A 56,073-nucleotide genomic window follows, 5' to 3' on the forward strand; every position below is an offset into this window, starting at 1 on the left:
GCCACGACCGACGTCCTGGTCGAGGGCCGGCACTTCCGCCGCGACTGGTCGACCGGCCTCGACGTCGGGCACAAGGCCGCGGCGGCGAACCTGGCCGACGTCGCGGCCATGGGCGCCGTCCCCACCGCGCTGCTGGTCGGGCTGGCCTGCCCCGGGGACACGCCCACCGCCTGGCTGGAGGCGGTGGCCGACGGGCTGGCCGCCGAGGCCGGTCCGCTCGGCGCGGCGGTCGTCGGGGGCGACACGGTGGCCTCCGCCCCGGACAGCGGCGCCGTCGTCCTCTCGGTGACCGCGCTGGGCGACCTCGGCGGCCGGCGGCCGGTGCTGCGGTCGGGCGCCTCGCCCGGGGACGTGCTGGCGCTGGCCGGCCGGCTGGGCTGGTCGGCCTGCGGGCTGGCGGTGCTGCGGCGGGGCTTCTCCAGCCCACTGGCGGCGGTGCGTGCGCACCGTCGTCCCGAGCCGCCGTACGCGGCCGGCCCGGCGGCCGCCGACGCCGGCGCCACCGCGATGTGCGACGTCAGCGACGGGCTGCTGTCGGACGCCGGGCACCTCGCCGACGCCAGCGGCGTGGTCGTGGACGTCGACGCGGCGGCGCTGGCGGCGGCCACCCTGGAGCCCCCGGGGCCGCTGCAGCAGGTCGGGGCGGCGCTCGGCGTGGATCCGCTCCGCTGGGTGCTGACCGGCGGAGAGGACCACGCGCTGCTGGCCACCTTCCCGGCGGATGCGACGCTGCCTCCCGGCTGGTCGGTCATCGGCGCGGTGCGGGCAGCCGACGGGGACCCCGGGGTGCGGGTCGACGGCCGTCCGGCCGCGGAGGTCGCGGCCGGGCTCGGGGCGGGAGGAACGGGACATGCGCACTTCGGATGACGGGGCCACTGCGGACGATGCCGGGCACGTGCTGCCCGACGGCCGGACCGTGCGGTTCCGCGCGACGGGGTACGACTCCCCGGTCGCCCGGGCGCTGGTCGCGGCGGTGCAGCAGGAGTACGTCACCCGCTACGGCGGGCCGGACGAGGCCGCCGTCGACCCCGCGGAGTTCGTGCCGCCGGAGGGGCTGTTCCTGGTCGCCGAGGCCGACGGCGAGCCGGTCGGCTGCGGGGCCTGGCGGGTGCACTCCCCGGGCGTGGTCGAGGTCAAGCGGGTGTACGTGGCGGCGTCGGCCCGCCGGCTGGGGCTGGCCGGTCTGCTGATGGACGCGCTGGAGTCCAGCGCGGCGCTGGCCGGACACCGGTCGGTCGTGCTGAACTCCGGGGACCGTCAGCCGGAGGCGCTGGCGCTGTACGCCGGGCGTGGTTACCGGGCGGTGCCCGGGTACGGGATCTACGCCGACTCGCCGGGGGCCGTCTTCCTCGGCAAGCACCTGACCAGCGAGGAGCAGTCGTGGGCGTCGTGACGATCTCGGCGTCCTACGGCGCCGGCGGGGTGGACGTCGGTCCGGCGGTCGCCGAACGGCTGGGACTGCCCTTCCACGACCGGGCGATCCCCTTCCAGGTCGCCGGGCGGCTCGGCGTCCCCGTCGAGGAGGCGGAGGAGAACGACGAGCGGGTGGCCCGCGGGCTGTGGCGGCTGGTCGCCTCGCTGGGCAGCGTGCCCGACCCGGTGGGCGGCGTCGTGCCGATGACCGGGGTGCCCGACGAGCGGGCGTTCCGCGAGCAGACCGAGCGGGTGCTGGGCGAGATCGCGGCCGGCGTCGGGGGAGTGGTGCTCGGGCGGGCGGCGGCGCTGGTGCTGCACGACCGCTCCGACGCGCTGCACGTGCGGCTGGACGGCCCGGTGGAGCGCCGGGTGTCGGCGGTCGTCGCCCGGACGGGGCGGCCCCGCCAGGAGGTCCGCCGCGAACTGGAGGCCAACGACCGCGCCCGCGAGGCCTACGTCCGGCACTTCTACCGGGTCGACTCGCGCTCGCCGCGCAACTACCACCTGGTCCTGGACGGGACGGCGTTCCCGCTGGACTCCCTGGTGGACCTGGTGGTCAGCGCCGCGCGGGCCCGCGGCATCGGCGGCCACTGAGCGTCCAGCGCCGACGCGAGAGACCCCGGGGACCGCTGGTCCCCGGGGTCTCTCGTTCCGTACGGATGTCCGCTGTTACGCGCGGACGACCTTGCCGGCGCGGATGCACGAGGTGCACGCGTTGATCCGGCGACGGTTGCCGGGAGCCACGAGGGCCCGCACGGACTGGATGTTCGGGTTCCAACGGCGCGGCGTGCGGCGGTGCGAGTGCGACACCGACATACCGAAACCGGGGCCCTTGCCACACACATCGCACACGGCAGCCACGGCGGATCACTCCCAGAGATTCGTTTCACTTCACGGCGGCGCTCGGACGGCGACCGCGTACAGACCGTCGGCCAGTCTAGCCGCTCCTCCGGGACGGTGTCGCGCGCCCCGGTCCGGTCGGTCCGCGTGGGTACTCTCCGCCCGTGCTGCCGGTGCTGGACGACGCCGCGGCCGGCCGGTGGTGCCGGGCCGCGGTCGCCGCGCTGTCCGAGGCCCGGAGCCGGCTCGACGAGCTCAACGTCTTCCCGGTGCCCGACGGTGACACCGGCACGAACCTGCTGCTCACCGCCGAGGCGGCGCTCGCGGCGCTGGACGCGGCGGGCGAGGGCCCGGGCGAGTCGGCCTGGACGGTGCTGGCCCGCGGCGCGGTGCTCGGCGCCCGGGGCAACTCCGGCACCATCCTCGCCCAGCTGATGCGCGGCCTGGCCGACCAGCTGGCCGCGGGTCCGGCCGACGGGCCGGCCTTCGCGAAGGCGCTGCAGGGGGCGGCCGACACCGCCTACGGGGCGGTGGCCGAGCCCGAGGAGGGCACCTTCCTCACGGTGGCCCGGGCCGGCGGGGACGCCGCGGTCGCCGCAGCCGCCGAGGGCCGCACCGACCTCGCCGACGTGGTCCGCGCCGCGGCCGACGGCGCCCGCGTCGCCCTGGAGGCGACGCCCGGTCAGCTGGCCGTGCTCCGCGACGCGGGGGTGGTCGACGCCGGTGGTGCCGGCCTGTGCCTGGTGCTCGACGCCCTGGTCACCACCGTCACCGGGGTCGAGCCGGCCCGTCCGTCGCTGGGTCGCCGGGCCGACCGCCACGAGGCCGGACCGGGCGGGCACCACCACCATCACCACCCGGGCGACCGCGACGTGCCGCACCAGCCGCCGGCGGGCCCGGGCAGCGAGGTGCAGTACCTCCTGGCCGACGCCGACGAGTCCGCCGTCGCCCGGCTGCAGACCCGGCTGGCGGCCCTCGGTGACAGCCTCGTCGTCGTCGGCGTCGACACCCCCACGGGGCGCGAGTGGAACGTGCACGTGCACTGCGCCGACGTCGGTGCGGCGATCGAGGCGGGCATCGAGGCGGGCCGGCCGTACCGCATCTCGGTCACCCCGCTGGCGCCGGTCCCGCCCGCCGCGCCGGTGCAGGGCACCCGTGCCGTCGTCGCGATCGCCCCCAGCGAGGGGCTGGCCGAGCTCTTCGCCGCCGAGGGGGTCTTCGTGGTCACCTGCGGGCCCGGCGGCGTGACCGAGGACGACGTGCTCGACGAGGTGCTCGGGTCCACGGCCGCCGCGGTGGTCGTGCTGCCCAACGACGCGGAGCTGGCGGCGGTGGCCTCCCGCGCCGCCGTCCGCGCCCGGGAGCTGGGCCGCGAGGTCGCCGTCCTCCCGACCCGCTCGCCGGTGCAGGGGCTGGCGGCCCTGGCCGTCGCGGACCCCTCGCGGCACTTCGGCGACGACGTCGTGACCATGGCCGAGGCCGCCGCGGCCACCCGCTGGGCGGAGATCACCGTCGCCGAGCAGGAGGCGCTGACCAGCGCGGGCCGCTGCCAGCCCGGGGACACGCTCGGTTCCGCCGAGGGCGACGTCGTCGTCATCGGGCCCGACCGGCTCGCGGTCGCCTGCGAGCTGCTCGACCGGCTGCTGTCGGCCGGCGGTGAGCTGGCCACCCTCGTGGTCGGGCCGGACGCCGAGCTGGGCGACGCCGCCTGCCGGCACCTGTCCGTCGCGCACCCGACGGTCGAGGTCGTGCGCTACGACGGCGGAGCGGCGGGGGTGCCGCTGCTGGTGGGGGTGGAGTGAGTGGCGGTCGACCTGACCACCGACCTGTCCAAGGTCCTCGGCCCGAAGACCGCCAAGGCCATGGCGACCTCGCTGGGCCTGCACACGGTGCGCGACCTGCTCCGGCACTACCCGCGGCGCTACGCCAAGCGGGGCGAGATGGCCCGCCTCGACGACCTGCAGGTCGGGGACCGCGTCACGGTCCTGGCCCAGGTCCGCAAGGTCACCACGCGGCAGATGCGCCAGCGCCGGGGATCGCTGACCGAGGTCACCGTCGGCGACGGCGCCGGGACGATGCAGCTGGTCTTCTTCAACCACCGGCACGCCCAGCTGCGCGAGGGCGACTGGGGCCTGTTCGCCGGAACGGTGGGGGAGTACCGCAACAGCAAGCAGTTCGCCCACCCCGACTTCCACCTCATCACCGGTGACGACGACGAGGACTGGGCCCGCGCCCTCATCCCGCTGTACCCGGCGAGCAAGGAGGTCAGCAGCTGGGTGATCCAGCGCTCGATCAAGCTGCTGCTGGACGCCGCCGGCGGCTTCGGCTTCGTGCAGGACCCGCTGCCCGAGGAGATCCGGGCGCGGCACGGGCTGCCGAGCCTCCCCGCGGCGCTGCTGGACAAGCACCGGCCCACCTCCCAGGCCGACGTCGACCGGGCCGACGAGCGGCTGAAGTGGGACGAGGCGCTGGTCCTGCAGCTGACCCTCGCCGCCCGCCGCCGGGCCGCCGCGCTCGAGCCCGGGACCGCCCGCCCGCGCCGGGCCGGCGGGCTGCTCGACGCCGTCGACGCCGCCCTGCCCTTCTCGCTCACCGAGGGCCAGCGCGAGGTCGGCGAGGAGCTGGCCGTCGAGCTCGACCGCGACGTCCCCATGCACCGGCTGCTCCAGGGCGAGGTCGGCTCGGGCAAGACCGTCGTCGCGCTGCGCGCCATGGCCCAGGTCGTCGACGCCGGCGGCCAGGCCGCCCTGCTGGCGCCGACCGAGGTGCTCGCCGCGCAGCACGCCCGGGGCATCGCCGCCCTGCTCGGTCCGCTCGGCCGGGCCGGCGAGCTCGACGGCGACGCCTCGGGCACCCGCGTCGTGCTGCTCACCGGCTCGCAGAAGGCCGCCGCCCGCCGGGAGGCGCGGGCCGCGGTCGCCGACGGCAGCGCCGGCATCGTGATCGGCACCCACGCGCTGCTGCAGGAGGGCGTCGACTTCGCCGACCTCGGCCTGGTCGTCGTCGACGAGCAGCACCGGTTCGGCGTCGAGCAGCGCGACGCCCTGCGTGCCAAGGGCAACCGCCCGCCGCACGTGCTCGTGATGACCGCGACCCCGATCCCGCGGACGGTCGCGATGACCGTCTACGGCGACCTGGAGACCTCCACGCTGCGCCAGCTGCCCAGCGGCCGCGGCGGGGTGTCCAGCTCGGTGGTGCCGATGGGCGAGAAGCCCGCCTGGCTCGACCGCGCGTGGCAGCGGCTGCGCGAGGAGGTCGCCGCCGGCCGGCAGGCCTACGTCGTGTGCCCGCGCATCGGCGACCTGGAGGGCGAGAAGGCGGGCTCGGAGGAGGAGCCGGGGGACGACGACGGCGCCCCGGCCGACGACGGCTCCGAGCGCCGGCCGCCGCTGGCGGTGCTCGACGTCGCGGAGACGTTGCGGAGCGGGCCGCTGGCCGGGCTGCGGCTCGACGTCCTCCACGGGAAGCTCACCCCCGACGAGAAGGACGCGCGGATGCGGGCGTTCGCCACCGGGGAGACCGACGTCCTCGTGGCCACCACCGTCGTCGAGGTCGGCGTCGACGTACCCAACGCCACCGTCATGGTCGTGATGGACGCCGACCGCTTCGGGGTGAGCCAGCTGCACCAGCTGCGCGGCCGGGTGGCCCGCGGGAAGCACGCGGGGCTGTGCCTGCTGGTCTCGGAGGCCTCGACCTCCTCGCCGACCGGGCAGCGGCTGGCCGCCGTGGCCGGCACCTCCGACGGCTTCGAGCTGGCCCGGCTGGACCTGGAGACCCGCCGCGAGGGCGACGTCCTCGGCGCCGCGCAGTCCGGGCGCCGCTCGGGCATCCGGCTGCTGTCGCTGCTGCAGGACGAGGAGCTCATCGCCCGGGCCCGCACCGAGGCGACGGCACTCCTGGCGACCGAGCGCGGGCTCGCCGACCACCCGGGGTTGGCGATGGAGGTGGCCGCGCTGGCCACCGACGAGCGCGCCGAGTACCTGGAGAAGGCGTGACGCGGCTGATCTCCGGCGTCGCCGGCGGGCGGCGGCTGAAGGTGCCGCCGTCGGGCGTGCGGCCCACCGGTGACAAGGCCCGCCAGGCGCTGTTCAACAGCCTCGCCTCGCTCGTGGACCTCGACGGCGCGGCGGTGCTGGACCTGTACGCCGGCTCCGGGGCCCTCGGCCTGGAGGCGCTGTCGCGCGGCGCGTCGAACGTGGTGTTCGTCGAGTCCGGCCCGCGGGTGCTGCCGGTGCTGCGGGCGAACGTCGCGGCCGTCGGGCTGCCCGGGGCGCGCGTGGTCGCCGGGTCCGTGCCCACCGTGGTCGCCGGTTCCCCGCCCGCCCGCTTCGACCTGGTGGTGGCCGACCCGCCGTACGCCACGCCGCCCGAGGAGGTCCTCGGGGTGCTCACCGCCCTGGCCGGCGGCGGCTGGCTGGCCGAGGACGCCGTGGTGGTGGTCGAGCGGTCCAGCCGCGAGCAGCCGTGGGAGTGGCCGACACCCCTGACCGGGATCCGCGATCGCCGCTACGGGGAGGCCCTGCTCCGGTACGGTCGCGCATCGTGAGGCGTGCGGTCTGCCCCGGGTCCTTCGACCCGGTCACCAACGGGCACGTCGACGTCATCACCCGGGCCGCCGGCCTCTACGACGAGCTCGTCGTGGCGGTGCTGGTCAACCCCGGCAAGGCCGGACTGTTCACCGTCGACGAGCGCATGGAGCTGCTGCGCGAGGCGTGCGCGGACCTGCCCAACGTCACCGTCGACAGCTTCCACGGGCTGCTGGTCGACTACTGCCGCGAGCACGACATCCCGGTGATCGTGAAGGGCCTGCGCGCCGTCGGCGACTTCGAGTACGAGCTGCAGATGGCCCAGATGAACCGCGAGCTCGCCCACGTCGAGACGCTCTTCGTGCCGACCGCCCCGCAGGTGGGCCACCTCTCGTCGAGCCTGGTCAAGCAGATCGCGAAGTTCGGTGGGGACGTCTCCCGCCTCGTGCCCAAGGCCGTGCTCGACCGGCTGCTGGCCCAACGGGAGCAGGGCGCATGACGGAGGTCGTCTACCGGCTCTACGACGTCGTCGACGAGCTGAGCCAGGTCATCGAGCACGCCCGGAGCGTGCCCATGTCCGGTTCGTGCATGGTGCCGCGCGACCACCTCCTCGACCTGCTCGACGAGCTGCGGGAGAACCTCCCCGAGGAGGTGCAGCAGGCCGGCCGGATCGTCGAGCAGCGCACCGAGATCCTCGAGCAGGCGCAGGCCGAGGCCGAGCGCCTCACCGGCCGTACCCGCGGGGAGAGCGAGCAGCTGGTCGGCTCGGCCCGCCGCCAGCGCGAGGAGATCCTCGGGGTCGCGCGCCGCCAGCGCGACGAGCTCCTGGCCCAGGCGCAGGCCGCGGCCGAGGACCTGCTCGCCGAGGCCGAGGCCGAGGCCGCCCGCCTGGTCGAGGAGGCCCGCCTGCACCACGAGGCCGTGCTCGCCGACGCCCAGGCCCAGCAGGTGCAGCTGCTCGCAGTGGCCGCGCAGGAGCACGAGCGGCTGGTGACCGAGACCGAGGTCTACCGCGGCGCCGTCGCGCGCGCCGACGAGCTGGGGGCGCAGACGGCCGGCGAGGTCGCCCGCATGCGCGCCGAGGTCGACGAGTACGTCGACAGCCGCCTGGCCGACTTCGGCGGCACCCTCGAGCGCATGATGCGGTCGGTCGAGCAGGCCCGGCTGAACCTCCGCGACTGAGCGGACGGCCACCCCGCGCGGGGATCAGGTGACCTGATCGGCGAGCGTCCTCCCTCACGGCCCACGGTGAGGGAGGACACCGCATGATCAGGGAAGCTGATCGTCGCCGACCCGGCCGCTGGGTGGGGCGGACGGCGGGGCGGGCGCCCGTCGGCGGCCATCGGGTAGTCTTGGCAGCTGCTCCGGCCGCGGTGAACAGCCCCGCCGGACCTCCCCCCTTCTCCCGACCCGCGAGTACCGACATGCCTGCCGCACCGCTGCCCCGCTCCGGCGCCGCGTCCACGGACGCCCGGCGTCTCTCCGTCAACCCCTGGCGGATCGAGCTGCGCGAGCTGGGCCGCCGGGCGGGGTCGATGCAGGAGCTCGAGCGCACCGTGCCGGCGCCGGAGGGCTTCCGCGTGGAGCTCATCGGGGTGCCCGCGGGCGCGCCGGTCCAGCTGCACCTGCGGCTGGAGGCGGTCATGGAGGGCGTCCTGGTCTCCGGCACCGTCGAGGCGCCGCTGGTCGGCCAGTGCGCCCGCTGCCTCGACGACATCGAGGACACCCTCTCCCTGCCCGTGCAGGAGCTGTTCGCCTACGAGGGCAGCACCACCGAGGCCACGAGCGACGAGGACGAGGTGCGGCTGGTCGAGGGCGAGCGCATCGACCTCGAGCCGATGGTGCGCGACGCCGTCGTCCTGGCCCTGCCCCTGTCGCCGACCTGCACCGACGACTGCTCGGGGCTATGCGTCGACTGCGGCGAGCGCCTCGACGACCTGCCCGACGACCACTCGCACGACGTGGTCGACCCCCGCTGGGCCGGCCTCGCCGGCAAGCTCACACCTCCGCCGGGTACTCCTGGCGGTAGCAACCCGAAGGAGAACTGACGTGGCCGTCCCGAAGCGGAAGATGTCCCGCAGCAACACCCGCGCGCGCCGCTCGCAGTGGAAGGCGACCGCCCCCACCCTGTCGCCGTGCCCGAACCGGGCCTGCGGCGAGCTGAAGCCCCCGCACCAGGCCTGCCCGACCTGCGGTCAGCACGACGGCCGTCAGGTCCTCTCGGTCTGACCGGTCCGATCGTGGGGAGCCCCGCCGCGGCCGCCCCGGCCACCGGCGCCGGTCCGGCGGCCTCGCCGGGCGGGGCCGGCCACGCCGAGACCGCGGCCGCCTGGCTGCTCGACGCCCTCGGCATCGAGCTGCCCGGCGGCCTGCTGGTGCTGGCGCTGACCCACCGCTCGTACGCCTACGAGAACGGTGGGCTGCCGACCAACGAGCGGCTGGAGTTCCTCGGGGACTCCGTGCTCGGTCTCGTCGTCACCGACGAGCTCTACCGCAGCCAGCCCGACCTCCCCGAGGGTCAGCTGGCGAAGCTGCGCGCGTCCGTCGTCAACATGACCTCGCTGGCCGGCGTCGCGCGCCGGCTCGGCGACGGCGGCATCGGCCCGCACCTGCTGCTGGGCCGGGGCGAGGAGACCACCGGCGGCCGGGACAAGGACTCGATCCTGGCCGACGCGATGGAGGCGCTCATCGGCGCCGTCCACCTCGGGCTGGGCCTCGACGTGGCCGGCGCGGTCGTGCACCGGCTGTTCGACCCGCTGCTGGCCGAGTCGGCCACCCGCGGCGCCGGCCTGGACTGGAAGACCAGCCTCCAGGAGCTCGGTGCGGCCCGCGGGCTGGGCGCGCCGACCTACGTCGTCGAGGACACCGGTCCCGATCACGCGAAGTCCTTCACCGCCGCGGTGCTGCTCTCCGGTACTGAGTACGGCCGCGGGGGCGGGCGCACGAAGAAGGCCGCCGAGCAGGAGGCCGCGGAGGCCGCCTGGCGCGCGCTGTCGGCCGAGACGCCGGCCGCCGACCCGGGGGACTCCGTGGCCGACCCCGCGGAGGCCTGAGCTCCCGTGCCCGAACTGCCCGAGGTCGAGGTGGTGCGGCGCGGCCTGGAGCAGTGGGTCGCCGGCCGCACCGTCGCCGCCGTGGAGGTCCGCCACCCGCGCGCGGTGCGCCGCCACCTGGAGGGCGCCGACCACTTCGTCGCGGCGCTGACCGGGCGCACCCTCACCGCGGCGCACCGGCGCGGCAAATACCTGTGGCTGCCGATCGCCGAGGCCGACGGGACCCCGTCCGGCCGGGCGCTCGTGGCGCACCTGGGCATGAGCGGGCAGCTGCTGGTCGAGAAGAAGAGCCAGCCCGACGAGACGCACCTGCGGGCCCGGTTCACCTTCACCGACGGCGGCCGGGAGCTGCGGTTCGTCGACCAGCGGACCTTCGGCGGCCTGGCTGTGGAGGACGCGGCCGGGGAGGACCTGCCCGCGCGGCTGGCGCACATCGCCATCGACCCGCTGGACCCCTCGTTCGACGAGGACGCCTTCAGCGCCGCCCTGCGCCGCCGGCACACCGAGGTCAAGCGGGCGCTGCTGGACCAGACGCTGATCGGCGGCGTCGGCAACATCTACGCCGACGAGTCGCTGTGGCGCGCGAAGCTGCACGGCGCGCGGCCGACCGACGCGCTGACCCGGCCCCAGGTGTCGGCCCTGCTCCACGGCGTGCGCGACGTGCTGGGGGAGGCCCTCGCGCAGGGCGGTACCTCGTTCGACTCCCTGTACGTCGACGTCAACGGGCAGAGCGGCTACTTCTCCCGCTTCCTCGCCGTCTACGGCCAGGCCGACCGGCCGTGCCCGCGGTGCGGCACGCCCATCCGCCGGGAGTCGTTCATGAACCGGTCCAGCTACAGCTGCCCCACCTGCCAGCCCCGCCCGCGGGCCCGGCGTCCGCGCGCCTGAACGAGCAGGTGACCGCCGGGGCGAGGGCGTCGGGCGGGCCCGGATGTCACCACAGCGTGACGAAGACGACATCGCCCGGACACGGGTGCTGTGCAGTGTGGGCGTTGACCTGCGTGTCCCTGGCTGTCACCCTGGGTGACACCGAGCCCGCGCCGACCGTGATCCGGGGCGCTGGGCACACCTCCCGCTGTAGGAAGGCCACCACAGCCATGGCCAAGGCACTGTTCGGTCACGTCGTCAGCCCGGTCCAGCTCCGGGTAGCCGAGGAGAACGCCGCGCTGCGGGCGCGGGTGCGCCGGCTCGAGGCCGAGCTCGAGGAGCTGCGCGCCCAGCGCGACGCCGCCCGTGACGCCGTCATCGCCTCCGAGCTGCTCAGCATGGCCGGCGACAGCGCCGCCCAGCCCGCCCTGGCCTGACGGCGACCGGCCGGGCTCAGTCCGGCAGGGGCGTGACGCTCAGCGCGCGCTTCGGGCAGGCCGCCACGGCCTCGTGCACCCGGCTCATGATCTCCTCCGGCGGGTTCTCCTGGAGGATGTAGAGGAAGCCGTCGTCGCGGACCTCGAAGACCTCGGGCGCGATGCCCATGCACACGGCGTTGGACTCGCAGAGGTCGAAGTCCGCGTCCACCTGGTAGCCAGCCACGGGCCCAGCGTAGTGCGTGTCCCACCGGCACCACCCGCATCTCCCGCCCCGGATCCCGGCGCGACGGGGGTGCGCTGGGCTAGCCTCTTGACCCCGTGCACCTGTCGAGCCTGACGCTGAAGGGCTTCAAGTCCTTCGCGTCTCCGACGACCCTGCGGCTCGAGCCGGGGATCACCGCCGTCGTCGGGCCGAACGGGTCGGGTAAGTCCAACGTCGTCGACGCGATCGCCTGGGTCCTCGGCGAGCAGGGCGCCAAGAGCCTGCGCGGCGGCAAGATGGAGGACGTCATCTTCGCCGGCACGGCCGGCCGCCCGGCGCTGGGCCGGGCCGAGGTCACGCTGACCATCGACAACACCGACGGCGCGCTGCCGATCGAGTACACCGAGGTCTCGATCACCCGCCGCATGTACCGCTCCGGCGAGAGCGAGTACGAGATCAACGGCGACAAGGTCCGCCTGCTCGACGTCCAGGAACTGCTCAGCGACTCCGGCATCGGCCGCGAGCAGCACGTCATCGTCGGCCAGGGCCAGCTGGACGCCGTCCTCTCCGGCCGGCCCGAGGACCGGCGCGCCTTCGTCGAGGAGGCCGCCGGCGTCCTGAAGCACCGGCGCCGCAAGGAGAAGGCGCTGCGCAAGCTCGACGCGATGCAGGCCAACCTCGACCGGCTCGGCGACCTCACCGCGGAACTGCGCCGCCAGCTCAAGCCCCTGGGCCGGCAGGCCGAGGTCGCCCGCCGCGCGGCCGGCGTCCAGGCCGACCTGCGCGACGCCCGCCTCCGGCTGCTGGCCGACGACCTCGTCCGGCTCCGCGACGCGCTCGACAAGGACGTCGCCGACGAGACCGCCGCCCGGGAACGCCGCGCCGTCGTCGAGGCGGAGCTGGCCGGGGTCGCCTCCCGCGAGGCCGCGCTGGAGGCGGCGCTCGCGGCCAACGCACCGCAGCTCGGCAGCGCCCAGGACACCTGGTACCGGCTGTCGGCGCTGACCGAGCGGTTCCGGGCCGTCGCCGCGCTGGCGGGGGAGCGGCACCGGCACCTGGCCGCGCCGCTCGCCGCCGCCACCGGTGGCCGCGACCCCGACCAGCTGGACGCCGAGGCCGACCGGATCGCCGCGACCGAGGCCGACCTCGCCGCGGGGCTGGAGGCCGAGCGGGGGCGCCTGGCCGCTGCCGTCGCCGCCCGCGCCGAGCTGGACCGGGCGCTCGCCGCCGCCGAGAAGGCGTGGGTCGCCGCCAGCCGCGCGCTGGCCGACCGCCGGGAGGGGCTGGCCCGGCTGTCCGGTCAGGTCGCCGCGGCACGGTCCCGGGTGACCGCCGGGCAGGCCGAGATCGACCGGCTCGCGGTCGCCGCCGGCGAGGCCGCCCAGCGCGCCGAGGCCGCCGCCGACCGGCTCGCCGAGCGCCGGGCCGCGCTGACCGAGCAGGAGGACGAGGACACCGCGCTGGTCACCGCGCACTCCGACGCCGTCGCCGCGCACACCGAGGCCGCCCGCCGGGTCACCGAACTGACCGCCGCCGAGCGGGCTGCCGAGCGCGACCGCGCCGGCGCTCAGGCCCACCGCGACGCCCTCGCCTCCGGTCTGGCCCCCGCCGACGGCGCGGCAGCGGTGCTCGCCGCCGGTCTCCCCGGGGTCCTCGGCCCGCTGGCCGACCGGATCACCGTCGCCGCCGGGTCGGAGACCGCGCTGGCCGCGGCGCTCGCCGGGATGGCCGACGCCGTCGTCGTCTCCGGCGTGGCGGAGGCCGCCGCGGCCCTGGCCCACCTCAAGGACGGCGCCGCGGGCCGGGCCGCGCTCCTGGTCACCGCCGGACTCCCGCCGCTGCCGCGCGACGGCTGGCCGGAGCTGCCGGCCGGCGCGCGGTGGGCGCTGGACCTCGTGGAGGCGCCCGCCGAGCTCGCACCGGCACTGGGCCGGGTGCTGGACCGGGTGGCAGTCGTGTCCGACCTGGCGGCCGCGAGCGCATTCGTCTCCACCCACCCCCGCGCGCGGGCGGTGACCGCCGACGGCGACCTCGTCGGCGCCGACTGGGCGGCGGGCGGCCAGGCCGACGCCCCCACCGGCCTCGAGGTCCGGGCACGGGTGGAGGAGGCCGGCCGGCGGCTGGCGGCAGCCGCCGCGCGCGCGGCCACGCTGGCCGACGAGCTCACCGCCGCCCGGGAGACCGCCCGCGAGCGGTCGGCGGACGTGGAGACCGCGCTCGCCGCCCGGCAGGCCGCCGACCGCAGCCGCTCGGCCGTCGCCACCGAGCTGGCCGAGCTGGGCGCCGCGGCGCGCTCCGCCGCCGCCGAGGCGGAGCGCTCGTCCGCCGCGCGGGTGCGCGCGGAGCAGGCGCTGGAGCAGGCCGAGTCGGCCGTGGCCGACCTCGAGGAGCGGCTCGCGGCGGCGGAGGCGGTGCCGCTGGAGGACGAGCCCTCCTCCGAGGAGCGGGACCGGCTGCGCCTGGAGGTCGCCGCGGCGGGCCAGGCCGAGACCGAGGCGCGGCTGGCGGTGCGGACCGCGGAGGAGCGCGCCCGGGCCCTGTCCGGCCGGGCCGACTCGCTGCGCCGGCAGGCCCGTCAGGAGCGCGCCGCCCGCGAGCGCGCCGCGGCCGCCCGCGCCGCCCGTGAGCGCGGAGCCGTCGTCGCCGGGCGGGTGCGCGCCGACGCCGAGGCCGCGCTCACCGCCCTCGCCGGCTCCCTGTCACGCGCGGCGACCGAGCGCGACGAGCTGGCCCGCCGGCGCAGCGCCGCCGAGGCCGAGCTGCTGGAGGCGCGCAGCCGGGTGCGGACGGCGACGGCGGAACTGGAGCGCCTGACCGACGAGGTGCACCGCGACGAGGTCGCACGCGCCGAGCAGCGGTACCGGATCGAGGCGCTCGAGGGGCGCGCGGCCGAGGAGTACGGCGTCGACCTGCCGACGCTGGTCGCCGAGTACGGGCCTGGCGCACCCGTGCCGCCGTCGCCGGCCGAGATCGCCGCCGCGCAGGCCGCGGGGGAGCCCGAGCCGGAGCCGGTGCCCTACGACCGGCCCGCGCAGGAGCGCCGGGCGGCCCGCGCCGAGCGCGATCTCGCCACGCTGGGGAAGGTCAACCCGCTGGCGCTGGAGGAGTTCGCGGCGCTGGAGGAGCGGCACACGTTCCTGGCCACGCAGCTGGAGGACCTGAAGAACACCCGGCGGGACCTGCTCACCGTCGTCCGCGAGGTCGACGGCCGCATCCACGACGTGTTCGCGGCCGCGTTCGCCGACGTGCAGCGGGAGTTCGAGCAGGTCTTCGCCGTCCTGTTCCCGGGCGGGCAGGGACGGCTGACCCTGACCGACCCCGAGGACATGCTGACCACCGGCATCGAGATCGAGGCCCGCCCGCCGGGCAAGAAGGTCAAGCGGCTGTCGCTGCTGTCGGGCGGCGAGCGCTCGCTGACGGCGGTGGCGCTGCTGGTCGCGATCTTCCGGGCCCGGCCCTCGCCGTTCTACGTGCTCGACGAGGTCGAGGCGGCGCTCGACGACGTGAACCTCGGGCGGCTGCTCACGCTGGTCGAGCAGCTGCGGTCGACATCGCAGCTGATCGTCATCACCCACCAGAAGCGCACGATGGAGATCGCCGACGCCCTCTACGGCGTGAGCATGCGCGGCGACGGCATCACCGGCGTGATCAGCCAGCGCCTGCGCGAGCCCGAACCCGCCTGATCCCCACGAGGCATAGGAAGCAATCCGCACGTCCCCAGACCAGAGATGTGCGGATGGCTTCCTATGCCTCACACGCCGGAGGGGACCAGGAGGTCGACGACCAGCGGCAGGTGGTCCGAGGCGCCCTCGGCGTCCAGCACCCGCGCCGACACCACGGTGACCCCGGGCGAGACCCACACCTGGTCGATCCGCCGCCGCGGGGAGCCCGACGGATGCGTGAGGCCCTGACCGCTGGTCCAGAACCGCCAGCCCGCGCGGTCCTCCTTGGCGGAGGCGAGCTCCCAGGCGTCGGTGAACCGCTCCTGCAGTTCCTGCAGCTCCGCGGCGTCGGGGGTGGCGTTGAAGTCGCCCACCAGCACGCCGGCACCCATCGCCTCGGTCTGCAGGCCGGCCAGCGCGGCGACCTGCCCGGCGCGCTCGTCGGCCGAGTCGGTCGTCAGGTGCGTGGCGGTGACCCACAGGGTGCCGCCGTCCAGCTCCACCATGGTCTGCAGGGCGCTGCGCGGCTCGCCGCTGCCGGGCAGGCGGTGGACCTCGCTCACGAGCACCGGCAGCCGGGAGAGCAGGGCGTTGCCGTACTGGCGGCGGTCGGCGCCGTCCCGGCGCGGCTCGTCGATCGCCGGGCCCCAGGCCAGCTGCATGTCCAGCGCACGCGACAGCAGCAGGGCCTGGTCGACGTCCTCGCTGCGCGCCCCGAACCGGCGGTCGACCTCCTGCAGGCAGATGAGGTCGGCCTCGGCCGCGGCGAGCACGGTGGCGAGCCGGGCGAGGTCGTGCCGGTCGTCGGTGCCCACCCCGTGGTGGGTGTTGAAGGTGACGAGGCGGACGGGGATCGGCGGCTGGTCCGGACCGGGCGCGGGCCGGGGCGACGGGGAGTCGCTCGCTGCAGAACTCATCAGGTCAGCCTGGCACCTCCGCCGGCACCGCGTCGGTCAGCGCCAGGTCCAGCACCTCCTCCAGCTCCTCGGTCTCCCGGGTGCGCTCGTCGGCGACGAGCAGCCGGAACCGGGCGCTGCGGCCGTCGAGCACGAGCTCGCCGACCTGGTTGCCGAAGAACGGCCCGGCGCCCTTCGTCCAGTCCAGGGGGGAGGGCTGCACGCGGGCCACCTTCGCCATGCCCGTCATCAACCGGCGGGCCCACCGGCTCCAGCCGATCCGGAAGCCCACCTTGATCGGGTGCGGGGCCTGGTTGTGCAACGGCGACACGGTGAGCTGGTGCACCCGGGAGGTCAGCCCGCCCGGCTCGGTGAGCTCGGCGGCGTAGGCGTGGTGGACGTCGCCGGACAGGACCAGCACCGTCGCCGGAGCCGGACCGGCCTCCCCCCGCGCCAGCGAGGTGACCGCCCGGCCGAGCCGCTCGAAGGAGTCGCCGAACGCGGCCCAGTGCTCCAGGTCGGCGGCCTGCCGGAGCTTCTCCGCCAGCCGGCCGCGCCACCGGCCCTCGTGTCGCACGTTGAGCGTCTCGTTCCAGCGCTCGATCTCGTGGATGGCGTGCGGGAGCAGCCACGGCAGGGACGTGCCGAGGACGACGTGCTGCACGCCCTCCTCGACCGCCCGGCGCATCGCCGCCTCGACCCAGTCGAACTCGGCGTCGTCCACCATCCGGCGGGCCTGCTCGTCGAGGACCCGGCCGGCCCGGCTGTCGACCATGACCATGCGCACGTCGCCCCAGTGCCGGACGTAGCTCCAGCGCATCGAGCCCGGGTCCTCGTCGGCGGCGACCGCCATCTCGCGGAGCATCGACTCGGCGTCGTCGCTGTCGTCCGTGCGCGTCTGCATGGCCTGCCACACGGGGTTGTCCGCCAGCTCCTGGATGCTCAGGTTGCCCAGGTGCTGGTAGATCCAGTAGCTGACCAGGCCCCCGGAGATGCGGTCGGCCCACCACCCGGTCCCGGTCACCTGGCGCCGCCAGGCGGCGGAGGTGTTCCAGTCGTCGATCATCTCGTGGTCGTCGAAGATCATCGAGGACGGGATCGTCGACAGCAGCCAGCGCACCTGGGGATCGGTCCAGGACTCGGCGTACAGCCGGGTGTACTCCTCGAAGTCGAGCACCTGCGCGCCTTCGTCGACCGGCTCGCCGCGGCGCAGCGACAGCCACTCGCGCGTCTTCGCGGTCAGCTCGTCGGCGTACACCTGGTCGCCGAGCAGCACCAGGGCGTCGGGCCACCGGTCCTCCGGCAGCGCAGCCACCCGGGTCGCGTAGACGTCCAGGGCGTCGGGCGGGATGCCCTCGGCGAGCGCCACGGTGCTCGGGGTCGCGTACCGGCACGAGCCGAAGGCGATGGTGAACGGGCCGGGCCGGCCGGGCGTGCGGATCCGGCTCGGCGGGAAGGTCGACGCCGCGTCGGGCCAGACGCGGGCGCCGTCCAGGGCGACCTCGTAGGGCGTGGTGCTGCCCGGCTCGAGGCCCTCGACGACGACCAGCGCGTAGTGGTGGCCACCGACGCAGAAGGTGCGGGCGCGGCGGCCGAGGACCTCCACCTCGCAGGCCCGGTCGGTCTCCACCCAGACGGTCGCCGAGACGGGGTCGACGTGCCGAAGCAGCGGTCCGATGAGGAGGGCCGGGGTGCTCCCGGTGGACAGCGGCATGCCGGTCAGCGTCCCACTCCGGCCTGCGCGCCGCGGCCGGTGCGGGCTGTCGATCGCCTGGGAGACTGACGGGCATGGAGTTCGTGCTGATCGCGGTCGCGATCCTCGTCGTCGCCCTGCTCGTCGGGGTCGGACTGCTCACCAGCCGCGGGAGGCGCACCACCCGGCTGGACGACGACGCCCTGGACGGCACCACGCTCACCCGCCCCCGCCCGCCACAGGCCCCGCCGGTCGGGCCCTCCGAGACGTCGGGCGCCACGGCCAGCGGCCTGGGGACCACCCCCGCGGAGGAGACCCGCCCCGAGGTGCCGGTCGAGCTGCCCCCGGCCGAGCCGGAGCCGGGGCTGCTGTTCGAGACCCCGCCGCCGTCGGCCGGCCGGCTGGTGCGGCTGCGCGCCCGGCTGGCCCGCTCGCAGTCCTCCCTCGGCCGCGGCCTGCTCACCGTCCTCGCCCGGGAGAAGCTCACCGAGGACGACTGGGAGGAGGTCGAGGAGACGCTCCTGGCCGCCGACGTCGGCATCGGGGCCACCACGCAGATCGTCGACCGGCTGCGCACCCAGTCACTGGTGCTGGCCACCGCCTCGGCAGCGGACCTGCGCGCGCTGCTGGTCCGCGAGCTGACCGCCGTCCTCGGCCCGGACCTGGACCGCACCCTCGGTGTCCAGCGGCACGAGGGCCGCCCGGGCGTGGTGCTCGTGGTCGGCGTCAACGGCGCCGGCAAGACGACGACGGTCGGCAAGATCGCCCGCGTGCTGGTCGGTGACGGGCGCAGCGTCGTCCTCGGCGCCGCCGACACCTTCCGCGCGGCCGCCGCCGACCAGCTGGAGACCTGGGGCGAGCGGGTCGGGGTGCTCACCGTGCGCGGCAAGGAGGGGGCCGACCCGGCGTCGGTGGCGTTCGAGGCGGTGCGCACCGGAGTGGAGGCCGAGGTCGACACCGTCGTCGTCGACACCGCCGGACGGCTGCACACCAAGTCCGGGCTGATGGACGAGCTCGGCAAGATCAAGCGGGTCGTCGAGAAGCAGTCGCCGGTCACCGAGGTGCTGCTGGTCCTCGACGCGACGACCGGTCAGAACGGCGTCGTCCAGGCGCGGGTCTTCACCGAGGCGGTGGAGGTCACGGGCGTCGTCCTGACCAAGCTCGACGGCACCGCGAAGGGCGGCATCGTCGTCTCGGTGCAGCGCGAGCTCGGCATCCCGGTGAAGCTCGTCGGCCTCGGCGAGGGCGCCGACGACCTGGCGCCGTTCGAGCCGGAGGCCTTCGCCGAGGCGCTGGTCGGCGGGGAGTAGGCGTGGAGGGGATCGGCGGGCGGAACGCCCACGGATCCCCTCCGGTCACGGGGTGGTGCCGGTGGTCCACTTCTGCTCGATGTGGCCGAACCGCCAGACCGCGACGGCGACGGCCCAGGTGAGCACGAAGAGGCCGACGATCGCGAAGCCCACGTACTCGAGGTCGAGCGAGGCCAGCCACACCAGCGGCTGCACGTCGAGGTCGAGCCGGTCGACGAGCAGGCCGACCAGCACGAGCAGCCCGATGACGAGCGCCACGGCGACCGACAGCACCGTGATCGTGAGGTTGTAGAAGACCTTCCGCACCGGCTTGAGGAACGCCCAGCCGTAGGCGCGGGACATGAGGACGCCGTCGGCGGTGTCGAACAGGCTCATCCCGGCCGCGAAGAGCACGGGCAGCACGAGGATCGCGTACCAGGGCAGCACGAAGGCGGCGGACCCGGCGGCCAGGACCAGCAGCCCCACCTGGGTCGCGGTGTCGAAGCCGAGCCCCATCAACAGCCCGACCGGGTACAGGTGCCACGCCTTGCTCACCCGCCGGGTGACCCGGTTCAGCAGCCGCGCGAGGAAACCGCGGTTGTGCAGGTGGTGCTCGAGCTCGGCCTCGTCGTACTCCCCGGTGCGCATCCGCCGGAACACGCGGGCGATGCCGATGGCCGACCCGAGGTTCATGAGCCCGATGAGCAGCAGGAAGGACCCGGCGACGAGGGTGCCGATGAGCCCCAGTGTCTGCCCGGTCCCGGAGTCGCCGTCCTGGACGACGCCGGCGACCGACCGGACGCCGACGACGAGCAGCAGCGCCGCGCCGAACACCACGGAGGAGTGCCCGAGGGAGAACCAGAAGCCCGTGCTCACCGACGACTTGCCCTCGTCGACGAGCTTGCGGGTGGTGTTGTCGATCGACGCGATGTGGTCGGCGTCGAAGGCGTGCCGGACGCCGAGCATGTAGGCCGTCAGGCCCACGCCGACCCCGAGGACCCCGGTACTGCCCAGCTGGTAGTTGGCCGGGGCGACGGCGAACACGAGGACGCCCCAGCCGACCACGTGCAGCAGGAGCACGAACGCGGACATGCCCCCGATCGACCGCCACTCGGAGCGGCTGAACGTGCCACCGGTCCGGCGGCCCCCGGACGGCACGGCGGTCGGGGAGAGGGCGGGGGCGTGCACGCTGCCTCCTGGAGAGAGTGGGTCGGGCCTGCGGTGGACCTTATTGCAGCCTCTTTGCAACTGCGACCGGGTGGCAGGAACCGGTGACCTGTGCGCCCGGTCACCACCAGGACCCCGCGCAACAGCGGTGAAACACGGCCGACGGACACGCGGGCCGGAGTTCACCGTCCGGAAACAGTCGGGCGTGTGCAGGCGAAACAGGTGAACGGCACCGTGAACGCCGGTCGCTCCCAGGGACGGGGCGCCGCCTCTGCCCACTCACTCCCGGGGCCCCCGCCCCGGGTTCCTCTCTGTGGCACTGCCACACCGACGACCTCTAGGAGGTTGCCGTGGACACCGGCGACACCGCCTGGGTGCTGGCCAGCTCCGCTCTGGTGCTGTTCATGACCCCCGGCCTGGCACTCTTCTACGGCGGCATGGTCCGCGCGAAGAGCGTGCTCAACATGATGATGATGAGCTTCGGAGCACTCGCGCTGATCGGCGTGCTCTGGGTTCTCTACGGCTACTCCATGGCCTTCGGCAACGACATCGGCGGGGGCCTGCTCGGCAGCCCCTTCGAGTTCTTCGGCCTCGACGGTCTGTTCGGGATCAACGACGACTTCACCGCGAAGAGCCTGGTCGCGACGGTGCCGTCCATGTCCTTCGTCGCCTTCCAGGGCGTCTTCGCGATCATCACGGTCGCCCTGATCTCCGGCGCCATCGCCGACCGCGCCCGCTTCGGCCCGTGGATGGTGTTCGCCGGCGTCTGGGCGACCATCGTCTACTTCCCGGTGGCCCACTGGGTGTTCGCCTTCGACGGCTACGAGTCCGAGACCGGTGGCTGGATCGCCAACGACCTCGGGGTCATCGACTTCGCGGGTGGTACCGCGGTGCACATCAACGCCGGTGCCGCGGGCCTCGCGCTGGCTCTGGTGCTCGGCAAGCGCCGCGGCTTCGGCCGTGACCCGATGCGGCCGCACAACCTCCCGCTCGTGATGCTCGGCGCCGGCATCCTGTGGCTGGGCTGGTTCGGCTTCAACGCCGGCTCCGCCCTCGCCGCCAACGGCCAGGCCGCCGACGTCTTCGTGACCACGCTGGTCGCCGCCTCGGCCGCCACGGGCGGCTGGCTCATCACCGAGAAGATCCGGGACGGTCACGCCACGTCCCTGGGTGCCGCGTCGGGTGTCGTCGCCGGTCTGGTCGCGATCACCCCGGCCTGTTCCGCGGTCAGCCCGATCGGGGCGATCATCCTCGGCCTGGTCGCCGGTGTCGTCTGCGCGCTGGCCGTCGGCCTGAAGTACAAGCTGGGCTACGACGACTCGCTCGACGTCGTCGGCGTCCACCTCGTCGGTGGTCTCTGGGGCACCCTGGCCGTGGGTCTCCTCGCCACGGACGCCGCCTCGGCCGGTGTCGACGGGCTCTTCTACGGCGGCGGTCTCTCGCAGCTGGGCAAGCAGGCGGTCGGTGCGCTCGCCGTGCTGGTCTACTCCTTCGTGCTGACGCTCATCATCGGCTTCGTCATCGCCAAGGTGATGCGCTTCCGCATCACCGAGGAGGAGGAGGTCGTCGGCATCGACACGACCGTCCACGCCGAGACTGGCTACGACCTCGATTCTCTCGGGGGCGGGAGCAACACCACCGTGCGTGACCAGGCCCGGGCCGAGGCCCGCAACATCGAAGGGAGCCGGGCGTGAAGCTCGTCACCGCCATCGTCAAGCCGTTCAAGCTCGATGACGTCAAGAACGCCCTCGAGCTGATCGGGATCGCCGGCCTGACCGTCAGCGAGGTCCAGGGCTTCGGCCGTCAGCGCGGCCACACCGAGGTCTACCGCGGCGCGGAGTACCAGGTGGACTTCGTCCCGAAGGTCCGTATCGAGATCGTCGTCGGCGAGATCGACGCCGCCCGCGTCGTCGACGCCATCGTCGAGTCGGCCTCCACCGGCCAGATCGGCGACGGCAAGGTCTGGGTCACCACGATCGACGAGATCGTGCGGGTCCGCACCGGCGAGCGCGGCGCGGACGCCCTGTAGCGCACGGCGCACCGACGTCGGCCGGGGTGGCGGGGAGACCCGCTGCCCCGGCCGACGCCTTTCCCCGGCGTCCACCGGACGCCCCCACCCCGCCCTCCCGGGCGACCCGCCGATCCGATGGGGGAGACGTGCTCGACACCGACTCGCTGCCCGCACTGCCGCGGGACCAGCGGGTGAAGGCCCTCGACACCTGGCTGGCCGGCCTGCTGGCCGACGCGGTCGCGGGCACCCCGCCGCCGGTCTCCCGCCGCGGCGGCGCGGCGCCCCGGACCGGCACCGACGGCCTGGCCCTGGTCGCGGTCGGCAGCCTCGGCCGGCGCGAGCCCCCGCCGCACGGCGACCTCGACCTGGTGCTCGTGCACGACGGCCGCCCCGAGATCGCCGCCCTCGCCGACGCGCTCTGGTACCCGGTCTGGGACGCGGGCCTGCGGCTGGACCACTCCGTCCGGTCCATCTCCGAGGCGGTCACGGTCGCCTCGACCGACGTCAAGGCCGGCCTCGGGCTGCTCGACGTCCGGGTGATCGCCGGGGACGCCGACCTCGGGGCCCGGCTGCGCACCGCCACCCTCGGCAGCTGGCGCCAGTCGGCGTCCCGGCTCCTGCCCCAGCTGCGCGACCTGCGCCGTGAGCGGGCCCGCAAGGTCGGGGAACTGGCCTTCCTGCTCGAGCCGGACCTGAAGGAGGCCTACGGCGGCCTGCGCGAGGGCCAGGTGCTGCGCGCGGTCGCCGCCGCCCAGCTGGCCGACGAACCCTCCGCCGAGGCGGAGGAGGCCTACTCCTTCCTGCTCGACGTCCGCGACGAGCTCCGCCGCCGCTCGGGCCGGCCCACCGACGTGCTCGTGCGCCAGGAGCAGGCACCCGTCGCGGCCGCCCTGGGCCTGGCCGACGACGACGCCCTCCTGCGCGAGGTCAGCCTGGCGGGGCGGCGGCTGGCGTTCGTCGCCGACGAGACGTGGCGGCGGGTGGAGTCGGCACTGGTCCGCCGTCCGCGCGGCCGCTACCGGCGGGTCAACCGCGAGCCGCTGGCCGAGGGCGTCGTCCGCCAGGGCGACGAGGTCGTGCTCGCCCGGGACGCCCGTCCGGCCGCCGATCCGGGGCTGGTGCTGCGCGGCGCGGCCGCCGCGGCCCGCGCCGACCTGCTGCTCTCGCCCTACACGCTCAAGGTCCTCGCGGTGCACAGCCCACCGGTCCCCGAGCCGTGGCCGGCCGAGGTCCGGTGGTCGTTCCTGCGGCTGCTGGCCAGCGGCCGCAGCGCGGTCCCGGTGATCGAGCAGCTGGACCAGGAGGGCCTCTGGGCGCGGCTGCTGCCCGAGTGGGACCGCGTCCGGTCGCTGCCGCAGCGGCACCCGTGGCACCGCTTCACCGTCGACCGCCACCTCGTCGAGGCGGCCGCCGCCGCGGCCGAGCTGACCCGCGACGTCGACCGGCCCGACCTGCTGCTGGTCGGGGCCCTGCTGCACGACATCGGCAAGGGGCTGCCGGGCGACCACAGCGTCGTCGGGGAGCCGATCGGCGCCGAGATGGCCACGCGCATGGGCTTCACGCCGGAGGACGTCGCGACGATCGCCGCGATGGTCCGCCACCACCTGCTGCTGCCCGACACCGCCACCCGGCGCGACATCGACGACCCGACCACGATCCAGCGGGTCAGCGAGACCCTCGGGGCGAGCCCGGCCCTGCTGCAGCTGCTGCACGCGCTGGCGCAGGCCGACGGCGCGGCCACCAGCGCCGCGGCCTGGTCGCCGTGGAAGGCGCACCTCGTGGCGGCCCTGGTCGCCCGGGTGCAGGGGTTCATGGGCACGAGTACCGTGCCCGAGCCCGATCCGGTGCTGAACCCGACCCAGCCGCAGGTCACGTCGGCCACCTCGGAGGCCGCCGCCGGCGACGCCGACGCGGTCACCGTCGGCATCGAGGACGTCGCCGACGGCCAGCAGATCACCGTCGGCGCCCCGGACCGGACGGGTCTGTTCAGCGTGCTGGCCGGCGTGATGGCGCTGAACCAGCTCGACGTCCGGGCGGCCAAGGTGAACGTGCTCGACGGCCGGGCGACGGCGGTGTTCGCGGTGCGCCCGCGGTTCGGCCGGGCACCGGTGGCCGCGATCCTGGCCGACGCCGTCCGTGCCGCGCTGGAGGGCACGTTGCCGCTGGCCGAGCGGCTGCGGCAGCGGGAGGCGGACTACCGGCAGGACGGCGTGCGGGCCGCGCCTCCCCGGATCTCGTGGCACGACTCGGAGGTGAGCGGGGAGCAGAACAGCATCGTCGAGGTGCGGGCTGCCGACCGCGCCGGGCTGCTGCACCGGCTCACCGCCGCGCTGGCCGCGGAGGGCCTCGACGTCACCTCCGCCCGGATCGAGACCCTGGGCGCGGACGCCGCCGACTACTTCTACGTGTGCAACTCCACGCGCGAGCCCATCGATCCCGCCCAGCGGGTCCGCATCGAGGCGGCGCTGGTCGGCGCCACGCGCGGCGCGCCGGAACCCGTGCCGAGCGGTCGGGGGGCCGGGGACACGCCGGGCTGAGCTTCCCCGGTCCTGTCGGAGGTGCGTGTTCTCCTCGCTGCAGCGTGACGGAACGGTTCCGTCTGCGGCCGAGAGGAGCCCGCGTGCCCGAGATCAGCGACTGGCTCTGCCCCGAGTGCGGAGACCTCCGGGTGTTCGTGCAGCCCCCGTGCGCCGACGGCCACACCGACGACGGCGGCGACTGCCCCGAGTGGGTCTGCGCCGACTGCGGCACCGCCCTGTTCTCCGGGCCCACCCCGATGGCCGTCCCGGTCGCCGTCCGCCGGGCCGCGTGAGCGGCGGACCTCGGTAGCCTGGGGTGCAGGAGGCGCGGTCCGCCCGCGCCCGGAACTCTCCCTGAGGACGGCTTGTGTTCGAGACCCTCTCCGACCGCCTGGACAAGGTCTTCACCGGTCTGCGCGGCAAGGGCCGGCTGACCGAGGCCGACATCGACGCCACCGCGCGCGAGATCCGCATCGCGCTGCTGGAGGCCGACGTCGCGCTGCCGGTGGTGCGCGCCTTCGTCAACGCGGTGAAGGAACGGGCCCGCGGCTCGGAGGTCTCCCAGGCCCTCAACCCGGCCCAGCAGGTCATCAAGATCGTCAACGAGGAGCTCGTCCAGGTCCTCGGCGGCGAGACCCGGCGGCTGCGGTACGCCAAGACCTCGCCGACGGTGATCATGCTGGCCGGCTTGCAGGGTGCGGGTAAGACGACGCTCGCCGGCAAGCTCGGGAAGTGGCTCAAGAGCCAGGGCCACACGCCCCTGCTCGTCGCCGCGGACCTGCAGCGGCCCAACGCGGTCAACCAGCTGTCGATCGTGGCCGGGCAGGCCGGGGTGGACGTCTACGCCCCCCAGCCGGGCAACGGGGTCGGCGACCCGATCCAGGTCGCACGGGACTCCATCGACCACGCCCGCCGCACGATGCACGACGTCGTCGTCGTCGACACCGCCGGCCGGCTGGGCATCGACGCCGAGCTGATGGCCCAGGCGGCCGGGATCCGCGACGCCGTCCAGCCCGACGAGACGCTGTTCGTCGTCGACGCGATGATCGGCCAGGACGCCGTCACCACCGCCGAGGCCTTCCGCGACGGCGTCGGCTTCTCCGGTGTCGTGCTGACCAAGCTCGACGGCGACGCCCGCGGTGGTGCCGCGCTGTCGGTGCGGTACGTGACCGGTCAGCCGATCATGTTCGCCTCGACCGGCGAGAAGCTCACCGACTTCGACGTCTTCCACCCCGAGCGGATGGCCTCGCGCATCCTCGGCATGGGCGACGTCCTCACGCTCATCGAGCAGGCCGAGCAGGCCTTCGACGCCGACCAGGCCGAGCGGATGGCCGGCAAGCTCGCCTCCCGCGAGGGCTTCACCCTCGAGGACTTCCTCGAGCAGATGCTCGCCATCCGCAAGATGGGCCCGATCGCCAACCTGCTGGGGATGCTGCCCGGCGCCGGGGCGATGAAGGAGCAGCTCAAGCAGGTCGACGACCGCGACCTGGACCGCACCGCGGCGATCATCCGCTCGATGACGCCGCAGGAGCGGGTCAACTCCAAGATCATCAACGCCTCGCGGCGGGTGCGCATCGCCAACGGCTCCGGCGTCAGCGTCACCGACGTCAACCAGCTGCTGGAGCGGTTCGCGCAGGCCCAGAAGATGATGGGCCAGATGGCCGGCAGCATGGGCCTGCCGGGCATGGGGCCGATGTCGAAGAAGGCCCGCGGCCGCCAGATGCAGGCGCAGGCGAAGAAGGGCAAGGGGAAGAAGGGCAAGGGCAAGGCGCCCGCCCGCCGGCCGATGGGCGCTCCCGGCCTGCCGCCGGGCGCCGGCTTCCCGGGCGGCGCCGGTCTCCCGGGCGGCATGCCGAGCCTGCCGCCCGGCCAGGCGATGCCGGACCTCACCAAGCTGAACTTCGACCAGTTCAAGGACGGCGGGCGCTGACCCCCGCGCTGCACCTCGCGGGGGTCGTCCTCCCGGAGGGCGAGCACCGCGACCTGTGGGTCCGCGACGGGCTGCTCACCTCCGAGCCGGTCGCCGGAGCCGAGACGGTCTCCCGGGGCGGCTTCGTGCTGCCCGGGCTGGTCGACGCGCACTGCCACGTCGGCATCGCCCGCGGCGGCGGCCACGTCGAGACCCTCGACGGGCTGCGCGAGCAGGCGCTCGCCGAGCGGGACGCCGGTGTCCTCGCGCTGCGCGACTGCGGCTCCCCGGTCGACACCCGGGCCCTGGACGACGAGCCGGACCTGCCGCGGATCATCCGTGCCGGCCGGCACCTGGCCAGCCCCCGCCGGTACCTGCCCGGTCTCGGGATCGAACTGGAGCCCGCGGACCTGGTCGCCGAGGTGCGGGTGCAGGCGCGCCGCGGTGACGGCTGGGTGAAGCTGATCGGCGACTGGATCGACCGCGAGGTCGGCGACCTGGCGCCCGAGTGGCCGGCCGAGGTCGTCGCCGCGGCCATCGCCGCCGCGCACGAGGAGGGCGCGAAGGTCACCGCGCACACGTTCGGCACCGACGCGCTGCCCGATCTGATCCGCGCCGGCATCGACTGCGTGGAGCACGGCACCGGCCTCACCGAGGAGCTCATCGGCGAGATGGCCGCCCGCGGCACCGCCGTCGTGCCCACCCTGGTCAACGTGGAGAACTTCCCCGGGTTCGCCGAGGCGGGGGAGAAGCGTTTCCCGCAGTACGCGTCGACGATGCGGCGGCTGTACGCGGACTCGGGTGCCGTGGTCAGGGCGGCGTACGAGGCCGGGGTGCCGGTGTTCGCCGGCACCGACGCCGGTGGCGGCATCGCGCACGGGCGGGTGGCCGACGAGATCCGCGCGCTGGCCGCGGCCGGGCTCCCCGCCGAGGCGGCGCTCGCGGCCGGATCGTGGGGTGCCCGCACCTGGCTGGGCCTGCCGAACGTCGTCGACGGCGCCCCGGCCGACCTGGTCGTCTACGACCGCGATCCGCGGACGGACCTCGACGTCCTCGCCCGTCCGTCGCTCACCGTCCTGCGCGGTCGGGTGTACCGCTAGCGAAACCCACCGGCGGCCCGGCGGGCCCGCCTGGGAGGATCGCCCCGTGCTCCTCCGGATGTCCTCCCTGTTCCTGCGCACCCTCCGCGACGACCCGGCCGACGCGGAGGTGCCCAGCCACCGGCTCCTCGTGCGTGCCGGGTACATCCGCCGCGCCGCCCCGGGCGGGTTCACCTGGCTGCCGCTGGGCTACCGGGTGTTCCGCAACGTCGAGCGCGTCGTCCGCGAGGAGATGGATGCGATGGGCGCGCAGGAGGTGCACTTCCCGGCGCTGCTGCCGCGCGAGCCCTACGAGGCCACCGGCCGGTGGACCGAGTACGGCCCCAACCTCTTCCGGCTGCAGGACCGCCGCGGCAACGACTTCCTCCTCGGCCCCACCCACGAGGAGATGTTCACGCTCCTGGTGAAGGACCTGTACTCGTCCTACAAGGACCTGCCGCTGTCGCTCTACCAGATCCAGACGAAGTACCGGGACGAGGCGCGGCCCCGGGCCGGGCTGTTCCGCGGCCGCGAGTTCACGATGAAGGACAGCTACTCCTTCGACGTCGACGACGCCGGTCTGGACAAGAGCTACGCCGCGCACCGCGACGCCTACATCCGGATCTTCGACCGGCTGGGCCTGGAGTACGTGATCGTCTCGGCGATGTCCGGCGCGATGGGCGGCTCCCGCAGCGAGGAGTTCCTGCACCCCACCGAGATCGGGGAGGACACCTTCGTCCGCTCGGCCGGTGGGTACGCGGCGAACGTCGAGGCCGTCACGACGGTGGTGCCCGACGCGATCCCGCTGGAGGGGCTGCCCGAAGCGCACGTCGAGGACACCCCCGACACCCCCACGATCGAGACGCTGGTCGCCGTCGCGCAGGAGAAGTTCCCCGACGCGGGGTACACCGCGGCGTCGACGCTGAAGAACGTCGTCGTCACGCTGCTGCACCCCGACGGCACGCGGGAGCCGCTCGTCATCGGCATCCCCGGGGACCGCGAGGTCGACGCCAAGCGCCTGGAGGCCCAGGTCGCGCCGGCCGAGGTCGAGCCGTTCACCGAGTTCGACAAGCACCCCGCGCTGGTCAAGGGCTACATCGGCCCGCAGGTGCTCGGTGCCGACAGCGACTCCGGCATCCGTTACCTGGTCGACCCCCGGGTCGTGCCGGGCAGCCGCTGGATCACCGGCGCCAACGAGCCCGGCAAGCACGTGTTCGACCTGGTGGCCGGCCGGGACTTCACCTGGGACGGCGTCGTCGAGGCCGCCGAGGTGCTGGCCGGTGACCCCGCGCCCGACGGCTCGGGGGCGCTGGAGCTCGCCCGCGGCGTCGAGATGGGCCACATCTTCCAGCTGGGCCGCAAGTACGCCGAGGCGCTGGACCTCAAGGTCCTCGACGAGAACGGCAAGCTCGTCACGGTCACCATGGGCTCCTACGGCATCGGCGTCTCGCGGGCCGTGGCCGCCATCGCCGAGTCGATGCACGACGAGCTCGGTCTCGTCTGGCCGCGGGAGATCGCGCCGGCCGACGTGCACGTCGTCGCCACCGGCAAGGACGCGGCGATCTTCGAGGCGGCGGAGCACCTGTCGGCGGAGCTCGTGGCGGCCGGCCTGACGGTGCTCTACGACGACCGGCCGAAGGTCAGCCCCGGCGTGAAGTTCAAGGACGCCGAGCTGCTCGGCATGCCGACGATCGTGACCGTGGGCCGGGGCCTGGCCGACGGCGTCATCGAGGTGCGCGACCGGGCGACCGGCGACCGCCAGGAGGTCCCGGTGGCCGAGGCGCGGGAGCGGGTGCTGGCGGCGGTGCGCGGCTAGCCCGCGACCAGCTCGACCTCGTAGCCGTCGTCGTCCTCGAGGTAGGCGGCGCGGTGGTCGGGGCCGCCGGCGAACGGGTGGCGGTCGGCGAACAGCAGCCGCCAGCCGTGCGCCGGCGCCTCGGCGACGAGGGCGTCCAGCTCCTGCGTCGTCCCCGCGTGGAACGCCAGGTGGTTGAGGCCGGGTGCGCGGCGCTCGTGCCGGTCGCCGGTCAGCGCGGGGGACTGCTCGACGACGACGTAGACGTCGCCCGCCCGCCACGACCGGCCGTGCTCCCACGACTGGTACGCGACCGCGCCCAGCCGGGTCAGCAACCACCCCCAGGAACGCTCGGCGCGGCCCAGGTCGGGCACCCACAGCTCCACGTGGTGGAGCAGTCCACGGCTGGTTTCCTCGCCCGTCGCCACGTCTGGCATCATGGACTGTCGAACACGGCGTCGTGCGGCCCTCTCACCGCGCCTCGGCCGTGTCCCTGGCTCCGCCCCGGCGTATCCCCACGCGCTCACCCGGCGAGCAACCGACAGACAGCGTTCGAGGAGAATCCGAGCCACCGTGGCCACCAAGATCAAGCTCATGCGCCTGGGCAAGATGCGCGCGCCGTACTACCGCATCGTCGTCGCCGACTCGCGCACCAAGCGTGACGGCCGCTCGATCGAGACGATCGGCAAGTACCACCCCAAGGAGGACCCCTCCTTCATCGAGGTCGACAGCGAGCGCGCGCAGTACTGGCTGGGTGTCGGCGCGCAGCCGACCGAGGCCGTCGCCGCCATCTTCCGGGTCACCGGTGACTGGCAGAAGTTCAAGGGCGAGGCCGCGCCGCCGCCCATGAAGGTCGCCGCCCCGAAGCCGGACAAGAAGGCCCTCTACGAGGCCGCCGTCCTGGCCGGTGGGGACGAGCCGGCCGCCGGCGCCACCACCCCGAAGAAGAAGGCCGCTCCCAAGGCCGAGGCCGCCTCCGAGGCCGCCCCTGCTGCTGCGGACGCCGCTCCGGCGGACGCCCCCGCCGAGACGCCCGCCGAGTAAGACATGGTGGAAGAGGCGCTCGAGCACCTGGTCAAGGGCATCGTCGACCACCCGGAGGACGTCCAGGTCGACCTGCTCACCAACCGTCGCGGCAAGACCCTCGAGGTCCGGGTGCACCCCGACGACCTGGGCAAGGTCATCGGCCGCGGCGGGCGCACCGCCAAGGCGCTGCGCACCGTCATGACCGGCGTCGGTGGCCGGGGCCTGCGGGTCGACGTCGTCGACACCGACGGGCGCTGAGCGCACCACCCTTGAGCACCACCCCTGACGACACCGTGGTGGTCGGCCGCATCGGCCGGCCCCACGGTGTTCGTGGTCTGGTGACCGTCGAGGTCCGGACGGACGACCCCGACCAGCGGTTCGCCCCCGGCGCCGTGCTGACCACCGAGCCCGCCGACCGCGGCCCGCTGACGGTCGTGGACAAGCGCTGGCACAGCGGCACCCTGCTGCTCCAGCTGGCCGCCCCCTCCGGCGAGGTCTACGAGCGCCGGGAGACCGTCGACGCGCTGCGCAACACGATGCTGGTCGTCCCCGTGGCCGAGCTCCCGCCGATCGAGGAGCCGGACTCCTTCTACGACCACCAGCTCGTCGGCCTCGCCGTCCGGCTGCCCGACGGCTCGGTCGTCGGCGAGGTCACCGCCGTCCGGCACGAGGCGCAGGACCTGCTGGTCGTGCGGCGCACCGGTGGCGGGGAGTCGTTGATCCCCTTCGTGTCGGCCATCGTCCCGACGGTGGACGTCGCCGGCGGCTTCCTGGTCATCGACCCGCCCGAGGGGCTGCTGGACCTGTGAGCGGACAGCCGTTCCGGGTCGACGTCGTCACCATCTTCCCCGAGTACCTGGCCCCGCTGCGGCAGTCGCTGCTCGGCAAGGCCGCCGACAAGGGGCTGGTCTCGATCGGCGTGCACGACCTGCGGCAGTGGACCGACGACCTGCACCGCACGGTCGACGACGCCCCCTACGGCGGCGGCCCGGGCATGGTCATGCGCCCCGAGCCGTGGGCGCAGGCGCTGGAGGCCGTGCGCCCGCCGGGCACGCGCCTGGTCGTCCCCACCCCGGCCGGGCGGCCGTTCACCCAGGCCGTGGCCGCCTCGTGGGCGGCCGAGCCGGGTCTGGTCTTCGCCTGCGGCCGCTACGAGGGCATCGACCAGCGGGTGGCCGACTGGGCCGCCGACGCCGGACCGGTCTCCGAGGTCTCGATCGGCGACTACGTGCTGGCCGGTGGCGAGTCCGCGGTGCTGGTCATGGTCGAGGCGGTCACCCGGTTGCTGCCCGGTGTGGTCGGGAACCGGGAGTCGGTCGAGTTCGACTCGCACGCCGACGGCCTGCTCGAGGGGCCCTCGTACACCCGGCCGGCCTCGTGGCGGGACCGCGACGTCCCGCCCGTGCTGCTCTCCGGGGACCACGCCGCCATCGCCCGCTGGCGGCGCGCGGAGTCGCTGCGCCGGACGGCCGAGCGCCGTCCCGACCTCCTCGCGGCGCTGCCCGCCGAGGCGCTGACCGACGCCGAGCGCGCGGTCCTCGACGGTGACTGACGCCGCGACCGGCCGCCCGTGGGTGCGGCCGACGGCACGGGTCGTCGTGCTGGACCCCGCCGGACGGGTGCTGCTGCTCGGGGCGCGGCTGTCCGGACCGGACGAGACGCCCGGCGACGTCCTGTTCTGGTACACCCCGGGCGGGGGAGTGGAGGACGGCGAGAGCGTCCGCGAGGCCGCCGTCCGGGAGCTCGCCGAGGAGATCGGGCTCGTCGCCGAACCGGCCGCCCTCGAGGGCCCGGTGTGGTTCCGCCGGCACCTCGGCGCGTTCGGCGGGACGGACATCGACTCGCGCGAGACGTTCTTCGTGCTCCGGGACGTCGAGCACACCGTCGACGGCTCGGGCCGCACCGAGCTGGAGGTGCTGGGGGACGAGCCGCACCGCTGGTGGACGGTCGGGGAGATCCTCGCGTCGGCGGAGGAGTTCGCTCCCGCGGACCTCGCCGACGCCCTGGTCGCGCTGCTGCGTGGCCCCCACCAGGGGCCGCCGCGCTTCGTCTCGTGAAGTCGTGGCAGAATGACTAGCTGCTGCACGACCGTCGGCCTGGCCGACGGGGCTCCCATGCCGGAGCTGCAGCTCCCGGGACGGACAGCCGGGTGCCCCGCTGTCCGAGACCGCCGAGACCATGCAGAAGAACCTGCCGCCGAAGAACCTGGCTGAGACAAGAGGATCGCCGCGATGAACACCCTGGACGTACTCGACAGCGACTCGTTGCGGAACGACATCCCCGCGTTCCGCCCGGGCGACACCGTGAAGGTGCACGTGCGCGTGGTCGAGGGCAACCGCTCCCGCATCCAGGTCTTCCAGGGCGTCGTCATCCGTCGCCAGGGCGGCGGGATCCGCGAGACCTTCACCGTCCGCAAGGTCAGCTTCGGCGTCGGCGTGGAGCGCACCTTCCCGGTGCACACCCCCGTCGTGGAGAAGATCGAGGTGCTGACCCGCGGTGACGTGCGTCGCGCCAAGCTGTACTACCTCCGCGAGCTGCGCGGCAAGGCCGCCAAGATCAAGGAGAAGCGCGAGCCCGTCGCGCGCTGACACACCGCGCCCGGCTGGACCTGCCTCGACCCGGCGGGCTCCCCACGCCCGTACGCTGCTCTCGATGAGCAGCGACCGGCACGGGGGGCCCGCCGACGTCGTCCCGGGGGACGACGAGCCGAGCAGCGGAGGCCCGGACGGCGCGGAGGCCGATCCCGCCGCTGCCGCCGAGTCCGCCGCTCCGCCGTCTCCGGCGGGTGCCCGACGCAGGTGGTGGGGTGGCCGCCGCCCCGAGCCGGGCGCGAAGCCCTCACTGCTGCGCGAGTTGCCGGTGCTGCTGCTGGTGGCCTTCGTGCTCGCGCTGCTGGTCAAGACGTTCCTCGTGCAGGCGTTCTTCATCCCGTCCGGGTCGATGGAGACCACGCTGCACGGCTGCCCGGGCTGCACCGGCGACCGCGTGCTGGTGAACAAGGTGCCGTACTGGTTCGGCGAGCCCGAGCCCGGTGACATCGTCGTCTTCGAGGGGCCCGACACCTGGTCGCCCGAGGTCGAGGTGGCCGAGCCCAGCAACTGGTTCTCGGGCGGGTTGCTGTGGCTGGGGCGGGCGATCGGCGTGGCCCCGCCCAGCGAGGACGACTACGTGAAGCGCGTGATCGCCGTCGGCGGTCAGACGGTCGAGTGCTGCGACGCCGAGGGCCGGGTCATGGTCGACGGCCGGCCGCTGGACGAGCCGTACATCTACCAGAACACCCCCATCGAGACCCGCGCATTCGGACCGGTCACCGTTCCGGAGGGCCGGTTGTGGGTGATGGGTGACCACCGTTCGGCCTCCGCCGACTCCCGCTCGCACAGCGGCGACGAGTACTTCGGCACGATCGCCGTCGACGACGTCATCGGGAAGGCCGCGCTGATCGTCTGGCCGCTGGACCGGTTCGGCACGCTGGACTCGCCCGACATCCAGGCCACCGAGGCCGCGGGTGCTCCGGTGACGGGCGCGGTCGCGGTCGCCGCGCCTCCTGTGCTGGGACTCGTCGGCGCCGTCCCGGTCGTCGCGTGGCGCCGTCGCCGTCGGCTGCGCGGCGGTCTGCGTCGCCGGCCCGGGCGCTGACCGCTCCACCCTGAGCTCACCGAGCCGAGTTCTTCGAGCCGCTGAGCCACCTCGCGCCGATCCTCTTGCGAGGACCGGTCGCGCTCCGATGTCTGCGGTCCGCCGCCCCTGGCCGGGGCCTACGAGCGCGTCTCGGCGGGCCGCACCGGGATGCGAATGGTCGTCGAATGGTGGATCGCCATGTCGACAATCAAGACAACTGTTGCAGGTGGGATTGATCGGTGTGTTTCCGGGCGATCGAACAATGGCGGAAAAAATGTCGGACAAACTGTCAAGCAGTTCTCTCACTCGTCCGATGGATGGTGTGTAAGCACCACCCCGAACGTGTGAAACGGAGTCGACAGTGTCTGCACCCATGGCGAGCACCGCCCGCGGAGTCACCCGCGTGCTCATCCTCGCCGACGCCCCGGTCCTCCGCCGCGGGCTGGTCAGCATGATCAACGAGACCGCCGGGATGCAGTCGGTCGGCACCCCGGGCGAGCTCCGCCGGGCCCTGACCCTGGTCGAGACCGCCCGCCCCGACGCCGTCGTGGTCGAGCTGGGCTCGGGCCGCGCCGCCACGCTCGCCGCCTGCCGCGACCTGCGTCGCCGCTTCCCCCGCGTCGCCATCGTCGCGCTGGCCACCTCCGAGGACCCGGCCGTGGTCAACGAGGCCGTCGCCGCGGGTGTCCGTGGGTACCTGATGATCAACACCAGCCCCACCCTGCTGGGCTGGGCCATCCTCGCTGCCCGCGCCGGCCGCACCGTGGTCGACCCGCAGATCCGCCGCGTGGAGCCCTCGGGCCTCCCGGCCGCCAAGCCCTTCGCTCCCGAGGTGCCCCTGACCCGGCGCGAGTCCGACGTGCTCGACGAGCTGCTCCAGGGCCAGTCGAACCGCCAGATCGGCCGCAACCTGTTCATCAGCGAGGACACCGTCAAGAGCCACGTCAAGGCCATCCTGCGCAAGCTGGGTGCCCGCGACCGGGCCCACGCGGTCTCCCTGGTGCTCTCGTCGCGCTCCTCCGGCGCCGGCTGCACCTGCGGCGCCCACGCCCCGGCGACCGCCGAGACCGCCGAGGTCTGAGTCCCCAGACCCCGGGTGCGGGGGTGGTCCGTGGCCACCTCCCGCCCCGGCGGCGCCGGACCGGACGGTTCGCCTCCTCAGCGATCCGGTCCAGCGCCCGCGACCCCTCGGGGTCGCACCCGTCCACGAGCCGGCCCCTCCTGCCCAGGGGGCCGGCTCGTGGCGCGTGGGGGCCCTGGTGGCCGTCAGTCCGTCGTGCCCCCGTCGTAGTGTCGGGACGCGATGGCAGTCCGTACCGCACCTCAGCGCTCCCCGGCTCCCGAGGACCGGTCCGACGCGCTCTGGGACATGGAGCGCCGCCTGCGCCGCCGCGGCTTCACCGCGGTCGCCGGCGCGGACGAGGCCGGACGCGGGGCCTGTGCCGGACCGCTGGTCGCCGCCGCGTGCGTGCTCCCCGCCGGCCGACGTGGCCGCGTGCCGGAGCTGGCGGACTCCAAGCTGCTCACCGCCGCGGCGCGGGAGCGCGTGTACGCGGAGGTCGTCGAGCGCGCCGTCGCCTGGTCGGTCGTGGTGATGCCCGTGCCCGACCTCGATGCGCGCGGCATGCACGTCACCAACATCGAGGCGCTGCGGCGGGCCGTCTGGCTGCTCGACCCCGGCGCCGACTACGTGCTCACCGACGGGTTCCCCGTGAGCGGACTGGCCCGGCCCACCCTGGCGGTGTGGAAGGGCGACCGGGTCGCCGCCTGCGTCGCCGCGGCATCGGTGCTGGCCAAGGTGACGCGGGACCGCATCATGCTCGACCTGCACGAGCGGTTCCCGCAGTACGACTTCGCCGTGCACAAGGGGTACATCACCGACGCTCACAGCGCCGCCCTCGACCGCCACGGGCCCTGTCCGGAGCACCGGCGGCGCTTCGTCAACGTCGCGCGGGCGGCCGCGGCACACGCCGGTCGAGACGCCGGGCTGACCGCCGCCGCGTCGATGGTCGATGATGGGTCCATGCGCATCTCCGGAGAGCCGCGATGAGCACCGAGGACCTGGAGAAGTACGAGACCGAGATGGAGCTGCAGCTCTATCGCGAGTACCGGGACATCGTCCGCCAGTTCACCTACGTGGTGGAGACCGAGCGGCGCTTCTACCTGGCCAACTCGGTCGACCTCCAGGTCCGCGAGGCCGGCGGCGAGGTCTTCTTCGAGCTCAAGCTCTCCGACGCCTGGGTGTGGGACATGTACCGCCCGGCCCGCTTCGTGCGGAACGTGCGGGTGCTGACGTTCAAGGACGTCAACGTCGAGGAGCTGGACAAGCCGGACCTCGAGCTGCCGGACGGCCCGCGCCTGCCCTGATCGATCGCGCATGCCGGTGAGACTGACCGGTGGGGCCGACACCCCCGCCCGGCCCGTCCACAGGTCCCACCGCCGTCCACAGAGCGCCGCGGGCGGTGGTGTCCCGCCCCGCCCCGGCTCACGGTCGTGCGGTGCGAACGACGACGGAACTGGGCCAGCGCGGTGAGCGGATCGCCGCCCGCTACCTGACCGACCGCGGTCTGCGGCTGCTCGACCGGAACTGGCGGTGCCGGGAGGGCGAACTCGACATCGTGGCCCGCGACGGCGACGCGATCGTCTTCTGCGAGGTGAAGACCCGCCGCGCGGTCGGCTTCGGTCATCCCGTCGAGGCCGTGACCCCCACCAAGCAGCGGCGGCTGCGGCTGCTGGCCTCGCGCTGGCTGGCCGCGCACGAGGAACACGCGCCGGACCTGCGCTTCGACGTCGTCGGCGTCCTCGTCCTGGGAACCGGGCCGGCGGTCGTCACCCACCTGCCGGCGGCGTTCTCGTGAGCCTGGCCCGGACGTGGTCGGTCGGTCTGGCCGGTGTGCACGGCGCCCTCGTCGAGGTCGAGGTGGACATGTCGGCCGGCATGCCCGGGGTGGTGCTCGTCGGGTTACCCGACGCGGTCGTGCGCCAGTCGGTGGACCGGGTCCGCGCCGCGGTGGCGAACGCCGGCGCCAGTTGGCCGCTGCGCCGGGTGACGATCGGGCTGTCCCCGGCGTCGATGCCCAAGCAGGGGAGTGGCTTCGACCTGGCGCTGGCCGCCGGCGTCCTCGCCGCGGCAGAGGTCGTGCCGGCGGCCGCCGTGGCCGATCTCGTGCTGCTGGGTGAGCTGGGGCTTGACGGCACCGTGCGCGCGATCCGGGGGGTCCTGCCCTCGGTGCTGGCAGCCCGCGCGGCGGGGCATCGGCAGGTGGTCGTCCCGAGGCAGAACGCCGACGAGGCGGCACTGGTCGAGGGCGTCACCGTCCTGCCGGTGGGGTCGCTGCGGGACCTGCTGGCCCATCTGACCGGCCGGTCCCGGCTGGCGCCGCACGTCCGCGGGGCGTTGCCCGACCCGCCGGCAGGGCCGGACCTCGGCGACGTGGTCGGTCAGGCGGTGGGCCGCCGCGCGGTCGAGGTCGCCGCGGCGGGCGGGCACCACCTGTTCCTCGCCGGTCCGCCGGGCGCGGGGAAGACGATGCTGGCCGAGCGGCTGCCCGGGCTGCTGCCGGCGCTGGACCAGCAGTCCGCGCTCGAGGTCACGGCGATCCACTCGGTGGCCGGCACCCTGCCGCCGGAGGCGCCCCTCATCACCCGTCCGCCCTTCGAGTCGCCCCACCACTCGGCGACCATGGCCGCGCTCGTGGGCGGCGGATCGGGACTGATCCGGCCCGGGGCGCTCTGCCGGGCCCACCGCGGCGTCCTCTTCCTGGACGAGTGCCCGGAGTTCCCCCGCGCCGTCCTGGACACCCTCCGCCAGCCGCTGGAACGGGGCTCGGTCACCATCTCGCGGGCCTCCGGTTCGGCGACCTTCCCGTGCCGCGCCCAGCTCGTGCTCGCGGCCAATCCCTGCCCGTGTGCCACGGCGGCGGGCGACGCCGCCTGCACCTGCAGCGCTCACGAGCGACGGCGCTACCAGTCGCGGCTGTCCGGGCCGCTGCTGGACCGGATCGACCTGCGGGTCGACCTGCCACCCGTCACCCGGGCCGCGTGGCTGGACGGAGGGGAGCCTCCCGAGTCCTCTGCCGCCGTGGCCGCGCGGGTCGCCGTCGCCCGGTCCGTCGCGGCGGAGCGGCTGCGCGGCAGTGGGCTGACCCTGAACGCGCAGGTGCCCGGTCGCCTGCTGCGGGAGCGGTGGGTGGTGCCCCGCTCGGCCTCGCGCCTGGCCGAACGGGCGCTCGAACGCGGCGTGCTGTCGGTCCGCGGCTTCGACCGCGTGCTCCGGGTGGCGTGGACGTTGAGCGACCTGGCCGGCCTGACCGTCCCAGGACCCGCCGAGGTCGCCGAAGCGCTCGGGATGCGACTGCAGCGGGTGGCGGCATGACCACCGGCACCGGTCCAGCCCTGGAATGGCAGCCGCCCGGGCCGGCAGGCGCGCTGGAGACGGTGCGTCGGGCCCGCGCCTGGCTCAGCCGCGCCGCGGAGCCGGGCAGCGTCGTCTTCTGGGCGTTCGTCGAGCAGGCCGGGCCCGTGGACGCCGTGCGGATCCTGCGGGCGGGCCGGGCGCCGGAGGCGGTCCAGGCGCTGGTGGGCGCCCGCGCATCTCAGGACGCCAGCCTGGCCGACCTGCGCCGTGCCGAGCGATGCGGTGCCCGGTTGGTCGTCCCGGAGGACGACGAGTGGCCGGCGGCCGCTCTGCACGCCCTCACCGTGGCCGTCGGAGGGGAGCCCGCCTCGCCGAAGGAGATGGGCGACCGGACGCAGGCGCCGGTCCCGCCGGTGGCCCTCTGGGTCCGTGGTCCCGGGAACCTGGCCGAGGTGGTGGACCGGTCGGTGGCCCTGGTCGGTGCGCGGGCGTCCACGGCCTACGGGGAGCACGTGGCCGGCGACCTGGCCCACCGTCTGGGAGAGCGGGGCTGGACGGTGGTCTCCGGCGGTGCCTACGGCATCGACGCAGCCGCCCACCGGGGCGCGCTCGCCGCCGGAGCACCGACGGTCGCGGTGCTGGCCTGCGGCGTCGACCGGGTCTATCCCACCGGCAACGGTGCCCTGCTCGAGCGGATCGCCCAGGACGGGCTGGTGGTCAGCGAGTGGCCCCCGGGCGCGGCGCCGCACCGGCACCGCTTCCTGGTCCGCAACCGGCTGATCGCGGCGCTCACCCGCGGCACCGTGGTCGTCGAGGCGGCGGCCCGGTCGGGTGCCCGGGCGACCGCGCGCCGGGCCGCCCGGCTGGGGCGGCCGGTCATGGCGGTCCCGGGACCGGTCACCTCCGCGATGTCGGTGGGCTGCCACGAGCTCGTGCGTGACCGGGAGCTCGGTGCGGTGCTCGTGTCCAGCGCCGCGCACGTCATCGAGGAGGTGGGCCGGCTGGGGGACGACCTGGCGCCCACGCCGGAGCGGGCGACCGAGCTGCGCGACGACCTCTCCGACGTGGCCCGGCGGGTGCTCGACGCGTGCCCGGTACGCCGGGGTGTCACCCCCGAACGACTGGCGGCCGTGGCCGGGTGCGGAGTGGTCGAGGTCCTGCAGGTCCTCCCTGCGCTGGAGATCGCGGGCCTCGTGCAGTGGACCGGGTCCGGCTGGCGGCTGGCCCCACCGTCAGTCGGCGCGGACCGCGACGACGAAGGGCCCGACGTCCTCGGTGCGGAAGGCGGGTGACGTGAACAGGTCGGGGTCGAACACCACGTCGGCGAAGGCGGTGTTCGGAGCCGCGGGGAAGGCGTCGGAGCCCAGCCGCAGGTGCAGGCCGTCGTCCTCGCGGCGGAGCACGAGGGCGTCGGGGGCCTTCCACGGGCAGTCGTCCAGCAGCCCCAGCAGCTCCGACTGCGTACTGCTGGCGGCGAGACGGTGGATGTAGTCGGCGCGCGCCTCGTAGTCGGCCAGGGGATTGGCGTAGTGCGGGATCATGCTCTGGAATCCGCGGTAGGCATGCACCGACAGCAGCGTGTAGTCGGTGCTCAGCACGATCGCGCGGTCCTCGGCCAGACCGGTCAGGTCGTCGATCGAGGTGGCCAGCGCGTCGTTCCAGCCCTCCTCCCGGTCGGGGTCCACCTCGCCGCGCGCGTTCCGGCCGCTCGGGTACGGGGTGGCGTAGGCCCGGTCGATCCGGTCGTCCAGGTCGTGCACCCGTGCGTCCACCACCTGCGTGAGGGCCAGGGCGGCGAGCAGGACGGCGGCCACCGCCAGGCGGCGCGGCTGCCACGAGCGTCCCGAGAGGACCGACCGGGCCCGCGGCAGCAGTTCGGCGAGCGCCAGGACACCGGCGGTGGCCAGCACGAGGACGAGCAGGTTCTGGAAGCGGAACGCCAGGAGCGTCGTGCCGAAGGGCAGCGCCAGGGTGTTCGCCGCGTACCACCCGTAGGTGACGGCGGCGGTGACCAGCAGTGCGAGCAGCACGTCCGGTCGCCGACCCCATGGCGTCACCAACCGGGCGAGCAGGGCCAGCAGTCCGACCCCGAGCAGGAGGTGCCACGGGTCGGCGCCCAGGACGGCGGGCAGTTCGGCCGAGATGTCCGGGAGGAACCGCGCGGCCACGTTGTCCCGGTTCCCGGACGACAGCGACGTCACCAGGAACGGCGCCCACACGACGAGGGCGAGGAGGACCGCCGGCACTGCCGCGACGACCAGGCAGCCGACCGCCCGCCGCAGTGCGCCCCGGCGGTCCTCGCGAGCGCCGGCGACGGCCACGCCCGCGAGCACGGTCACCAGGGCCGCACCGGCCAGACCGAACAGCGAGTACGTGGCCGCCGCGGCCCCCAGGAAGAGCCCGACGCAGACGAGGGCCGCCCGGCGCGGGGCAGCAAACGTCACCTGGCGCCAGAAGACGACGGCGACAGCGGGCAGCAGCGCGGCCACCGGCCACGAGTAGGGCTCCGTCGCCGAGAGGGACACGCTGGTCACCAGGGTCACCACCGCGACCCCGATGGCGGTCCGCCAGCCGACGAGGCGGGACCACACGACCCACACCAGCGCCGGGGTCGTGCCCACGGTGGTGAGCGCCACGGGCTTGAACGCCGCCCATCCGGGTGTGCCCGTCAGGTCCGCGATCCGCCCGGCCACCCAGAACCAGGCCGCCGGGTAGAACGACGGCAGGTCGGCGTAGTTCATGTCCGCCAGCGCCGGGCTGTCGGTCATGCGGGTCAGGTACTGGGTGCGGAACTGCTGGTCGGCCCACAGCCCGCCGAAGTAGTACGACGTCCCGTGCAGCGGCCAGGCCAGGACCGACGTGGCCGTCGCCGTCAGGAGCGCCACGATCAGCCCGGCGCGCAGCCAGGACGGCATCCGCCGCGAGAGCACCACCGCCGCGAGTCCGGCGCAGGCGACCACGAGCGTCCAGGTGGTGACCGCCGCCGGCACATAGGTGTCGGCCGGCAGGTCGACGGCGGTGATCGCCCACTGGACGGCCAGGCTGACCGCCAGGGCCAGGACCGCGAGCCCGGCCACCGACCCGGCGGAGAGACCGCGACCGGGGCCCACGGGCTCCGGTCCGGTGCCTCCGGCCCCGACCGGTGGCGATCCGACGCCCCGGGTCCGCAGGTCCTGCGCCACGGTGAGTTCCTTCCGCCGCCGGTGACGGCGCCCTGGTCCTCAGAACCGCCCCGCGGTCCAGTCAACCCCGCCCGCCTGGGAGCCGCAGGGCCCCGCCGGCCACCGGGACGACGCCCGGGCGCCGGGTCAGCCCCGCGGTGCGAAGGTGATGACCTCCTGCGCGAAGGAGGCCACGACGGCCCCGTCGCGGGTGCGGACCGTGCCGCGCACCAGGCCGCGGTCGCCGCAGATCCTCGTCGGCTCGGCGGAGTAGAGCAGCCATGCGCCGGCGTCGACCGGCCCGTGGAACCACAGGGTGTGGTCCAACGTCACCCCGCGGGTCTCCGGGGGCGGGGGTGGGCCGGGCACCTGAGCCGCGGCGAACACCATGTAGTCGGACACGAACGCCACGACGGCGGCGTGCAGGCCGGGGTCGTCGCCGGACAGCGGCAGGTGGGGGCGCACCCAGTACGGGTGCAGCGGGGCGTAGATGTCGGCTCCGGCGTCGACCCGGTGCGCTCCGGCGGGGCGGAACTCGAACGGGTCCATGCCCATCAGCCGCACCTCGTCCGGGCCGATCTCCTCCGGTGCGGTGGGCATCGGCGGCAGCGGTGCCGACCAGTCCGGGCCCGCGCCGCCGGAGCGGAACGAGGCGGTCAGGAGCAGGGGTGTCTGCCCGCCCTGCTCCACGGTGACCAGGCGGGTGGCGCTGGACCGGCCGTCGCGGACCGCGCGGACCCCGAGCTGCAGGGGGCTGCCGAGCTCCCCGCCGGAGGGGAACACGGCGTGCACCGAGTGGGGGAGCAGCCCCGTGGTGACGGTCCGCGCGGCCGCCCGCACCGCCAGCCCGAGGGTGTACCCGCCGTACAGGTGGCCCTCGACGAGTGGCTCGTTCTCGAACGCGTCGTCCCCCCGGGGGTGCAGACGGAGCAGCGCGTCGAAGTCGTGTGCCATACCGGATCACTACCACCGCGGGAGGGGCGCTCTGCGGCCGCGGCGCCGCGGCGCGCCCGCTTGACCGGCCGACGCCCCCGACGGACTGTTCCTCCGTGTCCGCCTCGACAGCCCAGGTGCGTGGGGGGCTGCCGCCCGCTCTGGCCGCGGTCGTGGACGACTACGAGGAGCACCTGCGCGGCGCGCGGGAACTCTCCGACCACACCGTGCGCGCCTACGTCACCGACACCGTCTCCCTGCTCGACCACCTGGCCCGTCGCAGCGGCACCCGGGCCGACGACCTCGACCTGGCCGCCCTGCGCAGCTGGCTGGCCAAGGGGCGCACCACCGGCGACGGCCGGGCCACGACCGCCCGCCGCGCCGCGTCGGCCCGGTCGTTCACGGCCTGGCTGCGCCGGACCGGGCTGACACCCGAGGACGTCGGCCTGCGGCTGGTCAGCCCGAAGGCGCACCGCACCCTCCCCGAGGTGCTGGCGCCGGCGCAGGCGCGGGCCGTCGTGGAGTCGACCGCCGGGGCGGAGGAACCCGTCGGCCTCCGTGACGCGCTGGTGCTCGAGCTCCTCTACGCCAGCGGCATCCGCGTCAGCGAGCTGGTCGGCCTCGACGTCGACGACGTCGACCGCGGCCGGCACCTGCTGCGCGTGCTGGGGAAGGGCCGCAAGGAGCGCAGCGTCCCCTACGGGCTGCCGGCCGAGCGCGCACTGGACGCCTGGTTGACCCGGGGCCGGCCGGCGCTGGCCACCGATCGCTCCGGCCCGGCTCTGCTGCTGGGTGCGCGCGGCGGCCGGCTGGACGCCCGGGAGGCGCGGCGCACCGTCCACACCGCGGTCGCCGCGACGCCCGGCGCGCCCGACATCGGGCCGCACGGCCTGCGGCACTCGGCGGCCACGCACGTGCTCGAGGGCGGTGCCGACCTGCGCTCGGTCCAGGAGCTCCTGGGCCACGCCAGCCTCGCCACCACGCAGATCTACACCCATGTGACGGTCGAACGGCTCCGCGCCGTCCACGCGCAGGCCCATCCGCGCGCGTGAACCTCCCGGCGGCTGCCGATACCGTGAGCGCAACGCATCCACGGGGCCGTCCACTCGGCCCCACCAGCGAGCGGGGGAGTTCCACCGTGCCCGAGGCGACGATCGACGCGCTCGACGAGTCGAACGAGGACACCGATGCCGCGATCGCGGCGCTGTGGCGGGACTACGTCGCCGACCGGGACCCGGCGCTCCGGGACCGGCTGATCCTCCACTACGCGCCGCTGGTGAAGTACGTCGCCGGCCGCGTCGGTTCGGGGCTGCCCGCGCACGTGGAGCAGGCCGACCTGGCCTCCTACGGCACCTTCGGGCTGATCGACGCGATCACCCGCTACCAGCCCTCGCGCGAGGTGAAGTTCGAGAGCTATGCGATGGCCCGCATCCGCGGCGCCATCATCGACGAGCTCCGCACCACCGACTGGATCCCACGGTCGGTCCGCAGCAAGGCCCGCCAGTTCGAGCGGACCGTCGCCGACCTCGAGAGCAGGCTGCAGCGCAGCCCCACCGACGAGGAGGTGGCCGCCGAGATGGAGATGGACGTCGAGGACGTCCGCAAGTTCCTCGGCCAGCTCTCGCTGGTGAACGTGGTCGCCCTCGACGAGCTGCTCACCGACGACGACGGCGGCGCCCCGCGGCTGGTCGACACCCTCAAGGACAACACCGCACTCGACCCGCAGGCGATGGCCGAGCACGGCGAGGCCCGTCAGCTCCTGGCCCGCGCGGTCGAGCAGCTGCCCGAGCGGGAGAAGGTCGTGGTCAGCCTCTACTACTTCGAGGGGCTCACCCTCGCCGACATCGGCCGGGTCCTGGGCGTGACCGAGAGCCGGATCTGCCAGCTGCACACCAAGGCCGTCCTGCACCTGCGCACCAAGCTCGCCGACATCGCCTGACGGCCGGGGGTCCGTCCCGGTCGACCCGGCGTCAGGGCGTGTGCTCGGCGATGTACTCCTCGGGGTCCTTGTCGTAGGTGATGCCCGCACCGCTGTCATGGGCGTACCGCCAGTCCAGCCAGCGCAGCGCGAGCTCGGCCCGGAGTGCGTCGGAGGCGTTGCGGCGGAAGTCCGGCAGTGCGTCGTGCTCCTCCTCGGCGAGGTGGTCGTCGTTCTCCTCCCGGGCCCGGCGGACCGCTTCCCACCAGTCGTCGGTGCCCGCCTCGTGCCGGCGGGCCTCGGCGACGGCGTCCCGGATCTTGTTGTGGTCCCCGATCGCGTCGTCGGTCTCGTCGACGGCGTCGCCCTCGGTGGAGTCGTCGTCCCCGGAGTCGCCCACCCGCAGCAGCGACGGGTAGAACACCTCCTCCTCGCAGGCGGCGTGCACGTCGAGCATCCGTGCGAGGCCCTTCCACACCACCGCCAGCGCCCGGGGGTCGTCGTGGCAGTCGTCGAGCAGCGCGAACTGCCGGCGCACGGTGGCGTGGTCCTCGAGGACGAGGTCGGTGACGTCGAGCACGGGATCTCCAGGGGCTGGGAGAGGGGTGGACCCGGCGCCTGCCCCGGGCCGGTCCCCGCGAAACGGCCCGGAGGTGCAGCCGCCCTCAGCCCGGCGGCAGCAGACGCACCCGCGGCGGACGGAGCAGCAGCAGCGGGTCCAGGTACGTCTCGCCCCGGCGCAGCCCCCAGTGCAGGCAGGCCTCCGCCGGGCACCCCTCGTGGCCGGGGGCCAGCACGCCGATCGGAGAGCCCCGGGCCACCGCCTGACCCGCACCGACCGTGGGGTCGACCGGCTCGTACGTCGTCCGCAGGCCCCCGGGGTGGTCGATGCTGACCACCGGCCGGCCGGCGACCGGCCCGGCGAACACGACGACGCCGTCGCCGGCGGCCAGCACCGCCGCACCGGGAGCGCCCGCGAGATCCGCACCGCGGTGCCCGGGCCCGTAGGGCGACGCCGGCGCCTCGAACGGTCGGGTCACCTCGAGGCCCGGCAGTGGAGCGGTCCACAGCGGCCCCGGGGCCAGGGGTTCCGCGACCGCCGCCGCGGGCGCCACCAGGGAGGCGGCCAGGAGCAGGACGGAGAGCAGGCGGGCGCGCATGGCACCGACCCTGGGCGGGGGAGCGGCCGTGGGCTGCCCGGGATCGGCGGCTGTGGACAGGGCCGGGGCCGGTGGACAGCGGCGGGAGAGGCGCGCCCGACGGCGGGTATGCTGACCGGTGCGGCCCACCCCGGTGGGTCGACTTCGCGCGTCCTCGTACCCCGCCGCTGTCCAGCGGGGTGGTCGCCACCTCGGTCCCCGTGGGTCTCCCGCGGGGTGGTGTGGCGCTCCGGACGCCAGGGCGGCGCACCACCCGGTGCCCGCGACAACCGAGACGCGCGGCCGCCTGCGGTCGCGCGCGCCACAGAGAGACCACCATGGCAGTCATCAGCATGAAGCAGCTGCTCGACAGCGGCGTCCACTTCGGGCACCAGACCCGTCGCTGGAACCCGAAGATGAAGCGCTTCATCTTCACCGAGCGCAACGGCATCTACATCATCGACCTGCAGCAGACGCTCGGGTACATCGACAACGCGTACGAGTTCGTCAAGCAGACGGTCGCGCACGGCGGGTCGATCCTCTTCGTCGGCACCAAGCGCCAGGCGCAGGAGCCCATCGCCGAGCAGGCCGCGCGGGTCGGCATGCCCTACGTCAACCAGCGCTGGCTGGGCGGCATGCTCACCAACTTCCAGACCGTCTTCAAGCGCCTCGAGCGCCTGAAGGAGCTCGAGGACATGGAGCAGACCGGCGTGCTGGTCAGCCTCTCCAAGAAGGAGCAGCTGGTCCTCAGCCGCGAGAAGGCCAAGCTCGAGCGCTCCCTCGGCGGTATCCGCGACATGAAGAAGGTGCCCAGCGCCATCTGGATCGTGGACACCAAGAAGGAGCACATCGCCGTCGGCGAGGCCCGCAAGCTGAAGATCCCGGTCGTCGCGATCCTCGACACCAACTGCGACCCCGACGAGGTCGACTACAAGATCCCGGGCAACGACGACGCGATCCGCAGCATCTCGGTGCTGACCCGCGTGGTCGCCGACGCCGTCGCCGAGGGCCTCCTGGCCCGCGCGGCCGCGCAGGCCGACGCCGGCCGCTCCGAGGGTGCCGAGCCCGCGATCGGCGGCGGCGAGCCGCTGGCCGACTGGGAGCGCGAGCTGCTGACCGGCCAGACCGGCGAGGCGACCGCCACCGAGCTGCCCGAGACGCCGGCCGCCGCGCCGACCGTCACCGCCGAGGAGGTCGCGCCGGTCGAGGCCGTGCCGGCCACCGGCAGCACCGAGACCGGCACCCAGGGCGCCGAGAACGGCTGATCCGCTCGGCGCCGTCCCCGGGCGACCGGGGACGGCGCCGCTGCGTCCGCACCACCACCCAGACCTGAGGAAAAAGGACATGGCTGACTTCACCGCGGCCGACGTCAAGCGTCTCCGCGACGCCACCGGCGCCGGCATGATGGACTGCAAGAAGGCGCTCACCGAGGCCGACGGCGACTTCGACAAGGCCGTCGAGCTGCTGCGCATCAAGGGCGCCAAGGACGTCGGCAAGCGCCTCGAGCGCTCCACGACCAACGGCATCGTCGTCAGCAAGGACGGCGCCCTGCTCGAGATCGACTGCGAGACCGACTTCGTCGCCAAGAACGCGCAGTTCGTCGAGCTCGCCGAGCGGCTGCTCGACGTCGTCCTGGCCCAGAAGCCGGCCGACGTCGACGCGCTCCTCGCCGCCGACGTCGACGGCCAGACGGTCGCGTCGCTGATCGAGGCCGAGTCGGCCCGCATCGGCGAGAAGCTCGTCCTCTCGCGCTTCGCCGTCTTCGAGGGCACCACCGCCACCTACCTGCACAAGCGGGCCACCGACCTGCCCCCGGCGATCGGTGTCGCGGTGCAGTACAGCGGTGGCTCCGAGGAGGCCGCGCGCAGCCTGGCGATGCACATCGCCGCGGCCCGCCCGCGGTACCTCACCCGCGAGGAGGTGCCGGCCGAGGCGGTCGACACCGAGCGTCGCGTCGCCGAGCAGACGGCCAAGGAGGAGGGCAAGCCCGAGCAGGCGATCACCAAGATCGTCGAGGGTCGGGTCAACGCCTACTACAAGGACTTCGTCCTGCTCGAGCAGCCGTCGATCACCGAGCCCAAGCGCACGGTCAAGCAGATCGTCGACGAGGCGGGTCTGACCGTCGAGCGGTTCGTCCGCTTCGAGGTCGGCCAGGCCTGACGGCCCCGCTCCCCGTGACCACCGGCCCCGTCCCCTCCGTGGGGGCGGGGCCGGTGGTGCGTCCGGGCCCGGCTGTGGGCCGCGGCCGCATCAGGCAGGATCACCGCCGAACGACCGCCGACCGAGGGATGAGCAGTTGACCGACACCGTGTCCGCCCCCACCGCCTTCCAGCCCGCCGAGGGCACCGGCTACCAGCGGGTGCTGCTCAAGCTCTCGGGCGAGGCCTTCGGCGGCGGCAACGTCGGCGTGGACTCCGGCATCGTGCACAGCATCGCCCAGCAGCTGGCCGACGTCGTCCACGGCGGCACCCAGGTCGCCGTCGTCGTCGGTGGGGGCAACTTCTTCCGCGGCGCCGAGCTGGCGCAGGCCGGCATGGACCGGCGGCACGCCGACTACATGGGCATGCTCGGCACGGTCATGAACGCCCTGGCGCTGCAGGCCTTCTGCGAGCAGGTGGGCCTGGAGACCCGGGTGCAGACGGCGATCACGATGGGCCAGGTCGCCGAGCCCTACATCCCGCGCAAGGCCGTCCGGCACCTGGAGAAGGGCCGCCTGGTCATCTTCGGCGCGGGCGCCGGCATGCCGTACTTCTCCACCGACACCGTGGCCGCCCAGCGCGCGCTGGAGATCGGCTGCCAGGTGCTGCTCATGGCGAAGAACGGCGTGGACGGCGTCTACGACGACGACCCCCGGAAGAACGCCGACGCGAAGCTCTACACCGACCTGGACTACGGCACCGTCCTGGCCGACGAGCTCAAGGTCGCCGACGCGACGGCGATCAGCCTGTCGATGGAGAACCGGATGCCGATCGTGGTGTTCAACCTGCTGCAGGACGGGAACATCGCGCGGGCGGTCGCAGGTGAGAGGATCGGGACGTTGATCAGCACGCCCGCCTGAGCGATCGCGCTCGCACGAGGCGCTGACGGCACACCGGAGCACAGAGGAGAGGCGGCCCACCGAGGCGTCGCCCGCAGGAGGGACAGACCCGTGATCGACGACACCCTGCTCGATGCCGAGGAGCGGATGGACAAGGCCTTGTCGGTCGCTCGGGAGGACCTCGGGTCGGTGCGCACGGGTCGCGCCGCGCCCTCGATGTTCAACAAGATCGTGGTCGACTACTACGGCGCGCCGACCCCGGTGCCGCAGATGACGTCGATCACCGTGCCCGAGGCCCGCATGGCCGTCATCAAGCCCTACGACAACTCCCAGCTGGGCGCGATCGAGAAGGCCATCCGCGACAGCGACCTGGGCGTCAACCCGTCCAACGACGGCCAGATCATCCGCGTGGTCTTCCCGCAGCTGACCGAGGAACGGCGCCGCGACCTGGTGAAGATGGCCCGGGCGAAGGGCGAGGACGCGAAGGTCGCCATCCGCAACATCCGCCGGCGCAGCAAGGAGGAGCTCGACCGCATCGCCAAGGACGGCGAGGCAGGCGAGGACGACGTCCGCCGCGCGGAGAAGGAACTGGACGACCTCACCTCGCAGCACGTGAACGGCATCGACGAGGCGGTCAAGCACAAGGAGAGCGAGCTCCTCGAGGTCTGAGCGACCCCCGCCACCGCCGCCATGAGACGCGACCCCGACACCGGTCCGCTGCCGACGGGTGGTCGCCCCGGGCGACCACCCGTCCCCGGCGCGCCCCCGACGGCCGAGCTCGCGGTGCCGGCCCGTCCCGCCGTGCCGCGCGCCACCACGGCCGTGCCGCCCCCCGCCACGGCCGCACCACCCGCCGCGCCGACCCCGGTCGAGCCGGCGACGGTCGAGGCGCCGGTGACCGAGCAGCCGGTGCAGAAGCCCGGCCGGGCCGGTCGCAACCTGGGTGCGGCGGTCGGGGTCGGACTCAGCCTCGGCGCGGTCATCCTCGCGTCGCTGCTGGTGTACCGGCCGGCCTTCCTGGTCGTCCTCGGTGCCGCCGTCCTCGTGTCCGTCGTCGAGCTGACCCGGGCGCTGCGGGCCGGCGACGCCACGCCACCCCTGGTGCCGGTGCTCGTCGGTTCGGTCGCGATGGTGGCGCTCGCCTGGAGCCGGGGTGCGACCGGGCTGGTCGTGGCCTTCCTGCTGACCGTGCTCGCGGTGCTGCTCTGGCGGCTGGCCGAGGGCCCGGCCGGCTACCTGCGCGACGCCTCGACCGGCGTGCTGGTCGCCCTCTACGTGCCGCTGCTGGCGGGGTTCGCCGTCCTCCTGCTGGTCCCGGACGACGGCGCCACGCGGGTGATCCTCTTCATCGCCACCGTCGTGGGCAACGACGTCGGCGGCTACACCGCAGGCGTGCTCTTCGGCCGGCACCCGATGGCCCCCACGGTGAGCCCGAAGAAGTCGTGGGAGGGCATGGCCGGGTCGGTGCTGGCCTGCGTCCTCGTCGCCACCCCCATCGTCACCCTGGCGCTGGACGGGCCGTGGTGGGGCGGGGTCGCGTTCGGCGCGGCCCTGGCGGTGAGCGCGACCGTCGGCGACCTGGGGGAGTCGCTGATCAAGCGGGATCTCGGCATCAAGGACATGGGCAACCTGCTGCCCGGCCACGGCGGTCTCATGGACCGGATGGACTCGCTGCTGCCCTCGGCCGCGGTGGCCTGGCTGCTGCTGCTGTGGGTCGCGCCGGTCTAGCCGACGCCGTCCAGGACCGGGTCGACGCCCGGCTCGTAGGACACGACCGCGACCACCGCCGCGACCGGCAGCGGGCCGTACAGGTGCGGGAACCGCATCGCTGCCGGATCACCGGGCACGCCGGGCTCGAAGCGGACCGGGTCGGTCAGCCGCGCCGGGTCGACGACGAGCAGCAGCAGGTCCCGGCGCCCGGGGAACAGCCGGGCGGCCGGCAGGTGCACCTGGTCCGGCGTCGACAGGTGCACGAACCCGACGTCGGCCAGCGAGGGCGGCCGCACCTCGCCGGCCTCGACCGCGGCCTGCCAGTCAGCGGGTTCGACGAGGTGCAGGAGCGGTGTCACGCGCGGCCGACGTCGGTGCCGCGGGCGTGCAGTGCCGCCTCGATGGCGTCGCAGACGGTGCGGACGACGAACACCCGCGCCCACCGCTTGTCGTCGGCGGCGACCACGTGCCAGGGGGCGGTCGGGGTGTCGGTGCGGTCGAGCATCTCCTCGACGGCGTCGGTGTACGCGCCGCGCTTCTCCCGGTTGCGCCAGTCCTCGTCGGTGAGCTTCCAGGCCCGCAGCGGGTCGTCGCGGCGGGACTCGAAGCGCCGCAGCTGTTCCTCGGGGGAGACGTGCATCCAGAACTTGACCAGGATCATCCCCTCGGCGGTCAGCGTCGTCTCGAGGTCGACGATCTCGCCGTAGGCCCGCTGCCAGGCGGCCTCGGAGGCGAAGCCCTCCACCCGCTCGACCAGGACCCGGCCGTACCAGGTGCGGTCGAGCACGGCCATCCCGCCCCAGCCGGGCAGCACCGGCCAGAACCGCCAGAGGAAGTGGTGCCGCTTCTCGTCGAAGGAGGGTGCGGCGAACTGGGCGACCCGCGCGTGCCGGGGGTCCAGCTCCGACACCAGCCGCTTGATCGCGCCGCCCTTGCCGGAGGCGTCCCAGCCCTCGAACAGCACGCACAGCGGGGGTCCGAGCTCCCCGCCGACCTGTCCGCCCAGCTGCAGCCGCAGCCGCACCAGCCGGTCCTGGGCCTCGGCCAGCTGGGTCTTGGCGTCCTTCTTGCCCAGGCGCAGCGACAGGTCGACGTCGGCGAGGCGGCTCATGGGCCGAGCCTGGCAGGTCGGCGCGCCGGCGGCTCGGGGACGCCGGCGACCAGGCCGCACTCGTGCGCCCGGACGATGGCCTGGGCCCGGTCGCGCAGGTCCAGCTTCGCCAGCAGGTGCCGGACGTGGGTCTTCACCGTGGCCGTCGAGATGAACAGCTCCGCGGCGATCTCCCCGTTGGACCGGCCGGCCCCGACCAGCGCCAGCACGTCCCGCTCCCGGTCGCTCAGCACGGCAAGCGCGTCGTCCGGCAGCGGGGCCGGCGGCCGGGCCGTGAAGGAGGCGACCAGTGTCGCCACGACCGCCGGGGCCAGCGGCATCTCACCCGCGGCGGCCGCCCGGACCGCGGCCACGATCCGGTCGCCGCCGGCGTCCTTCAGCAGGTAGCCCGACGCGCCCGCCCGCAGCGCGCGGTAGGCGTGCTCCCCGCCCTCGAACGTGGTGAGGACGACGACGCGGGACGGGCAGCCGGCCGCGACGATCCGGCGGGTCGCCTCCACCCCGTCCACGACCGGCATCCGCAGGTCCATGAGGACGACGTCAGGCCGCCGGTCGAGGACGAGCGGTACGGCGTCGGCACCGTCGGCGGCCTCGCCGACGACCGTGACCCCGGCGAGCTCGAGGATCAGCCGGAGCCCGTCGCGGACCAGCTGCTGGTCGTCGACGAGGACGACGCTGACCGGATCCCGGCTCACCGGGGCGCCCCGGCGGCCAGCGGGAGGCGGGCGGTCACGGCGAAGCCGGCGTCCTCCGGCCCGGCGTGCAGGTCCCCGCCGAGCAGCCGCACCCGCTCCCGCATCCCGGCCAGCCCGTGTCCGCCGCCGGGTGCCGCGGGGGCGCGCCGGCTCCCGGTGTCGCGCACCTCGACGCAGAGATCCCCACCACCGGCGGTCACCCGCACGTGGACGGCCGAGCCGGGGGAGTGCCGCGCCGCGTTGGTCAGCGCCTCCTGCACCACCCGGTACGCGGCCAGCTGGACGCTCTGCGGGACCGGGACCGGGGTCGCAGCCGGTGGTGCGTCCAGCCGGACGTCGACCCCCGCTGCCCGGCTCCGGGCGGCCAGCGCCGGGAGGTCGGCCAGGCCCGGTTGCGGCCGCAGCCCGTCGCCGTCGTCCTCTCCGGGGGTGCGCAGCAGCCCGACGACCCGGCGCATCTCGGCCAGCGCGTCGGCGGCGGCGGCGCGGATGGTCGCCACGGGTGCGGCGGCCCGCTCCGGCGCCTGCGCCAGTGCCGCCGCGGCGGCATCGGCCTGGAGGGCGATCAGCGACACCTCGTGGCCGATCACGTCGTGCAGCTCCCGGGCGATGCGGGTCCGCTCCTCGGCGGCGGCCGCGCGCTCGGCCGCCGCCCGCTCGCGCACCAGTTCCTCGGTCAGCTCCGCCAGCCGCGCGGTCTGCGCCCGCTGGTGGGCGACCAGCCGCCCGGCCGCGACCGGCCCCAGCACGACCAGCGCCGCCCCGATCGCGGTGGGCGCGGGCTCGGGCCCCAGCAGGGTCACGACCACGCCGACGGCGACGGCCGGGACGGTCACCGCCGCCAGCCGCCACCCGGGGACGACGGACGTCCCGGCGGAGTAGAAGACCAGCACGGCCACGACGTAGCCGACGAGCAGGAAGCCCTCCGGTGTGGGCACGAGCCACACCGCCGTCTGCAGCAGCGCCACCGTCGCCGGGTAGCGGCGCCGCCAGGCCACCGGGACCGTCGACCCCACCGCGACCAGCACCGACACCGCCGGGCCGGCGATCGGGGCCACCAGCACCTGGGTGAGGGAGACCGCCAGCAGCGCCCCGGCCAGCACGACGTCGGCCCAGGGAGGCGGGGCCGGACGGCGGTGCGGCAGGGGCACGAGGCGCAGCGTAGGGCGGTCGGGGCGCCCTGCCATCAGCCCTGGGGCTGAGTGCCGCCGACCCCTGCGGCTGACCGCAGGAGCAGCCCGCGGGTCGATGTGGCGCCCCCCGCTCCGTTCCTAGCGTTCCGGCATCCGATCCGCCCCACCCCACAGGAGCTCCCGATGACCGCCACCCCGACCGCCCTCCGCCCCGCCGCTGCGCGCCCGTCCGCCGCCGTGCTCGCTGCCCGGGGGGTGTTCGGTGTCGTGGGCGCGGTCAAGCTGGCCGCCACGACCGCCTTCACGTTCTTCGTCCCGGCCGAGGACGGCGGCGCCCCGCAGAACGCCGGCGACTGGGTCGTCGTCGCCTGGTCCGCCGGGCTGGCGCTGGCCTTCCTGTGGCTGGCCGTGCGCTTCGACGTCCGCGACCGGCGGATCGTCCGCGGCGCCGTGGCCCTGCTCGGCGCCGAGGTGGGCTTCAGCCTGGTCAAGCTGACCGTCTACGACGAGACCGCGCCGCTGGTCTTCATGGCCGTCGACCTGGTGCTGCTCGGGCTGATCGCCCTCGCCCGCCGGGCCCGCCGCTGACGCGGCCGCCCCTCAGCCCCCGAGGTCGCCGGGAACGGCGGCCTCGGCGTGCTGCCGGATCCACGCGTGCATCGCGATGCCGGCCGCGACCCCGGCGTTGATCGACCGGGTGGAGCCGTACTGGGCGATCGAGAGCACGCCGTCGGCCAGGTCGCGGGCGGCGTCGCTCAGTCCGGTGCCCTCCTGGCCGAACAGCAGCACGCACGCCCGCGGCAGCGGCTCGGTCTCCAGCGGCCGGGCGCCGGGCAGGTTGTCGACGGCCAGCAGCGGCAGGCCCTCCCGGCGGGACCAGGCGGCGAGCGTGGCGACGTCGGGGGAGTGGTGCACGTGCATGTACCGGTCGGTGACCATCGCGCCGCGCCGGTTCCACCGCCGGTTGCCCACCACGTGCACCCCGGCGGCGAGGAAGGCGTTGGCGGTGCGCACGACGGTCCCGATGTTGAGGTCGTGCTTCCAGTTCTCGATGGCCACGTGGAAGGGGTGCCGGCGAGTGTCGAGATCGGCGACGACGGCCTCGACGGTCCAGTAGCGGTAGCGGTCGGCGACGTTGCGGCGGTCCCCGTGCGCCAGCAGCTCCGGGTCGTAGCGCGGGTCCTCCGGCCAGGGCCCCTCCCAGGGCCCGACCCCGACGCCGTCCACCGGCGGGGTGAGTTCCCTCTCGGCGTCGGTCACCAGCGGCACGCTAGTGGGACCATGGACGACGCCATGACAGCCCTGCCCCTGGTCTTCGACGCCCCCCGCCGGGGCAAGCCGCCCCGCCACCTCGCCGATCTCACCCGCGAGGAGGCGCGCGCTGCCGTGGCCGACCTCGGCCAGCCGGCGTTCCGCGCCGACCAGCTGTCCCGGCACTTCTTCCGCGGCACGACCGACCCGGCGCAGATGACCGACGTGCCGGCCGCCGCCCGCGAGTCCCTGACCTCGACCCTTCTCCCCGGGCTGCTCACCCCCGTGAGGCACCAGGCGGCCGACGGCGGGCGCACCCGCAAGACGCTGTGGCGCCTGCACGACGGCGCCCTGGTCGAGAGCGTGCTCATGCGCTACCCCGACCGGGCCACGGTCTGCATCTCCAGCCAGGCCGGGTGCGGCATGGCCTGCCCCTTCTGCGCCACCGGCCAGGGCGGGCTGACCCGCAACCTCTCCGCCGCCGAGATCATCGGCCAGGCGGTCGCGGCCGCGCGGGCCATGGCCGACGGCGACCTGCCCGGCGGCCCCGGCCGGCTGTCCAACGTCGTGTTCATGGGCATGGGGGAGCCGCTGGCCAACTACGCCCGCGTGCGGAAGACCCTCGAGGCGCTGTACACGCCCGCCCCGCACGGGCTGGGCCTCTCGCAGCGGTCGATCACGGTCTCGACGGTCGGCGTGGTCCCCGGCATCCGGAAGCTCACCGAGGAGGGCCTGTCGGTCACCCTCGCGGTCAGCCTGCACGCGCCGGACGACGAGCTGCGCAACACCCTCGTGCCGGTCAACACCCGCTGGAAGGTCGCCGAGGTCGTGGCGGCGGCCGACGCCTACGCCGAGCGGACCGGCCGCCGGTACTCGGTGGAGTACGCGCTGATCCGCGACGTCAACGACCAGCCCGAGCGGGCGGACCTGCTCGGGAAGCTGCTGGCCCGCCGCCGCGCGCACGTGAACCTGATCCCGCTCAACCCCACGCCGGGCAGCCCGTGGGACGCCAGCCCGCTGCCCGCGCAGCGCGAGTTCGTCGCCCGGCTGCGCGCCGCGGGCGTGCCGACGACGGTGCGCGACACCCGCGGCCAGGACATCGACGGCGCCTGCGGCCAGCTCGCCGCCGCCGACCTCGCCGAGGGCGTCCCCAGCGTGGCCGTCGTCCCGCCCGAGCCGGTGGAGCCGCCGGTCGAGCTGGGTGCGGAGGCCGACGAGTGACCGCTTCCCCGGCGGATACGGCCGAGAGCCACGGGCACAGCCACGCCGACGTCTCCGGCGGCTGGCTCCGCCCGGCGGTGTTCGGCGCCATGGACGGCCTGGTCACCAACACCGCGCTCGTCGCCGGCGTCGGGGGCGGTGGCGCGGCGGCGCGGACGATCGTGCTCGCCGGGGTCGCCAGCCTCGTCGCGGGCGCGCTCTCGATGGCGCTGGGCGAGTACACGTCGGTGAAGACGCAGAACGAGCAGCTCGACCTCGAGGTCGCCAAGGAGCGCCGCGAGCTGCAGCGCAACCCGCGCGGCGAGCTCGCCGAGCTGGTCAAGGAGCTGCGGGTCCGCGGCGTCGAGCCCGAGCTCGCCCGCGAGGTCGCCGTCCAGCTGTCCCGGGACCCGGAGACCG

The 56,073-nt window shown here is 74.8% G+C and carries 60 protein-coding genes (2 of these 60 only partly in view); 45 read left to right on the forward strand and 15 right to left on the reverse strand.

The annotated features are described in order from the left end of the window. The 3 genes in view from N555_RS0117985 to N555_RS0117995 are tightly spaced (each overlapping or abutting the next) and all read left to right on the forward strand, a layout consistent with a single transcriptional unit that may run on beyond the window. Nucleotides 1-867, forward strand: partial view of a thiamine-phosphate kinase gene (locus N555_RS0117985; protein ID WP_029432883.1) — the 3' portion only. It extends 165 nt beyond the left edge of the window; the window shows 867 of its 1,032 coding nt (coding positions 166-1,032); its start codon lies beyond the left edge, outside the window; the stop codon is at nt 865-867. Then, nucleotides 851-1,393: a GNAT family N-acetyltransferase gene (locus tag N555_RS0117990; protein WP_029432884.1), complete on the forward strand. Its 543-nt coding sequence runs from the start codon at nt 851-853 to the stop codon at nt 1,391-1,393. The genes N555_RS0117985 and N555_RS0117990 overlap by 17 nt, the downstream gene beginning before the upstream one ends. Then, nucleotides 1,381-2,010, forward strand: a complete 630-nt coding sequence (locus tag N555_RS0117995) for a cytidylate kinase-like family protein (protein WP_029432885.1) — start codon at nt 1,381-1,383, stop codon at nt 2,008-2,010. Before N555_RS0117990 ends, N555_RS0117995 begins: the two co-directional genes overlap by 13 nt. A 75-nt stretch (nt 2,011-2,085) precedes the next feature. On the opposite strand, the gene rpmB is transcribed toward N555_RS0117995, so the two are convergent. Continuing rightward, complete coding sequence (rpmB, locus tag N555_RS0118000) at nt 2,086-2,277, reverse strand: 50S ribosomal protein L28 (RefSeq protein WP_012950027.1); 192 nt, start codon at nt 2,275-2,277, stop codon at nt 2,086-2,088. 143 nt (nt 2,278-2,420) lie between these two features. Between rpmB and N555_RS0118005 the strand changes: the two genes are divergently transcribed. From N555_RS0118005 to N555_RS0118050, 10 genes are all read left to right on the forward strand, one after another. Beyond that, complete coding sequence (locus N555_RS0118005) at nt 2,421-4,058, forward strand: DAK2 domain-containing protein (protein ID WP_029432886.1); 1,638 nt, start codon at nt 2,421-2,423, stop codon at nt 4,056-4,058. Then, complete coding sequence (gene recG, locus N555_RS0118010) at nt 4,059-6,251, forward strand: ATP-dependent DNA helicase RecG (protein WP_029432887.1); 2,193 nt, start codon at nt 4,059-4,061, stop codon at nt 6,249-6,251. It begins immediately after the preceding gene. Next, nucleotides 6,248-6,802 carry a 16S rRNA (guanine(966)-N(2))-methyltransferase RsmD gene (gene rsmD / locus N555_RS0118015; protein ID WP_029432888.1) on the forward strand — a complete coding sequence of 185 codons (555 nt, stop codon included), beginning with the start codon at nt 6,248-6,250 and terminating at the stop codon, nt 6,800-6,802. Before recG ends, rsmD begins: the two co-directional genes overlap by 4 nt. Further along, nucleotides 6,799-7,281: a pantetheine-phosphate adenylyltransferase gene (coaD, locus tag N555_RS0118020; RefSeq protein ID WP_029432889.1), complete on the forward strand. Its 483-nt coding sequence runs from the start codon at nt 6,799-6,801 to the stop codon at nt 7,279-7,281. The genes rsmD and coaD overlap by 4 nt, the downstream gene beginning before the upstream one ends. Continuing rightward, entirely contained in the window at nt 7,278-7,964 is a 687-nt protein-coding gene (locus tag N555_RS0118025; protein WP_029432890.1) for a hypothetical protein, read from the forward strand. The genes coaD and N555_RS0118025 overlap by 4 nt, the downstream gene beginning before the upstream one ends. 242 nt (nt 7,965-8,206) lie before the next feature. Further along, a complete protein-coding gene (locus tag N555_RS0118030) occupies nt 8,207-8,830 on the forward strand; it encodes a YceD family protein (protein ID WP_029432891.1) in 624 nt (207 codons plus the stop codon). Nucleotide 8,831: 1 nt separating this feature from the next. Then, entirely contained in the window at nt 8,832-9,011 is a 180-nt protein-coding gene (gene rpmF, locus N555_RS0118035; RefSeq protein WP_029432892.1) for a 50S ribosomal protein L32, read from the forward strand. A gap of 104 nt (nt 9,012-9,115) precedes the next feature. Next, nucleotides 9,116-9,835 (forward strand): ribonuclease III, encoded by a 720-nt coding sequence (gene rnc / locus N555_RS0118040; protein ID WP_034511396.1) that lies wholly within the window; start codon nt 9,116-9,118, stop codon nt 9,833-9,835. A gap of 6 nt (nt 9,836-9,841) precedes the next feature. Further along, the gene (gene mutM / locus N555_RS0118045; RefSeq protein ID WP_029432894.1) at nt 9,842-10,723 is read left to right on the forward strand and encodes a bifunctional DNA-formamidopyrimidine glycosylase/DNA-(apurinic or apyrimidinic site) lyase; all 882 of its coding nucleotides are present in this window, start codon (nt 9,842-9,844) and stop codon (nt 10,721-10,723) included. A gap of 209 nt (nt 10,724-10,932) precedes the next feature. Continuing rightward, a complete protein-coding gene (locus N555_RS0118050; RefSeq protein WP_029432895.1) occupies nt 10,933-11,139 on the forward strand; it encodes a hypothetical protein in 207 nt (68 codons plus the stop codon). Between the two features lie 16 nt (nt 11,140-11,155). On the opposite strand, the gene N555_RS0118055 is transcribed toward N555_RS0118050, so the two are convergent. Continuing rightward, nucleotides 11,156-11,365: a ferredoxin gene (locus N555_RS0118055; RefSeq protein ID WP_029432896.1), complete on the reverse strand. Its 210-nt coding sequence runs from the start codon at nt 11,363-11,365 to the stop codon at nt 11,156-11,158. A 95-nt stretch (nt 11,366-11,460) separates the two neighbouring features. Here N555_RS0118055 and smc point away from each other — a divergent pair, with 95 nt between their 5' ends. Beyond that, nucleotides 11,461-15,027, forward strand: coding sequence for a chromosome segregation protein SMC (gene smc / locus N555_RS0118060; protein WP_029432897.1), 3,567 nt, complete (start codon nt 11,461-11,463; stop codon nt 15,025-15,027). Nucleotides 15,028-15,095: 68 nt separating this feature from the next. On the opposite strand, the gene N555_RS0118065 is transcribed toward smc, so the two are convergent. Continuing rightward, the gene (locus N555_RS0118065; RefSeq protein ID WP_029432898.1) at nt 15,096-15,923 is read right to left on the reverse strand and encodes an endonuclease/exonuclease/phosphatase family protein; all 828 of its coding nucleotides are present in this window, start codon (nt 15,921-15,923) and stop codon (nt 15,096-15,098) included. A gap of 4 nt (nt 15,924-15,927) precedes the next feature. Next, complete coding sequence (locus N555_RS0118070) at nt 15,928-17,616, reverse strand: alkaline phosphatase D family protein (protein WP_029432899.1); 1,689 nt, start codon at nt 17,614-17,616, stop codon at nt 15,928-15,930. Between the two features lie 74 nt (nt 17,617-17,690). Here N555_RS0118070 and ftsY point away from each other — a divergent pair, with 74 nt between their 5' ends. Beyond that, entirely contained in the window at nt 17,691-18,905 is a 1,215-nt protein-coding gene (gene ftsY / locus N555_RS0118075) for a signal recognition particle-docking protein FtsY (RefSeq protein WP_029432900.1), read from the forward strand. Nucleotides 18,906-18,950: 45 nt separating this feature from the next. On the opposite strand, the gene N555_RS0118080 is transcribed toward ftsY, so the two are convergent. After that, complete coding sequence (locus N555_RS0118080; protein WP_231502968.1) at nt 18,951-20,072, reverse strand: Nickel transporter NicT; 1,122 nt, start codon at nt 20,070-20,072, stop codon at nt 18,951-18,953. Between the two features lie 329 nt (nt 20,073-20,401). Here N555_RS0118080 and N555_RS0118085 point away from each other — a divergent pair, with 329 nt between their 5' ends. The 7 genes from N555_RS0118085 to N555_RS0118115 all read left to right on the forward strand — a co-directional run bounded on the left by N555_RS0118085 (nt 20,402) and on the right by N555_RS0118115 (nt 29,385). Next, nucleotides 20,402-21,745 (forward strand): ammonium transporter, encoded by a 1,344-nt coding sequence (locus tag N555_RS0118085; RefSeq protein WP_034511267.1) that lies wholly within the window; start codon nt 20,402-20,404, stop codon nt 21,743-21,745. After that, the gene (locus tag N555_RS0118090) at nt 21,742-22,080 is read left to right on the forward strand and encodes a P-II family nitrogen regulator (protein ID WP_029432903.1); all 339 of its coding nucleotides are present in this window, start codon (nt 21,742-21,744) and stop codon (nt 22,078-22,080) included. The genes N555_RS0118085 and N555_RS0118090 overlap by 4 nt, the downstream gene beginning before the upstream one ends. Before the next feature lie 128 nt (nt 22,081-22,208). Continuing rightward, nucleotides 22,209-24,599, forward strand: coding sequence for a [protein-PII] uridylyltransferase (locus N555_RS0118095; protein WP_029432904.1), 2,391 nt, complete (start codon nt 22,209-22,211; stop codon nt 24,597-24,599). 83 nt (nt 24,600-24,682) lie between these two features. Beyond that, on the forward strand, nt 24,683-24,874 hold the full coding sequence (locus N555_RS0118100) for a hypothetical protein (protein WP_029432905.1): 192 nt from the start codon (nt 24,683-24,685) through the stop codon (nt 24,872-24,874). Nucleotides 24,875-24,948: 74 nt separating this feature from the next. Next, on the forward strand, nt 24,949-26,511 hold the full coding sequence (ffh, locus tag N555_RS0118105) for a signal recognition particle protein (RefSeq protein ID WP_029432906.1): 1,563 nt from the start codon (nt 24,949-24,951) through the stop codon (nt 26,509-26,511). A 125-nt stretch (nt 26,512-26,636) separates the two neighbouring features. Then, the gene (locus tag N555_RS0118110) at nt 26,637-27,590 is read left to right on the forward strand and encodes an amidohydrolase family protein (RefSeq protein WP_231502989.1); all 954 of its coding nucleotides are present in this window, start codon (nt 26,637-26,639) and stop codon (nt 27,588-27,590) included. Between the two features lie 46 nt (nt 27,591-27,636). Beyond that, nucleotides 27,637-29,385, forward strand: coding sequence for a proline--tRNA ligase (locus N555_RS0118115; RefSeq protein WP_029432907.1), 1,749 nt, complete (start codon nt 27,637-27,639; stop codon nt 29,383-29,385). Here N555_RS0118115 and N555_RS0118120 read toward each other — a convergent pair. Next, a complete protein-coding gene (locus N555_RS0118120) occupies nt 29,382-29,792 on the reverse strand; it encodes a VOC family protein (RefSeq protein ID WP_231502990.1) in 411 nt (136 codons plus the stop codon). The two genes, N555_RS0118115 and N555_RS0118120, sit on opposite strands and share 4 nt — an antisense overlap. 145 nt (nt 29,793-29,937) lie before the next feature. Here N555_RS0118120 and rpsP point away from each other — a divergent pair, with 145 nt between their 5' ends. From rpsP to dprA, 13 genes are all read left to right on the forward strand, one after another. Further along, nucleotides 29,938-30,408, forward strand: coding sequence for a 30S ribosomal protein S16 (gene rpsP / locus N555_RS0118125; RefSeq protein WP_029432909.1), 471 nt, complete (start codon nt 29,938-29,940; stop codon nt 30,406-30,408). A gap of 3 nt (nt 30,409-30,411) precedes the next feature. Beyond that, nucleotides 30,412-30,648 (forward strand): RNA-binding protein, encoded by a 237-nt coding sequence (locus tag N555_RS0118130; protein WP_029432910.1) that lies wholly within the window; start codon nt 30,412-30,414, stop codon nt 30,646-30,648. 11 nt (nt 30,649-30,659) lie between these two features. After that, entirely contained in the window at nt 30,660-31,199 is a 540-nt protein-coding gene (gene rimM, locus N555_RS0118135) for a ribosome maturation factor RimM (protein ID WP_029432911.1), read from the forward strand. Next, nucleotides 31,196-31,942 carry a tRNA (guanosine(37)-N1)-methyltransferase TrmD gene (gene trmD, locus N555_RS0118140; protein WP_029432912.1) on the forward strand — a complete coding sequence of 249 codons (747 nt, stop codon included), beginning with the start codon at nt 31,196-31,198 and terminating at the stop codon, nt 31,940-31,942. The genes rimM and trmD overlap by 4 nt, the downstream gene beginning before the upstream one ends. Continuing rightward, nucleotides 31,935-32,447 carry an NUDIX hydrolase gene (locus tag N555_RS0118145; RefSeq protein WP_029432913.1) on the forward strand — a complete coding sequence of 171 codons (513 nt, stop codon included), beginning with the start codon at nt 31,935-31,937 and terminating at the stop codon, nt 32,445-32,447. Before trmD ends, N555_RS0118145 begins: the two co-directional genes overlap by 8 nt. A 174-nt stretch (nt 32,448-32,621) precedes the next feature. Beyond that, entirely contained in the window at nt 32,622-32,978 is a 357-nt protein-coding gene (rplS, locus tag N555_RS0118150) for a 50S ribosomal protein L19 (RefSeq protein ID WP_029432914.1), read from the forward strand. A 64-nt stretch (nt 32,979-33,042) separates the two neighbouring features. Continuing rightward, nucleotides 33,043-34,026, forward strand: coding sequence for a signal peptidase I (gene lepB, locus N555_RS0118155; protein WP_029432915.1), 984 nt, complete (start codon nt 33,043-33,045; stop codon nt 34,024-34,026). Nucleotides 34,027-34,381: 355 nt separating this feature from the next. Next, on the forward strand, nt 34,382-35,089 hold the full coding sequence (locus N555_RS0118160; protein ID WP_034511273.1) for a LuxR C-terminal-related transcriptional regulator: 708 nt from the start codon (nt 34,382-34,384) through the stop codon (nt 35,087-35,089). 222 nt (nt 35,090-35,311) lie between these two features. Beyond that, nucleotides 35,312-36,058, forward strand: coding sequence for a ribonuclease HII (locus tag N555_RS0118165; RefSeq protein ID WP_029432917.1), 747 nt, complete (start codon nt 35,312-35,314; stop codon nt 36,056-36,058). Then, complete coding sequence (locus tag N555_RS0118170; protein WP_029432918.1) at nt 36,055-36,375, forward strand: DUF2469 domain-containing protein; 321 nt, start codon at nt 36,055-36,057, stop codon at nt 36,373-36,375. Before N555_RS0118165 ends, N555_RS0118170 begins: the two co-directional genes overlap by 4 nt. Before the next feature lie 131 nt (nt 36,376-36,506). Continuing rightward, complete coding sequence (locus N555_RS0118175) at nt 36,507-36,866, forward strand: YraN family protein (protein ID WP_029432919.1); 360 nt, start codon at nt 36,507-36,509, stop codon at nt 36,864-36,866. Beyond that, nucleotides 36,863-38,383, forward strand: coding sequence for a YifB family Mg chelatase-like AAA ATPase (locus N555_RS0118180; RefSeq protein WP_029432920.1), 1,521 nt, complete (start codon nt 36,863-36,865; stop codon nt 38,381-38,383). The genes N555_RS0118175 and N555_RS0118180 overlap by 4 nt, the downstream gene beginning before the upstream one ends. After that, nucleotides 38,380-39,657, forward strand: coding sequence for a DNA-processing protein DprA (gene dprA, locus N555_RS0118185; protein WP_081866325.1), 1,278 nt, complete (start codon nt 38,380-38,382; stop codon nt 39,655-39,657). Before N555_RS0118180 ends, dprA begins: the two co-directional genes overlap by 4 nt. On the opposite strand, the gene N555_RS0118190 is transcribed toward dprA, so the two are convergent. Both N555_RS0118190 and N555_RS0118195 read right to left on the reverse strand, forming a co-directional pair. Next, nucleotides 39,598-41,547 carry an arabinofuranosyltransferase gene (locus tag N555_RS0118190; protein WP_029432922.1) on the reverse strand — a complete coding sequence of 650 codons (1,950 nt, stop codon included), beginning with the start codon at nt 41,545-41,547 and terminating at the stop codon, nt 39,598-39,600. The genes dprA and N555_RS0118190 overlap by 60 nt on opposite strands. Before the next feature lie 126 nt (nt 41,548-41,673). Further along, on the reverse strand, nt 41,674-42,480 hold the full coding sequence (locus N555_RS0118195; RefSeq protein ID WP_029432923.1) for an acyl-CoA thioesterase: 807 nt from the start codon (nt 42,478-42,480) through the stop codon (nt 41,674-41,676). 95 nt (nt 42,481-42,575) lie between these two features. Between N555_RS0118195 and N555_RS0118200 the strand changes: the two genes are divergently transcribed. Both N555_RS0118200 and whiG read left to right on the forward strand, forming a co-directional pair. Beyond that, a complete protein-coding gene (locus N555_RS0118200) occupies nt 42,576-43,511 on the forward strand; it encodes a tyrosine recombinase XerC (RefSeq protein ID WP_029432924.1) in 936 nt (311 codons plus the stop codon). An 86-nt stretch (nt 43,512-43,597) separates the two neighbouring features. After that, nucleotides 43,598-44,398, forward strand: a complete 801-nt coding sequence (gene whiG / locus N555_RS0118205; RefSeq protein WP_029432925.1) for an RNA polymerase sigma factor WhiG — start codon at nt 43,598-43,600, stop codon at nt 44,396-44,398. A gap of 31 nt (nt 44,399-44,429) precedes the next feature. Here the strand turns inward: whiG and N555_RS0118210 are convergent, their stop codons facing one another. Both N555_RS0118210 and N555_RS26170 read right to left on the reverse strand, forming a co-directional pair. Further along, entirely contained in the window at nt 44,430-44,957 is a 528-nt protein-coding gene (locus N555_RS0118210) for a hemerythrin domain-containing protein (RefSeq protein WP_029432926.1), read from the reverse strand. A gap of 85 nt (nt 44,958-45,042) precedes the next feature. After that, entirely contained in the window at nt 45,043-45,537 is a 495-nt protein-coding gene (locus N555_RS26170) for a murein hydrolase activator EnvC family protein (protein ID WP_034511276.1), read from the reverse strand. A gap of 317 nt (nt 45,538-45,854) precedes the next feature. On the opposite strand from N555_RS26170, the gene rpsB reads away from it, so the two are divergent. The 5 genes from rpsB to N555_RS26175 all read left to right on the forward strand — a co-directional run bounded on the left by rpsB (nt 45,855) and on the right by N555_RS26175 (nt 50,281). Beyond that, nucleotides 45,855-46,781 (forward strand): 30S ribosomal protein S2, encoded by a 927-nt coding sequence (rpsB, locus tag N555_RS0118220; protein WP_029432928.1) that lies wholly within the window; start codon nt 45,855-45,857, stop codon nt 46,779-46,781. Between the two features lie 79 nt (nt 46,782-46,860). Beyond that, nucleotides 46,861-47,676: a translation elongation factor Ts gene (gene tsf, locus N555_RS0118225; protein ID WP_029432929.1), complete on the forward strand. Its 816-nt coding sequence runs from the start codon at nt 46,861-46,863 to the stop codon at nt 47,674-47,676. Nucleotides 47,677-47,812: 136 nt separating this feature from the next. Beyond that, nucleotides 47,813-48,574, forward strand: a complete 762-nt coding sequence (pyrH, locus tag N555_RS0118230) for a UMP kinase (protein WP_156036410.1) — start codon at nt 47,813-47,815, stop codon at nt 48,572-48,574. A gap of 90 nt (nt 48,575-48,664) precedes the next feature. Next, nucleotides 48,665-49,222 (forward strand): ribosome recycling factor, encoded by a 558-nt coding sequence (frr, locus tag N555_RS0118235; protein WP_029432931.1) that lies wholly within the window; start codon nt 48,665-48,667, stop codon nt 49,220-49,222. Between the two features lie 114 nt (nt 49,223-49,336). Continuing rightward, nucleotides 49,337-50,281 (forward strand): phosphatidate cytidylyltransferase, encoded by a 945-nt coding sequence (locus tag N555_RS26175; protein ID WP_231502992.1) that lies wholly within the window; start codon nt 49,337-49,339, stop codon nt 50,279-50,281. Here N555_RS26175 and N555_RS0118245 read toward each other — a convergent pair. The 4 genes from N555_RS0118245 to N555_RS0118260 are packed head-to-tail and all read right to left on the reverse strand — an operon-like array spanning nt 50,278 to nt 53,220. Next, nucleotides 50,278-50,622 (reverse strand): DUF952 domain-containing protein, encoded by a 345-nt coding sequence (locus N555_RS0118245; RefSeq protein WP_029432933.1) that lies wholly within the window; start codon nt 50,620-50,622, stop codon nt 50,278-50,280. The two genes, N555_RS26175 and N555_RS0118245, sit on opposite strands and share 4 nt — an antisense overlap. Further along, nucleotides 50,619-51,374: a polyphosphate kinase 2 family protein gene (locus N555_RS0118250; protein WP_029432934.1), complete on the reverse strand. Its 756-nt coding sequence runs from the start codon at nt 51,372-51,374 to the stop codon at nt 50,619-50,621. The genes N555_RS0118245 and N555_RS0118250 overlap by 4 nt, the downstream gene beginning before the upstream one ends. Beyond that, nucleotides 51,371-52,069 carry a response regulator gene (locus N555_RS0118255; RefSeq protein ID WP_029432935.1) on the reverse strand — a complete coding sequence of 233 codons (699 nt, stop codon included), beginning with the start codon at nt 52,067-52,069 and terminating at the stop codon, nt 51,371-51,373. Before N555_RS0118255 ends, N555_RS0118250 begins: the two co-directional genes overlap by 4 nt. Continuing rightward, nucleotides 52,066-53,220 (reverse strand): sensor histidine kinase, encoded by a 1,155-nt coding sequence (locus tag N555_RS0118260; protein ID WP_051684201.1) that lies wholly within the window; start codon nt 53,218-53,220, stop codon nt 52,066-52,068. Before N555_RS0118260 ends, N555_RS0118255 begins: the two co-directional genes overlap by 4 nt. Nucleotides 53,221-53,385: 165 nt before the next feature. Between N555_RS0118260 and N555_RS0118265 the strand changes: the two genes are divergently transcribed. Then, nucleotides 53,386-53,790, forward strand: coding sequence for a hypothetical protein (locus tag N555_RS0118265; RefSeq protein WP_029432937.1), 405 nt, complete (start codon nt 53,386-53,388; stop codon nt 53,788-53,790). 12 nt (nt 53,791-53,802) lie between these two features. Here N555_RS0118265 and N555_RS0118270 read toward each other — a convergent pair whose 3' ends face one another. Beyond that, nucleotides 53,803-54,462, reverse strand: a complete 660-nt coding sequence (locus N555_RS0118270) for a TrmH family RNA methyltransferase (RefSeq protein WP_081866341.1) — start codon at nt 54,460-54,462, stop codon at nt 53,803-53,805. Between the two features lie 33 nt (nt 54,463-54,495). On the opposite strand from N555_RS0118270, the gene rlmN reads away from it, so the two are divergent. Further along, a complete protein-coding gene (gene rlmN, locus N555_RS0118275) occupies nt 54,496-55,674 on the forward strand; it encodes a dual-specificity RNA methyltransferase RlmN (RefSeq protein ID WP_034511277.1) in 1,179 nt (392 codons plus the stop codon). Further along, nucleotides 55,671-56,073 carry the 5' portion of a VIT1/CCC1 transporter family protein gene (locus tag N555_RS0118280; protein ID WP_029432940.1) on the forward strand. It continues 317 nt past the right edge of the window, so only the first 403 of its 720 coding nucleotides appear in the window; its start codon is at nt 55,671-55,673; its stop codon lies off the right edge, out of view. The genes rlmN and N555_RS0118280 overlap by 4 nt, the downstream gene beginning before the upstream one ends.

The sequence above is a fragment of the Blastococcus sp. URHD0036 genome (assembly GCF_000701365.1).
In the GTDB taxonomy this organism is placed as follows: Bacteria; Actinomycetota; Actinomycetes; order Mycobacteriales; family Geodermatophilaceae; genus Trujillonella.

Bases quoted from the DNA above. Each gene is read 5' to 3' on its own strand.
- N555_RS0117990 (WP_029432884.1), top strand. From the start codon at position 851: ATGCGCACTTCGGATGACGGGGCCACTGCGGACGATGCCGGGCACGTG.
- N555_RS0118025 (WP_029432890.1), top strand. From the start codon at position 7,278: ATGACGGAGGTCGTCTACCGGCTCTACGACGTCGTCGACGAGCTGAGC.
- N555_RS0118030 (WP_029432891.1), top strand. From the start codon at position 8,207: ATGCCTGCCGCACCGCTGCCCCGCTCCGGCGCCGCGTCCACGGACGCC.
- N555_RS0118050 (WP_029432895.1), top strand. From the start codon at position 10,933: ATGGCCAAGGCACTGTTCGGTCACGTCGTCAGCCCGGTCCAGCTCCGG.
- N555_RS0118065 (WP_029432898.1), bottom strand. From the start codon at position 15,923: ATGAGTTCTGCAGCGAGCGACTCCCCGTCGCCCCGGCCCGCGCCCGGT.
- N555_RS0118070 (WP_029432899.1), bottom strand. From the start codon at position 17,616: ATGCCGCTGTCCACCGGGAGCACCCCGGCCCTCCTCATCGGACCGCTG.
- ftsY (WP_029432900.1), top strand. From the start codon at position 17,691: ATGGAGTTCGTGCTGATCGCGGTCGCGATCCTCGTCGTCGCCCTGCTC.
- N555_RS0118130 (WP_029432910.1), top strand. From the start codon at position 30,412: ATGGTGGAAGAGGCGCTCGAGCACCTGGTCAAGGGCATCGTCGACCAC.
- rplS (WP_029432914.1), top strand. From the start codon at position 32,622: ATGAACACCCTGGACGTACTCGACAGCGACTCGTTGCGGAACGACATC.
- lepB (WP_029432915.1), top strand. From the start codon at position 33,043: ATGAGCAGCGACCGGCACGGGGGGCCCGCCGACGTCGTCCCGGGGGAC.
- N555_RS0118160 (WP_034511273.1), top strand. From the start codon at position 34,382: ATGGCGAGCACCGCCCGCGGAGTCACCCGCGTGCTCATCCTCGCCGAC.
- N555_RS0118165 (WP_029432917.1), top strand. From the start codon at position 35,312: ATGGCAGTCCGTACCGCACCTCAGCGCTCCCCGGCTCCCGAGGACCGG.
- N555_RS0118170 (WP_029432918.1), top strand. From the start codon at position 36,055: ATGAGCACCGAGGACCTGGAGAAGTACGAGACCGAGATGGAGCTGCAG.
- dprA (WP_081866325.1), top strand. From the start codon at position 38,380: ATGACCACCGGCACCGGTCCAGCCCTGGAATGGCAGCCGCCCGGGCCG.
- N555_RS0118195 (WP_029432923.1), bottom strand. From the start codon at position 42,480: ATGGCACACGACTTCGACGCGCTGCTCCGTCTGCACCCCCGGGGGGAC.
- N555_RS26170 (WP_034511276.1), bottom strand. From the start codon at position 45,537: ATGCGCGCCCGCCTGCTCTCCGTCCTGCTCCTGGCCGCCTCCCTGGTG.
- rpsB (WP_029432928.1), top strand. From the start codon at position 45,855: ATGGCAGTCATCAGCATGAAGCAGCTGCTCGACAGCGGCGTCCACTTC.
- tsf (WP_029432929.1), top strand. From the start codon at position 46,861: ATGGCTGACTTCACCGCGGCCGACGTCAAGCGTCTCCGCGACGCCACC.
- N555_RS0118250 (WP_029432934.1), bottom strand. From the start codon at position 51,374: ATGAGCCGCCTCGCCGACGTCGACCTGTCGCTGCGCCTGGGCAAGAAG.
- N555_RS0118265 (WP_029432937.1), top strand. From the start codon at position 53,386: ATGACCGCCACCCCGACCGCCCTCCGCCCCGCCGCTGCGCGCCCGTCC.
- rlmN (WP_034511277.1), top strand. From the start codon at position 54,496: ATGACAGCCCTGCCCCTGGTCTTCGACGCCCCCCGCCGGGGCAAGCCG.